The organism is Polaromonas sp. P4_F4 (assembly GCF_056401355.1).
In genome coordinates, this window is record NZ_JBFUJO010000011.1 from 1 (window position 1) to 57,358 (window position 57,358).

The following is a 57,358-nucleotide window of genomic DNA, read 5'->3' on the forward strand; positions in this document are numbered from 1 at the left end:
GGACAGGACCAGACCATCGTCTGGCGCTGGGACACGGCCGAAGCGTTTGGCGGCACGGCGCCGAACCAGAACCCCAGTGGGCTGGGCGCCTTCACCTTCAACCAGAGGTTCCCGGGGCAGGTGTTTGACGCGGAGACCGGGCTGTTCCAGAATTGGAATCGGGAGTACAACGCCCGATTGGGGCGGTATATTCAGTCTGATCCCATCGGACTCCAAGGGGGCATCAATACCTTTGCCTATGTGGGAGGAAGTCCACTCAGATACTCGGATCCAAAGGGCTTGTTGCTGGCACAAACGCTCCCAGTCGGGGCACTTGGTTTAGCCTTCTGCCAAGCTGATCCGAACTGCCGCCAGAAGTTGCAACAACTGGCTCAGCAGTGTGTGGATGCCGTTGATGCAATCAAAAATAGAATCAAAGACTGGATGCGTAATGAGGGGGCAACCACGCCAGTTCCTCCCGTTCCAAGTGATCTTGTTGGCGATCAAAGTAGTGATAACGCAGGTTTAACCAAGAATGGAAAGCGGCATACAAGTGGCCCTTTGACACCTGAGAATGGTGGGACGGGCGATGCCTCTAAGGATTTTGAGCATCTGACGGGGGGTAACAGTCAACCAGCAGGAGGCACTTACCCTCCTGGCACGTCGGTTGGTCCGAATGGAGTCGTACTGCGACCAGGTCAAAAAGGGAGTGGTCCAAGAATTGATATCCCGGGTAATGGGAATAAGCCTCCAGAGACCCTTCACTATTAAATCAGAGGTAAAAAATGGCGCTGCACCTTAAATTCGATCTCGAGGGTATTGACTCGGTTCAAAGCATGATTTTTCGAGGCATAGCTGGCTATGCCTTGGATTCACTTGTGCCGCATGGTATGTCAACTATTTGGTTGTTTCTTGGCGATGGCGCAATACTAAAAATCAACACAAGAATGACAGACACGGTCGGTTGGAATGAAGTTGGAACACTTGTCTTTCGACCTGTAGTTGAAGGCGATGATGTACCACGAATGATGCCACTGCCGCAAGGATGGCGAAATGTAGTGACAGTCGAAAAACTACTAGTTACCGATGATGATTTTTCGGCCGAAAGTGGTTTGCAGATTACCAATGATTTAGGTGAAGTACTCACCATTGTTTGTTCTGAAAATGTTTACCAAATTGAAATTGCGGCGCCTTTCTTTGTCGGTAGGTTCTTGCCTGAATATGAGTTGACTCATTACAAGCGTGTTCCGATATAAGGGTGGCAGTGGGTGCAGATTCCAATTTCGGGCGACCGGCAACGCCGCCGGCGCCTTGTGGCCAGGATCCTACGGTTAACCTTTGTTGGGTCAGTAAAAGTGTGGGCGTACCGCCGCATCTTAGGTCGCCTTTGGAAGCTGTCCACGAGTTATGAAGGCTGTGGCTGGGCGTTGAGGCGCACCCTTGCGATAAGTACCTGTTTTAGCAAGTGGAGAAATGGAGCCCGCAATGCCCGGCGCAGGGCAGGGGGCTGTTTAAGCCGCGGCGCAGGGCCTGGCGCCCGAAGGAGCTAGAGGATGGCAATGCCGTTATCTGCAGTTTTCGATTGTTGATCGGGCTAGTAGCGACACGGTCTTCGCACTGTCCCTTGGAGCACCATCTGCGGATGTCTGCTCTTAAAAGTGAGTGACCGCTACAGATCGACAAACCTCGGACGGCCAGACGCGTGGTGCTGCGTACCCGCTGAAGACTGACTGCGGCTCTTCAACTATCCAATCCGCTTGCTCAATACCGGTCACTCAGGGTTACAAGTAGACCGTCTGCAATGTTGTGATGAATTCACAATCCGCTTCACCCGCTGTCGGCCAGGAGCGGACGTCGGCAACAGGCTGCTTTCGGAAAGGCTACCTGCGTACGCGTCTCGTATGAGTCACGCGCGTCAGAAGCATCGGAGCGCCTGGTAGGTTCGTCGGATGTGTGGGTTAAGCCATGAGGGGTGCAAAGGTGCCGAGGTACGGCTTGATGGCGGCAACGACAGCGATGCGCGCATCAGTTCGCGCAAGGCGAACCACGAGTTCGACGAGCTCTCCTGCCTTCAGCCCCAATGCGTTTCCGATCTGATTCGGCAGAGACTTGCGGTTGTAGAGGCGCAGCAATCCTCGGTAGTCTGCCGCATTGATCACCGTCTGAAATTCCCCGTCGAACTGAGCGTACAGGGCGGGAATGTTGATGTCCTGGGTGAGTTGTTGCAAAGCGGTGGAGAGGGCGGGCACTCCACGGGCCGATGCATCGAAGCAATTGAGTTTGAACTTTACCTCCGCGATGACCCGCAAAGAGACCTGGGTGTCAAGTTCGGTTTTCAACTGCTTGAAGACCTGGGTGACGGCCTGATTGAAATCGGCTGCGGTGTCGCGAGCCAAGCGGGCGCTGACGAGTGCCAGAACCTCCTGTGTGCAGAAGAGGTTCTCGACCTCCGCAACGTCCAACGTGTAGATGTTGTCCGTCTGCAGCGCTGCGATTTCTGGCGCCGTGCGCCGGTCACGATCGATGAGGCCGTAGACCTGCAGGTGGTGGAGCTGAGTATTCGAACGCAAAGCTCGAACAGCTTGGATGACCTGGTCGCAGCTGCCGCGAGGGATGACCAAGAATCCTGTGAGTATCTCGCGGTAGAGCGAGACGTCGTGACTGCCGTTCGCACCCTCGACGAAGACAACAGGCTTCCGACTGCCGAGCACTTCAATCAAGAGGTCATCCGGGAGGTCGTCCTTGTCCTCGATGAGCTCCCAGTCCCAAGATGTTCCATCGAAAGACTTGAGCCAGACGCGCTGTGCGCCTTCTTGGGCCACGGCAAAGTCGACATCGTGAGTGAGGTACACGAACAGGCAATCGGGGCGAAGTCTCTCAATCTCGGCCCACAGAGGGGCTTGCACTGACTTGTGTAGGTGCAACTCGGGCTCGTCGATGACGACGATGCCGTCCTTGGGTGCGGCAAGACACTGTCCGATGAGATAGAAGATGACGCGTTCGCCATCGCTCATTTCAGACGAGTTGTAAATTTTGCTTGCGTCACCGCGAACTTGGGTCTGGATTCGTAACCCGCCGATCACGAGTTCGCGGTGAGGAAGAATCCGCTCCCATGCTTGCTTCACCTTGTCCATTCTAGTCAGTGGCGGCTCGAGCTTGCCGACTGATTGGCGCTGGGCGACTTTGAATTTGGCGTTTTCCTCCGTCTCGTCCGAGAACAGAAAAACCATCAGCTTCGCGAAGTCGTTTAGGGAAAACGTGGCAGGCTTGTTCTGCCACCGGTGGACCTTGTTGTTTCCCGCCTCTACATAGCCAAAGACCAAGTCCTGCTCCGCCAGATCGATAGACGTCGGTGTCGTTGTATCAGGCATAGACAGCGATTTCTGCGCGGAGATTCTGAACACGCGGGCTTGGTCAGGCGAGTTCATGTCTAGCCAGGTTCCAAGGCGAGTTTTGCCTGAGCCATTGGCGCCAACAAAAAGCAGATTCCGATCGGTTGTAATTTTCTGATCGGCTGCGCCGCGGCGCGGAAGCGTAATGGATCGCGTGATTGGAATGGTTGACATCGAATGTGCCGCGTTTAGGTTGATCGTCTAGAGCCGGCCAGCGCGAAGAGACCGCGGTGCGGTTCGCCGTTCGCGACACAATGCCTTCCTCGAGCGTAACCTATGCCCAGGGAGAATGGCCCCGAGCCTTCCGATGGCTAGGCCTCAACCGGCTCGGGTAGYGCAATTAGCGGCTACTTTCGAGCAGCATGTTTCCTGAGGCAAGGGACTGCAATGGGCCCTGAGCTGACATGTCGCTTTCCCGAAAGCAGTCGCTCTCAGACGTCCGGAAGCAATTGGCCAACGCACCAATTCCTCAGTGAATGGACGAATGCTGTACGTGTCACAGCAACCCTGGGGTTGACGGCGTTGCTTCAGCTCTCCGGCGATTGCAAGCTCGTGGTGATGCCATAAAGCGAAAGCAGGCCAAGCATATGCCCAATCGCAACGCCCGGCTCTCCGGACTCGATGCGGGCAATTGTCTGAACGTGAACGCCTAGGCGGGTCGCCGCAGCGGCTTGCCCATCGCCTGCAGCCATGCGGGCGCGTTTCGCCGCGGCACCCATGTCCTTGATGGCCTGCACTGCATCGCTACCAATGTCCGAAGATATTCGCTTGCCTTGAGTCATTCTTGGATTGTCTCCGCAAAGTGACTTGTGGAGCGCACACATTCGATAGCGCCGGGCTCATCGTTTCCATCGCGAATGGGTCGTGGTCGTAGGGACGAAAGACTGCTTTTGACCCGCAAACCGTCATTTGCTGATTATCGACAATGTTCGATTATCAATAGTTAGCACTATTGGCGGCAATTACTGCCGGTCGAGACAGTGACGAATAAAAAGGCTTGGCGGGACCTCCTCGTAACTCTGGAAGTGCTTCGTCAGTACCTCTAGCTACTGTCATCGGAGGCACCCTCTGCCGATCAAGGCACGTAGTAAATTTTCGAGAGCAAGTCCTGGATGACGGGTAGCTTGAGTTCGCTCTTGCGCTCCAGAAGGAACCGAAGGAATTCGTCGTCCTGCGGTTTGGGAAAATAGTACGAAGGCTGCAAGTCAAACTTCCACGCCTCGTGCCCTACCAGTTTCAACGCGACATAAATCCGTTGGGCAGCGTTGTTGGGCGCATGCCCCCAGCCCGTGGAAAAGAACATAGCTGATTGCGCGGCTGGCCGGGTGCACAAAAGGCGTTCAGGCGCCAGCTTCTCATCTTCAAAAAGATCATGGGCGGTGAAGCCACCGAGGCCATAGATGATGGGCGACGCAGCGGAAGTCGCGCGCGTGACCGTGGTGACTCCCTCGACACTCGTCTTAAAGGTGTGTAGAGCAAAAAACAAGGCTACATCGATGTCGTGCGTGACGTCCAAGCCTACGCTAGGAAGGCCGTAGTGCTGCGCGGTCGCAAAGCCCCACATCCGATAGCGATAGGAATTGACAAAGTTCAGTAGCTCCCGCTGCATCCCCCGTTCTCCCGCTCGCTCGTGAACATACAGATCCAGTAATGCGGACCATGCACCGAAGCTGGCCGGGAAGTACAAGTTACTTCGCGCCGCCGAAGGCAACAATGAGGGCTCATCGACGTCCTCTTCCGCTCCATACAGCCGGAGCAGTTCATCCTTCGTGCGCCCCGCTTTCTCTGTCGTGTAGTGGCTGGACTGCCCGCGCCATACACCACTGAAGTTTGGGTCACCTGATTTCACTCTCCCCGCGATGGTCCGAACTTCCTCAATGGAACTGACCTCAATAACAGGCACTCGGCGGAACGGTACTCGTAAGAATGCTCCATTGGCCAGCTCGTCCAGGGGGCCAACAGGCAGATCGTTCGTGCGCCCGTAGACAGCAGCGCCGTGGGCTGGAGTCCAGCTCCAACAGTTTCCGTAAAGTGGATCTACGTACCCCGGTGTTCCCGCGCTCTTGTTGACTTGTCCGATATCACAGGCAGGGGAGACTCGATCTGCAATCGGATTGACGTTATGCAAGTGGGCAAAGAGCTGACTAACGGAGCGCATCGAGCATCCTCTGGCTAGCTTGAATTGCGACTTTCACTATGGCCGGGTCTACTGGAGGGAGCGTTTGAACATTGACGGCCCGGTAAGCGTTGTCGATGTTGGCCTGGCCCGGCGATGCAAATCGTGTTCCAACCTCCAAGCCCAGTGCATAGAAACACGCTGCTTCAATAAAGCTGGGCAGGAAAGCGTCGGCATAGGGTCTATGAAAAATCGTGGGGCGTCCCCCCGTTTTCTCTTCAGCAAGGGCAACCATGTCGCGCAAAGACTTGGCGTATTCGTACTTATCCAAATAGAGACCCATGAGGCAGTTCAAGGGCGCTCGTATAAGCTCAATCGCGGCGGGCTGGTCCTGGATGATGAATGCCCGCTTGTCGTGCATTTCGGGCTTCCTGCCTACCTGAACGGTGGGCCTGAAACGCAGAGACTGCAAGGCAGTTCCAGTTGCCTCAGTGATCAGTGGATCCAGGGCGCGACAAACGGCAACCTTCTGAGAAGGCACCACGTATCCATCCATCAAGTACCCAAGCAGGATTGCGAAGATCTGCTCGAATGCAGGCTCTGCATGTTCAAGAGGCATCAGCAGCAGGCTCTCGGGTTGGTCGCCCGGAACGGTTCGCCCCTCAAGGATACGCGACGCGACCATGATGTCAGATACGGACGTCCAGGCAGAGAGCTCGCCCAATATCTCGGCGCTCCTAGCTAGTGGAAAAAGCTCCTCGCTCATAGCACTCCCTACCGCTTGTTCGCAGTCACTTGGAAAACTCTGGTTCTGTGTGCAGATTTTACTTGCAGGCCCAGCCACACAACGTCGATCAGTCTTGAGCCGACGGTCGCAACCGCAAGGCGAACGTCAGCTCATGGCCGAATCAGGCAGTTCGAGCTGGCGAACTCACCGTCCGCTGTCGCTAGCGTAGCCGCCGGCCGCTGGCCGCGTGCCGCGTGCCAGCAAGGAAGGGCGTGCGCCAGGATGGCCTGTTAGTGCCAACAACTAAAAGCGTGCAGGCAATTTGCTACATTTTTAATTGCATCTTGCGCCCGATAGATAAGGGCTAGAGCCAATTCTTGTTCTTAAACGACCCCGATAGCACAACTGTGTTGCCTAACGCGCCGCGCCAAACACCTGCACCCAGTAAATGCCCGCGCTGCTTCTGTTGTTCACCGCAAAGGCGGCACCCATTTCGGTATAAGTCGGCGACATGATGTTGGCGCAGTGGCCGGGGCTGTTGAGCCAGCCCTGCACGGCCGCGTCGGCCCGCATCTGGCCTGCGGCGATGTTCTCGCCGATGGCGCGCCATGGGTAGCCGGCGCGGCTGGCGCGGCCGTCCAAGTGGCTGCCGTCGCGGCCGGTGTGGCTGAAGTAGCTGTAGCGCGCCATGTCTGCGGCGTGGGCATCGGCCACGCCGTGCAGTGTGGTGCTGAGCCGCAGTGGGCGGGCCGACGCGAAGGAATCGTTGCCGCAGCGGCGGGGCTTGGCGCGCGCCTCGTTCACCAGGGCAAGCACCCGCGCCTGCACGCCGCCGGCCCGCGCCGTGCTGGGCGGCAAGAACGGAGCGGCCAGCACGATCCAGGTTTGCGTGCCGCGCTGGTGAAAGCCGGCCTCGGCCAGTTCGCCCTGGGTGACCGTGCTGCAGGAATGGCCCACCGCGCCCTGCGTCAGCGCGGCGGCCCCGCTATAACCCTGCAGCGTGATCTGCGCCGCCCGCACGGCGCGGTAGTCGGCTGCTTGCAGCGGGTCACCGAGCTTGCTGCCGCCCGCGATGAGCGCAGCGGCGCCCGACAGGCGGGTGTTTTCGCGCAGTGGGGCGGCTGGGCCGGGGCGCCCTTCGCAGCCTTGCTGCCGCGCCGCGTTCACTGCGCGCAGTAGTGACAGGTGTGGTGGCTGGTGGTCGGGCGCGCTCGCCTGTGCCTGTGCCGGCCCGGTGGCGGCCAGCATGGCCAACGCCAGACACCCCGCGGCGCTCCGCCACGCGCCGTGAGGTTTCATCACCGTGCCGAGAAATTTCATTGGGCCATGATAACGACGCACTGTTGCCGAACTCAGATGCTCCTGTTTTGATAGCTATCTGCGCCTATAGCTATTGGGTTAGAGGTCGCTTTTTCAAAGAAAATGACCGGATGGTTGCCCTAGGGCGGCTTGGGTCTTCTAGAATGGCGCCCCTGCCATTGCCTATCTGCTTGCCACCCCATGAACATCACGGTTAACGAAGAACTGCTTGCCTATATTGATCCGCTGACGCCCGAAGAACACGGCGCCCTGGAGCGTAGCCTCTTGACCGAGGGCTGCCGCGACGCCCTGGTGCTGTGGGGCGAGGTGCTGGTGGACGGGCATAACCGCTATGGCATTTGCAGCAAGCACGGCATCCCCTTCAATACCGTGCAAAACAGCCGGTTCAAGTCCATCGACGACGTCCACCTGTGGATGATTGACCAGCACCTGGGGCGCCGCAGCGTGTCTGATTTTCAGCGCGGCGTGCTGGCCCTGCGCAAGAAGGACATTCTGGCCTCGCGCGTGCAGCCAGCGTCTGGCGAGCCGCCAGTTTCGGGGCCCCTGACGCCCGAACCCATGATCACCCGGGACGCCATCGCCAAGGCGGCGCGCATCAGCAGCAACACCATCAGTCAGATTCAAAAGATCCAGAAGTCGGCAACGCCCGAACTGGTGGCGGCCGTGAAGTCGGGCACGATTTCCATCAACGCGGCGGCCACCGTGGCCTCGCTGCCCGTTGAAGAGCAAGTGGCCGCGGTGGCCGGTGGCAAGAAAGAGCTGCAGCAGGCCGCCCGGCAGGTGCGTGAAACCAAGGGCGTGGCGCGCGCAGAGCCCGAATCGCCTGAGGCTGTGATTGCCCGGCTCAAGCAAACCATCGCGGAGCTCAGCGCGGAGAATGCGGCGCTCAAAGCGAAGTTGGCCGAGCTGACTTCCTGATTGCGCCGGGGCTGAAATCCTGGGGGCCTGAACGCTGGTGTGGCTTCACCAGTACATTTCCAGGTTAAAAGGATGGGTGGCTGAAGGTTCAGCATGAGGCTGGCCGCAATGCCCATTAAGGTCGTCATGATCGGCCACCAACACTACGGCTATCGCCAAGGTACGGCGGCTGAATCTGAAAAACGGCAATAGCACAGGTCGTGCGAATAGGCCGTGGGCAATGTGGTTTCCCCTGTGTGTCTGCAAAGGCCGACAAAGTTGCCTGTCAATGATGGACAGTGTTAGGCAACATCCGGCCAACTCCGGTCATCCGAGCGTTTGCATCAAGGGGCAGGTCAAGAATGGAAGGAGTCATTCGATGACGGCGCCTGCTTGACGGCACACGCCCCTCAGCCGTCGGTTGTGGTCGGTGCAAGCGGTCATTCGTGAGCGTGTCAGACCGACCCGCAGCGGGCCGTCCAGGGTCATGCTTGACCGCTATGCGCGGCACTCACGTGGACTGCCGCCGCTTGGCGATTTCCTGGCCACCCTAGTTGATTCGTCAGCTCGGGCACGTGCATCAAGGGCGAATGCCCGCACTTCAACCGGGCCCGTCTCGTTGTTGATCACACCAGCGGCTGTCGCACGCACATGGTCCATCACGCGCGCGAAGGTCCACACCTCACCGTCTTTTCTCCATTTCTTTTCGGTGTGCAAGGAGACCACGAGGATGCCATGTCGTCGCTTCTTCGTGCGGAGGTAGTCTCGCGCGAGCTGCCCGCTGAGCGTTCCTTCGAGTTCGTTGATGGTCCATCCCTTGTTCCCATTCTTCACCTCAATCGCCAGCTCAACGTTCGCCGATGTTGAAGAGACAACGATGTCGGGCTCATTTTTCTTCGCAACTTTCGGTTCTCTGTGCACGTGGAAACGACCCCGTGATCGCTCGTTGAGCCGCTCAGTTAGCCAGTTTTGCACCTGGTCTTCGTCCTGTGCAAGCTCAAGCACAGATCGGCTGCTTGCATCGGCTTGGTCGAACGACCCCGCGATGTCCGAGAGTACGGCCATGACCACTCGCAGCAGGTCTGCGCCAGTTTTTACCGGGCCGGTGCCAGCCTTCTCAAACGCGACGACTTCCGACTCGGCCCACGCAACCAAGTCTCCATCTGATTCGGCCTTGGCGTGGGCGAGCTCCCGCATCCGCAGGCTGCTCCCCATAAAGGTTGGATCCGCCGCAAGCTCTTGCAGTGCGTGGAACGCATAGGCTCCCGAGCGTGAGAGTAAAGCGTTCAGAACGACGCGGCGGGCGTCTTCCGCCGTGTCGCGTGCCGTCCGCGTATCGTCGTTCTCTGGGTCTCGGTCCACTTGTGGTGGGACGCTGCTGTAGAGCAGCTTCACCAGCGCCAGAAGTGCTGGAACGGACATCTCGGTTAGCGCGGTGGAACCATCGCGATGGCCATGTCCAAAGAGATCTCCCAGCCATTCCTGTGTACGGGCATGCCACGCAGCTTCATCTTCCGTGTCCCCTCGCGTCATCAACGCAAGCAGCTGCTGTACTGCATCGTCTGGCACTAGGAGCAGGCGTAAGGCAAGGTACTTCCGCGCGCGCTTTTGTTCGGCGGCGTCTAAGTGCTCCTGCAGCCTCCGTTCGACAAGATGCTGCAAGGGTTTCGACGGCAGATCGGCGCGGCTTACCGTCAAGAGTTGCAACACTCGGTCCAAGGTGGCTTCATCGGCAGGCTCAGCCTTTCGTAGAAGCTGGAAGACGCGCGCAGCCACTACGGGTCGCGCGACAGTTTGGCCGTACGCGCTGCGGCTCAATAAGTCGGTGCGCGCGCCTTCCGAGGCGTATTCGACAGCTGCCGACCGTTGAACGACTTCGATTGCCTCAGTCGGTCGGGTTTCAACCAACTGTTGGAACCAATCGGCGCTGCTGTCGCCGACGAAGCACGCGTGCTTGGTTGCCAGCCGAACTTCATCTGCCGTGAGCATCTTCGTCCAGGTGGGGTCCTCCGCGCTTTCGATGGCAAGGCCGTGAAGTGCCAGGATGCTGATGTGTTTCGTCGTGTAGCTCCCGTTCCCGTGGTAGGCAGGCCTCTCCGCCTTGATATGCCGCCACGCCAATCGCATCCCGTTGCTGTAGCGTTCCGCCACGGCTTGACCGAAAACAGGTTTCAGCGCGCGCCAGGATCTCGCGCTCTCGGACGCCTCCTCCCTACCGACCTTCGCTTTGATCCAACTGGTCAAGTGGTGCAGACGGAAGAGGCCCGCCTTCCAGCTTATGAGGTTCGCCGGGTTGTCGAGGATTTCCGGATTTGCGCTTAGTTCATCGCGGAAGTCCTTCCAGGATTGCTTCGCAACGGTCTCCTGCTCTTTGCGCTTGCGCTTGTCCTCTTCACGCTGAGCGGCATGCGGATCCTCCGGAAGTGGCGCTTCTATCTGCTTGAGATCCTCTTGGAGGATCGGCTTGGCGGCTGCCAGAGATTCGACCCGGTGTCGCTGGTCGGTGAGCATTCCGGCGCTGGCGAGGGCGCTATAGACGCCACTGAATGCCACTCGCCGCTCGTTTTCCTCAAGGCGGCCGTTCGCATCCTCAAGAAGCCAGTCGATATCGCCCGCCCCAACGTCCCAGAGCCGCCGACCTGAAAACGGCCCGATCTGCCAAACGCGGATTGGCGGGTTCTCACGCGGCCCTCCCATCCACCCGACCTGGGCGTCCGACCACATCAGGGCTCGATTCAACTTCGGGTCGATCTGAACTCGCTTGGAGATCGATGCAAGCACCGCTTCCCCGTCGTGATCGTCGGTTGCACGCTCAACTGCCATGAGCAGACGTACCAAGCCCGGCTCAACATCGCCGAGTCTCCGCGCGTCGAGCTCCAGTTGCGCGACCGCGGCAAGGCCCTTACCGAGTTCTGCATGACGCTTCGAGATCGCCTCCAGGTTGTCATCTTGCGGCGGTCGCAGGCAAAGCTCTGCCAAACCAAAAGCAAGCTGCCGCGCGGAAGCTCGGTCCGGTGCCGCTCGGAACAACGCGGCGAGGTGTGATGCAAAACCTTCTACCTGGAAACGTTGCGCCGGGTTCGATCTGTCGATGACATCGAGAAGGTCGCCGGTGGTGAGGTAGTTCGGATACAGCACAAGAGCGAATTCGGGCGCCAACCGTGCATTCAGTTTGTCTGGCGCTGAGCGAACGTCGCGTGCAAGGCGCTCCAAGCCAATTCCGTCAGCGCAGGCTTGCAGCGCCTGCGCCGCGACCATGCGGGAGTATTGATTCTCAGCTTGGTCGAGGGCGATGCTGCGAGCCAGATCGACGCAAGCTGGTACCGGTGCCTCCCCGATAAAGCGCAGCAGCTGCAAGCGAAAGTCATGCCGGTCGTTGGCATTCCACGCCTGACGAATCGCACCAGCCAGGTCGGGATCCGAAAACAGCCAGACGGCCCGATAGTCGATCATTTCGGGGTTGAGCTCGCCCTTTGCATCCAACGCGGCATATACCTGTAGTAGCTTTTCGCGAGCAGGGATCGGAAGTGATTTCGGGTCGCCGTGAGCTATGAGCGACACCGGTTCCCTGCGAGTGATCTCGTTGAGGATTACCGGATCGCTCTGCGCGAGCCACGCTGCAACCGTCCGCAACGTGGGACGAACGGTTTCAACACCATAGAGCTCAACGAACAGCAGCCGACGCACCTCCTCAAGAGGGCAGTTCGCGCTCAGCAGTCGCTTGAGCCAGGACGCAGCAAGGAACTCTTGGCTCGAGCGCTGGTGAAAGCGCACGCGACCGTATGTGGCGGGTGCGAACAAACCTCGTCGAAGTAGCGCGCTGACCTGCGCTGGTGTGAAGTCGGGCAGGATATTCAATGGCTCAATCGCGCCTCGGGAAAGGTCGGCGTCAGGTTCTTGTCCAGGAGCGCGAAGCGTGAACGTCTTACCTAAGACAAGTGCGGCTGCCAGCCGCTCGGCACCTTCACGCGCCAGCTGCGGTGTGAGTTGACCAGCGTCCGAACGATCCGCATCCTCCTCCGTTAGCTTGCGTTGAATCCCCTCTTCGGTCATCTCTTTCAGCGAGCCAAACCGAGAGTGCTCTTTCCAATAGCCGATCAGGTCGATGAGATCCCCCGGCCGTTCGGTCATTCCCACCAGACCTGAACGATCCACTGCCCGCAGGAACTCGTCGCTGTCGGGGACATTGGCCGCTTGCGCGAGCCGCTTCTTCTGCTCGAAGGTCAGCGGCACGAGCTGCACCACCAGAAGGTCAGTCGGTTGCTCAGGCTTCGCCGATGGCTCACGGCGGGTCTTTTCCGAGGGGCTGAAGATCGGAGCAAGAAGTGCTTCATCGGGATCCAGCATTGGGGCCTGACCCAAGTAGACGACGTACGGGAGTTGTTCTCTGATGAGCTCTCGGTCACCCTTGCCATGCCAGTCGCTTGCGCGACAAGTAATGATCACGTGCGCGCGCCCCAGGTTGTCGCGTCCGAGCTCTTTCGCGAAGCGCCGCAGGGCGAATCCGAAGTTCTTCTTGTTCAACCTTGCTTCATCAACCGAATCGAGAAAGAACCATGCCGGAGCTTGCGAACTTGCTTTCCATTCTTCGAAGCCCATCGACTCCGTCTGTTCCAGGCCAGTTTGGAAGCCGCTGTCTGCAAGCTCCTCGATCCGTACAAAGTAGGCGTGCTTGCCGTGCTGCCGAAGTCGCTTGGTCTGAAACAGCAGCTCACGGGTCTTCCCACTGAGCGCCTCTGCGAGGAGGACGACTCGCTGGCGCTCGAGCAGTTCGTCCCAGTTGAGCCATCCACCGTACTTCCTGCCGGCGGCGGCGCCCCACTCGAGAGATGCCTCTTTATCCTTGGACAGCGGCGCAAACAATCGGTCGAGATCAACAAAGTCCATCGGTTCTTTGTGCGAATTGCGTTCGGGGGTCGACGACCTAGGGTCGCTGATTCGGCTTCAGCACCCATCGCTCCGCCTCGCGGCGAGTCATTGGCACCAAAGTTCATCATTCTCCACTAAACGAGCGTGCCGCGCGACCACGCGGTCCCATGGGGAACACCTGGACGGGCACTACTGCGAGAATCAAGTCTTCGATCGGCAGGCTGGTTGGTACGTGCCGCACCTATTCGAGAGGATCTGATGGCTGAGGAATCGCTGGGCAAGTCGATGCAACTTATTGAGTGGCTCGCACGCCAAGTGGGCGGCGTGCGTCTCGGCGGCGACCTACGCACCCGCGTGGCGGCCATCTGCTTCGGGGTCGCACAAGAGCACCATGCCGCGATCGTCACGCTGCTCGCGCTCGCGACGCCCCTAACCTCGAGCGCCTTCTTTCACTGGGCCGCCCGCAGTTTGAGGCCTACGTGCGCGGGATATGGCTGGCCCATTGCGGAACCAATGAGCAGGTCGAGGGCTACCTGCAGGACAAGATCCCCGATATGTCCAGCCTGATTACGGCCCTCGAGAAGCTGCAGGGCGATGGTGAGGTCAGCAGCCTCCGGACGATCTACCGGCGTAGCTGGCGCGCCATGAGCGGGATGACCCACACTGGCGCAGAACACTTCGAGCGATGGAGCGACGGTGAAGTGCTCGAGCCCGCCTTCACGTCCGACGACATCGGTCGAATTCTCGACTTCGCGGCGCGCATTGGGGTGCTCAGCACCGCAGGAATAGCCCAACTTTCCCACGACCCTGATCTTTGGCAGCGTCTGCTCGCCGAGTCTCGAGCGCTGATGCCCCCGCGCTTCGACGCGTCACCGGAGTGAACGTCTGCGACAGCATGGGCACGGCGCTGGCCTGATCGGTCGGCATGACAACTACGTCAGGGGCGGGCCACCGGCGTGACCTCAGAAACTAGTCATAGCCGAACCGGTGACCTGCGGCAGACAATCGACTCGCGCCCCCGGGTCCTTGGCTTAGCGGAGCCGCAGCCGGATCCTTTCACTATTTGTGTCAGCAGTTTTTCACTTACTTGCCACAGATTTCACTCTCTCCGTCACCCGACAGGTGCGTTCCCTGCCGGCGTCGCGCCGAAGGTGGTCGAACGACCGCCTTGGGACATCAGGGCGAATGACGACTCATGGCCCGGTCCGGCAGGTCGGGCAGCCAATGTCACCGTCTGCTTACGCTGGAGGCTGTGTGAAAACGTCCTGGAAATTGTCGATTACATACGTGTCGCAAAAGTCGACCTCGTAGAACGGCCCACAAGCGACGATCGTATGGTCGGGAATGGTTTTGGTACACCCAATTTCTTGATCCTGGCGCCTGTTTTCGAGTTTTCACACAACCTCGCTGCAGTCCCGCCGTTCGAAACCCAATTCTCAGTGACCGTAAAGGGGCGGCTGTTGATCTACAGATAATTCTCTCAAAACAGTCATCATCAGCATCGCTAGTCAGTTAGAGCCAGAATGATGGCAGGCGATTTCCAGCGTCAGCATTCTTTCTCTAGCCACGGCTTTGCTGCTCATCAATGCGGTTTACAGCCGCTCGCGTAAAAAAAGTTAACTGTATCCATCGCTGATTGCAAACTGTACGGGCATAAAGTTGCGTGCCGCTATAGGCGGCAGGGTAGAGGTCATAAACAAAAGCTGTGCATAACTTTGTTAGCAACAGGCGTTGAAGTTGGCGCAACCCGCGCCTATCTTGCTCCGTTACAGTTAGCTGAAAATATAAGCACCAGTCCCCCGTCAGCGCATCTATGCTACCTTGTTCACATCAAATTTGTGGGATACAAGGCAGCGCGCAGCGCAGTCTCTTTTCTGCCGTACCACCCAAACTGCTAACGAGGCGACCACCGCAGGCCCTGGTTGTGTACCCGCACCGCTGCGGTATGAATAATCTCCTTGCGGTGTTGAATAAGATGCATCGACACGTCCGATTGGATTTGCCGCCGCAGCGATGCTAGGTGTCTGCCGCGTGCAGTAGCACCAAACTGCTGGTTAAGCCAAGCCAGAAATTGAATAGCTTTTGCGAGGGACACATCCGATGCCCGCCGGTTGTTGATGCCACTGTGTTGAGTGATCGCAAAAGTTAGTCCGTCCGGCGCTACCGCACCGCTTAATGTGGCGTCTTGGGCGCGTTCATCAACCTCAAACTCGATGAGCGTATCTTCGCCGGTTCGAAGGCATTTCAATCGAACATAAAATGCCCGCACCACCAGCGCGTTGGTGATGAACGAAGGGTCGTCGGCACAGTTGCAAAGCTCCTCAGCCGTGAGCTCGAAGCTGGCCCGCGAAACTAACGGCGAAAATAGCCATGCGTCGTCATTCCACGCGTCGAGCTCTATGGCCGTAATGAATTCGGGTGCTTGACCAGGCGCCGCAGTAAAGCCAAAGGTCTGAGCTGTGCTGGCAACCAATGTTGGCAAAACCTTGTGTAACGCTGTATACCGCTGCAACGACACCAGCAGCGCATACCGCCAATGTTCGATATACCCGATTCTTTTGCTCACGGACAGCCGGCACAGCTTGAGGTGAGTCGCGCTCCGGACCTCATAGGGCAAACCGAGCAGCCACTCCTGAAAGAAGTCATCCGCGCTCAGCCCGGCGACCTGGAATTCAAAATCATCCTGCTCATCAAGTGCGGGCCAGCCCTGGTCGCCCTGCGCATCTTCAGCACTATCCTCCAAGTCCGGGTCTTCAGCCCATGCCCGGTCGGCTTTCGGGTCGAAAATTCCCCGGGTAGATCCGTCTACCGCAGCACGATGATGCTCAATCACGTAGCGCCGCCATGTCCGCTGCGCCGCCTGGCGGTGCTGCAGCGTAGTGACCGGCCCCAGCGCCTTGCACAAACGTTCGGGAAAAAGAAACGCAAGGCCGTCACGCATGCGCCGGTGGTGTGTCATGGCCAACGCCGTAGCGCCTCTGAAGCTGCTCGGGCGAACTTCTGGCGGCAGCGACGCGATATGTCGCGTCAAGGTTTGGAAAACCTCAACACTGACCTCCCTGGCGCCAATGACGCGGTTCAGATATCGGACTTCCGCGTGGTTCAAGCCAAACACTTGTCGAATGACAATGCGAAGTGGGGCTTGCTGATCAGCCGCCCTAAGCAATTGATCGGTGCAAGCACTGCGGTGGCTTATGGCGTGGGTCAACAGGGCGGGCTCAAGCTTCAAGGCTGCATGCCTAATCGTCCTTAAAGGCTCTGCAACACACAGCCAGTTGTATACGGCCGTTGACCGGGAACGGGCAGAGCGCATTAGGCTGACGGTGCTCATATCGGCGTGGGCGCCTAGCGCGGCAAGCAGGCACGCCCTGATGAAGTGAACCCCCTGCTCTTGCCAGCAGGTCAGTAGGGCTTTAAGGCGCCGGGCGCTGCCGGCCACCTCGATGGCACGTGCCCATTGGTGGTCTAAATGTTGACGCAGCTGTTGCAGGTCGGCGCTGCACAGCGGCTTGGCGTCCTGGGTCATTTCGTGGGTTAATCGTGCCCAGTCTGGCGCCTGGTAGGCGTCAACTGTGCCAGTGCATGTGAGGCGCAAAAACTCGCCGGTTTCCTTGAGTCCGACATGGACCTCGATAATGTCGCTCACCGGAAATGACGCAATAGTTTTGAACACTCCATGACCGACAGACGACAAATGGACCAGGGGCTGATGGATAGAGCGCCACTGCTTGGCGCCGAAGTGTTTGAGTGAGCTGGTGGGCGAGAAGTGATTAACCGCGCTGGCGATGGTGAAAACAAGCGGAGCTTGGGCCGCGCCCTCAGTCACGTTGAGACATTCAGCATTCAAAACATTCGGTGCGGATTGCATGGGTTAATCCTTTCTGGCGAATCGGCGTCGCCAAGTTCGCATTTCTCAACGGTTGGAGTCACGGGTGTGCAGACGCCCATGCCCGTGGTGTTCAGGGTGGGGCGGTAGGTGTAAGCGCTTGTGGCTTACAGAACAGACTTCAATGCGTTCTGTTCGAACGGCTGGAGGTCTCTGATGTAGCGCTGGACCATGAACTCGGATCGATGACCCGTTTGGCGCTGAATGGCCCAGTTGGGCACACCGGCTTTGGCCGCACTGGTCACCAGGCCGGCCCGTAGGCTGTGCGCCGAGAAACCCTTGGCATGGAGGCCCTTGGCTTGCATACGCTGGTTCAATATCCAGCCTATGGCTGCATCACACAGCCCTCCGCCCGCGTTGCCATAACGGTCGATCCGGCGAAACAGCGGTGGATTGCTGAGCTCCCCGCAGGCGGGCAGGCGAGCAGTCGCCTTCAGCCAGTCCTTCAGCGCGCGCACAGGGCATAGAGGCGTTTCGCCAAACGGCACGGCCACATTGCGGCCTGTGCCATTCGGATCAGTCTTGCTGGCCCCCAGCCGTATCACCGCCCCGCGCCGGGTAAAGCTGACACTGCCCACCGTCAGGCCGGCCAGCTCGGAGCGCCGAAACCCGCCAGCGAAGCCAGTCAGCAGCAAAGCGCGATCACGCAGGTTTCGCATTGCGGAGAAGGCGGCAACAGGCCTGACCAGCTTGCGCAGCATCTGCACGGTGATCGGCTTGGCCTGTTTCTGTGCCGTGCCATGGACCCGGCGAATGCCACGCAGTGTGGCCTTGACGATGGGAGAGGCGACCGGGGATTCGAATCCGGCTGTCGCATGCCCATGGGCAATCGCGGCCAGATGCCGCGTCAGCGTGCTGATCTTGAGCGTGCCGGCACAAGCGGCCAGGTAATTTGCCACCGTCTGGGACGAGCAGGGAATCTTCCCACCCCACGCTTTGAAGCGCGCAAGGTCCGATGCATAGGCTCGTTGCGTGTTGGCGGAGAGGCTGCAATCGACGTAAGCTTTGACGGCGGCCGAATGCCGGGGCAGACAGCCTCGAGGGAGTGCGCGGCGGCGCATCAGTACTCACTCGGCAACAAAAACGTTGTGCAGCTGCGGTCGGCTTCGGTGATGAGCCAAATGCGCCGGCCAACAGCATCATCATCTCTATCAGCCTCAGCAGCTGAGTTATTCGGCGTCAAGGATGCCTCGCCAGTGACGGTTTTATCCTTCAAAGGCAGCCGATACACCGACATAAGGCGAAAGCCCTGTTCGAGAGAGAGCCGATTCTCTTCGGCATCTTCGGCGCAAATCTCGCCCCAGTCGCCGGTTATATGCCGCATCAGCAACACTTCTGGACTGGTGGCGGTCTGTCGCAGTAGGTGCAGTGCACCCGGTGTCGCGACAATGCGTCCCAACAAAAATAAGGGTCGACGCGGTGTTTTTGGAGAGTTTTCAAACGGTGCAGACATGGCAAGGCCTTTCTTAAAGAACTAACAAGGGAAAAGGTGGACGTGGCTTTGCCTCAGCCTTTGTGCGGAAGAAAAGCGGTGTGAATGGAGAAGCGGAACGGCGGTGCGGCTACGTGCAAAGACGAACGCGCACGCCCACTTGGCCCAAGCAAAGCGGGTCGAATTAACGGGAAAACGAAAGCTGGGGAGGAAGGTTTGGCAGGCGCGCAGCGGGTGCGGGTTGCCGGGTGTCGCAGCGAGAAAACGTTGAAACTGAGGCTATTTTAACTCAAAAGTAGATAAAAAGTACTACTTTTTGAGTGAAAAACAGCCAAAAATGACTTTAAACGCGAGTTTTTGGCGCTTATCGGCAATTGGGGGCAGCGCCAGCTGCGCCAGGCCCTGTAATGGCTCTCAAGCGCTTCTGCCTAAGGTTGACGGTACCCGAGGCGGTCTTACACGCTTTGACGTAACTTGTCCAAATAGTCTGCCCAGCGTTGCATCATTTTGCGACGTGCTGGCAAATGAGCCGTACGGTTGTATGCGCGGCCGTTTGGATCTTTCACTGCATGGGCCAGTTGGTGTTCGATGAAATCAACTCGCTCGCCCAATACTTCATCCAAGATGGTTCGCGCGGTGGCTCGAAACCCGTGTCCGGTTTGTAGGTCCCCGCTATAGCCGATGCTTCGTAAGGCGGCATTGATCGTGTTGTCGCTCATTGGCCGTTCACCGGTGCGGATGCTGGGAAGAGCATAGCGGCCATGACCAGTTATTAGCGCTAGTTCACGCAAAATTGCTACGGCTTGGCGAGGCAGCGGAACGATGTGGTCAGCATTCATCTTCATTTTTTCGCCTGGGATACGCCATTCCGCATCGTCAAGACGAAGTTCCGCCCATTCCATCGTACGCAGTTCAACAGGACGAACAAGGCACATAGGCGAAAGCTTGAGGGCGGCCACGGTGGTGAAGTGGCCGGTATAGGCGTGCATTGCACGCAATAAGGCGCCTAATGCTTCGGGCTCGGTTATCGCGGCGTTGTGCTTCACGTCCGGCTTGCTGGCTAACGCTTCGCGCAGGTCCGATGTAACGTCACGCTCGGCTAGTTCTGTGACAACGGCATAGCGAAATATTTGGCCAATATTCTGCTTTACGCGGTGGGCGGTTTCGATAGCTCCTCGCGCCTCGATCTTTCGTAAAACCTTCTCTAGAACGTCCCTAGGGCCAATTGCGGACATGGCCATATTTCCGATGAAGGGGAATACGTCCTTTTCAAGCGACCGCGAAATCTTGACTTGGGTGTTGGCAGCGCGCTTCGCCGTTGTTTTGATCAGCCAGTCGCGCGCTACGATTTCAAATGTGTTCGAGGCGGCCACAGCTTTGGCGCGCCGATCTTCCTGTTTGGCGGTATTAGGGTCAATGCCATCGGCTAGTTGTTCCTTGGCCTTTTCGCGGCGCTGCCTGGCTTTGGCCAGCGAAACGTCGGGGTAAACGCCCAGTGCGAGTGTTTTTTGCTTATCGACAAAGCGGTAGTTGAACCGCCAGTACTTGCCGCTCGGCTTAACTAGCAGATACAGCCCATGGCCGTCGCTGTGTTTTTCGCCAGCAGCCTTGCTACTGGGTTTGAGGTTTTTTACATAGGTATCGGTTAGTGCCATGGCAGTGTTTGATGGTACTTTTTTTAGGGCGTTTTCTAGGTACCATCAAAAGTACCATCAAAACGGCTGCATACCAGTGTATTCCACTGCACGATCTTGGACAAAGAAAAACCCGCAATGCCAATAGGCATGCGGGTTTCTTGGTCTTTTTTGGATTTGTTTGGATGTTGGGGTGGTACCACCAACAGGAATCGAACCTGTATCTAGCGCTTAGGAGGCACTCGTTCTATCCATTGAACTATGGCGGCACTTTTTCTGCTTTTGTACTTCTTTCGAAGAACTGGAATTGTATGCGCTGGCTCCGGGGAACCGGGATGGGTGCTTGCTTCGATGCGGCTCGGCTGCCAGGGTTCAATCGTAAGGCACGGTGAAGATCAGGTCCACGGCGCTTTGCTGGCCTGTTTGCGCGCGTACCGTGAAGCGCTGCGACAGGTCGTAAAAAATATACAGCGTGCCCAGCGCACCGGAAATGCTGCGCTCGTAGGCGGCATAAAAATTACGCGAAAAGCGCTTGCCCAGCGTGACGGCGCCCTGCGTGGTCGTGCCGTCCGCATTGCTGGAGGCGCCGCGAAACGACAGCTCGTCCAGCCCCAGCGACGAGGCCAACCCGCCCGACATGCCGCCGCTTTTGCTGCCCAGCAGGGCCAGCGCCGCCTGCTGCAGCAGCGCGGCTTCCGCGCCCCCGGATGCCGATGCCCGGCCCACCACCAGCCAGGACAGTTTTTCGGCATCGGGCAGCTCGGGCTGGGCATAGAGGCGCACGCGGGGCAGCAGGGCGGTACCGGTGATTTGCACGCCCACACGCTGCGTCAGGTTGGGGCGGATGGCCAGAATGTCCAGGGCCGGGTTGTCGAGGGGGCCGGTGAAGCGCAGCACGCCCTGTTCGACGTCCAGGCGCTGGCCATAGGCGCGGTATTGTCCGCCCGCGGTGTTGACGGTGCCGGTCAGGCGCGGTTCGCGCAGCGACTCGCCGTACAGGCTGAGGGTGCCGCGTATCCGCGTGTCGATGCCTTTGCCTTGAACGCGAAAGTCATTGCCCAGGCCCAGTTGCAGCGCCAGCTTGACGGGCCGGGCATCCCTGTCGGCGGTGGCGCCGCTGGTTTGCGCCGGCGCTTTCTGGCCGGTCGCGCTGCCGCGGGTGGTGCGGACCACGACGTCATCGCCCAGCTGTGGCGTGCCTTCGTCGGGCAGGATGATGCGGGCCTGGTCCACCACCAGTTTGCCGGTGAGCTCTGTCTGCACGCCCTTGAGGCTGGCCTGCACGTCGCCGGAGACGGTCAGCTGCCGGTCGGTTCGTATGCTGGCGCGCAGCCGCTCCAGCCGGGCCTCCAGCTGCACCTGCGGCTGGCCGTCGATCCAGCCGGCTTCGCCCCGGGCCATCAGGCTGCCGCCCGTCCCCTTGTCGCCGGCGCCCTGCAGGGTGAATTCGTTGATGCGCATGCGCGTGCCGTCGAGCCGCGCGCGCAGGCGGCCGTTGCCAAACTCGATGCCGTCCACGACGGAGCGCAAGGCCAGGTCGTTGGCCTGCAACTCGCCTGCCAGCTGGGGGGCGGCCCGCGTGCCGCTGATCCTCACATCGGTGCCCAGTGAACCGCGAAGCCGCCAGCCGGGCGGCGCCAGCACCGACCAGACACCAATGCGCGGCAGCTGCGCACGCAACTGGCCGCTCAAGGGCGCGTCTGCGGGCCACAGCCAGCCGCCGCCCGCATCGGCCGGAGCGCGTGCCAGGCGGGTCCGGAGCTGGCCGTCGGCTGTGCCCGCGCGCTCGCTGTCCCAGCGCGCAGCCAGGGTCAGCGCCTCTCCGTCATTGACCAGCGACAGACGCGCTTCTTTCACGCCTGCCGCCACCCGTGTGGGCACGCCCTGCACGGTTTCTGCCTGCACGCTGATGTCGCCACTGCTGCGGGTCAGCGTGGCTTTGAGGCGCAGCGTGTCGCTGAGCGTGGCCTCCAACTGGCCGTCGAGCAGCAGGTTGCCGCCCAGGCCGGCGCCGGCCATCTGCGGGCCTGCCAGCAATTCAATCCAGGCCAGCGGTAAGCCGGTGAGCTTGCCGGACGTGATGAGTTCACCGGGGCGCCAGCGCACCGGCTGCCAGGCCAGGACGGCCGACGTGGAGGCGCTGCTGGGTCCCCCTGCGGCGGTCTGCGCCGGCGCGCTCAGCAGGGCTTCTCCCGCACCGCTTTCGAAGGCGCCGCCCCGCGCTGGTGTCCATGCGAGCGGCACCGTGCCACGGGTGGCGAGCCGCCACGCACCGCTGCCACTGCCATTGCCGAGGGAAGGGTCTTCCACGCTGAGGCTGAGCTGGTTGAGCAGGCCTTGCCATGCGGATTCACCCAGCGGCAGCTTGCGCGTGGCAGGGGTGCGCCCGCCTTCAGCGGCCAGTTGCAGCGCATAACGCCGTTGCCCGGCCTCGAGGCGGCCCTGGGTGCTCAGTTGCATCTGGTTTAGCCGGCCCGACAAGCTGGTTTGCAGGGCGCGGATTTTGAGCGTGTCGGCTGTCTCTGCCGTGCCCGCAGCTGCGGGTGCGCGTGGGGCAGAGCCGGCAGCTGTCTTGGTGGGCGCGTACCAGTCGAGTGAAGGCACCTCCAGCCGCGCCTGCACGCTGGGGTCTTGCCAGCCGCCGTCCCAGCTGGCCTGCAGTTCCGCGCTGCCGCGGGCAGAGGCTGTCTGCAGCGCGGCGGGCAGGCCCGGCAGTTCTTGCAGCCAGCGCAAGGCCAGCGCTGCATCCCGGCCGCGCAGGCTGAGGTTTCCCTTGCCGCTGGCCTGCCGCAGCTCGCCCTGCAGTGCCGCGTCCAGTCCGGGCGCCGTCAGGGTCAGGCTGCCCTTGCCACCCCAGGCCTTGGGCTGGGCTTCCAGTTGGCCCGCCAGTTCCGCGTCATCGGTGCGAAAGCGCAGCGCCGACAGCGCCAGGGTGCCGCCGGCCTGGGCCGGGTTCCAGGTGCCCGTGGCGCTCGCATCGCGCAGGCGCAGCACGCCAGGGGAACGTTGGCCTGCCGCCTTGGCCTTGGCCCTGGCCCTGGCGCTGGCGCTGGCGCTGGCGGGCGGCTTGATGCCATTGCCTGCGGCCTGCAGGCTGGCGTCGAAGCGGGTGCTTGTTCCTTCGCTGGCCACGGTAGCCCGGCCGTCAACAGGCTGCGGCGCAAGCTGGGAGTACAGCAGCGCCGGGTTGATCTGCTGCAGGGTGGCCTGCAGCTTCCAGGCCGGGGCGACCGTAACGGGTGGAGTGGGTGGCGTGGACAGAGCGGAGTCTGGGGCGGGGGCACGCGTTGACGGCGGTTTGGGTGGAGACGCAGTGCCTGCGGCCGGCGCCCATTCGCCCGTGGCCAGCAGCTCGCCGCCGCCCAGCCGCGCCTTGAGCGAGCGAACCAGCGCCGCGCCGTCGCGCCATTCGCCCTGGCTTTCCAGTCGTTCAATGGGCAGCCGCTTCTGATCCCAAGGGCCGGGCAAGCCGTTGGCCATCTGTAGTTGAATCAGCCACGCCGCGCTGGCTGTTGCGGCCGTGTCAGCGGGTCGTACGCTGGCGTTACCGGTCAGCAGGGTTTGCGGCATGTCGGGCCACAAGCCCGCAATGTCCAGGTCGCGAAAGGTCGCATCCGCCTGCGGCAGGGGTTGTGCCGCCCAGGGCATGACACGCGCCGTCGCCGTCGCGTGGGGCTGCGCGCGGCCGGCAGGCGCGCTGCCTGTCATTTGAAGCTGGCCCTTGACCTGCATGTCGGTGATCGGTCCGCTGGCCGTGGCGGTGAATGCCAGCGGCAAAGGTTTTTGGCTGTTCGGAAGTTCGGCGGACAGCGCACCCGACAGGCTGGCTTCGAGCGCAACCGGGCTGCGCGCAGACAGACTGGCGCGGCCCTGGTAACGGCCTTGGGCCACCTCGGCATCCAGCAACTGCAGCTGATGCGCCAGCCCGTCAAATTCATAGCGCCCTGAAATGCTGGAGGCCGTGACGGCTGTCTTGCCCTGCAGGGCGAACCGGCCCACCGAGAAGTGGGCCAGTACCACCCGCAGCGGCAATCCGAGCGCGGTGGGCGGTGGCGACGGGGCTGAAGGCGGGCGCTGGTCGTGCAGCTGCACACTGCCCACCGCCAGCCGGTCCAGCCGGAGCGTGCCATGCAGCAGCGACCAGGGTTGCCAGGCCAGGCTCACATCGCGCACCTCGACGCTGAGCCCCTCCTGCTGCCAGGCCAGCCGGTCGACGTGCCCGCCTTCGCGCAGCGAACCTGTGGCTCGCCCGGCCGTCAGCGGCTGTGACTGCGCCAGCCAGCGAAGCGCGGTGGCCAGCGAGCCTTCCGTGCCCGCCCACCACCAGGCCAGCCCAACGGCCAGAACAGCCAGCAGCAACAGGCTGCCCGCTGCGACTGCCATCGCTGTCAGCCATCGCCGCGTGGACTGTGCCCGATCCGCCCCCGCTTTCGGCGGGGCTGCTTCGGCACCGGTTTGCTTCGGCGTGCTCATCAGAAGATAAACCCCACACTGACATGCAGGCGCACATGCTTGACCTTGACGCCGTAGGCCAGGTCCATTTGCAGGGGGCCAATCGGGCTGCGCCAGCGCACGCCGGTGCCCACGCCGACCGAGGGGCGCAGGTCCTGGGGCTTGTCGGCCACGGCGCCGGCATCGATGAACAGCGTGTTTTCCCACTCGGTGGTGACGCCGCTGCGAACAATGGGGCGTTGCCATTCCACGCTCCCCACGGCGAGGTAGCGGCCGGGGCCGATGGTGCCGTTGTCGAGCCTGATGCCGATGTCGCGGTAGCCGTAGCCGCGCACGGTGGCGTCGCCGCCGGTGCGAAACAGCTGCGTGCCCGGGATGCGTGCTGCGTCCTTGGCCAGCACGGCGCCGGCCTCCGCGCGCATGGCGATGCGTCCGCGCTCCAGTGACTTGATGCCCAGCCAGCGGCCCACGGCGCGGGTGAAGGGCTGGCGGTCCTGGCCCAGCGTGGTGCCTCCGCCCAGTTCAAACCCCAGGCCGTAACCCCGGCTGGGGAAGGGCACGCTGTCAAAGTAGCGGCCGGTCCAGACGTAGTTGGCGGTGAGCGCCGAGCCATCGCCCGTGTCTGCGGCGGTATTGCCGAGCTGGCCAGCACCATGCACGCGGGCCCGGTCATATTGCAGGTACATGTTGCGGTCTATGTGGTCGCCGGCCTGCGTCCGGCCAAAACGCAGCCGCTGGGCCTGCGTGATCAGTTCGTCGTCATCGAGGCGTTCCACGCGTCCCAGCGCGACCCAGCGCCAGTTGTCCTCGTTGGGTATGGCTGTCCACTCGGTTTGCGCAAAGGGGTTTTTCTTTTCGGCCTGCAGCTTGGTCACGGCACGCCAGCCAATGCCGGGAACGCGGTGATGGGTGTGCTCAACGGAAGCGCGCGGTCCGCTGTCTGTCGTGATGCCGACGCCGAGCGTGACCTTTTGCAGTTTGGCCTCGCGCACCTGCACCTGTACCGGCGCTGCGAGCGGGTCGCTCTCGGGGTCGACAAAGATATAGGCCGAATCAAAATAGCCGCTGGAGGCCAGCCGCTGCTGGGCCTCCACCAACTGGCTCTGGTTATAGATGGCCCCGGCGTTCAGGCGGGCCAGTCGCGGCACCAGTACGGGGTCATAGCGTTCCACGCCGCTGATCTGCATGGGACCCAGGCGGTACAGCGGGCCGGAATCGAGCTTGACCGACAGGCCGGCGGTTCGGGCTGGCGCATCCACATCGGCCAGGCTGTAGTCCAGTTTGCCGGCGGGGTAGCGGCGCGCGACCAGCTGCCGCAGTGCCTGTGTCTTGGCGCCGTCCCAGGCGTCCTGCGTGAAGCGCTGGCCGGTGGGCAGCCGCCAGTCGCGCTTGATTTCCGAGCGCTGGGCGATCGCGTCGGGATCGGGCGAGTCGGCAATGTCTCCCGCGAAGTCGATCGCCACCGCACCTGTGAGGGTGGCTTCGCCAGGATCGACCGCAACCACGATGGTGGGGTGCTGGTTCACGCCGCCCTCACGCGTGATGCGGATTTCCGGGCTGAAGTAGCCCAGCGTTCCCACCAGGTTGCGCACATTGCGTTCGGCGAGCACGACCAGGCGGTTCAGTTCGGCCTCGTCGAGGTCCGTCACCGCGCGGTAGCGCTGCAGCTCGATGTGCTTTTCGAGCAGTTCACGCACGGCAGGCGGAGCCCGCACTGCAATGTCAAAGGCCGTCACCTCCTGCGGTGCGCTGGTTGGTCCTACCGCGCCCTGGGGTGTGGGGCCCGGTGTTACCTTTTCGGGGGGTGGGGGGGGTGGCGGTGCGGTCTGTGCCGTCCCGGACGGTGGCGTTGTCACGGCCGTGGCGGCCGGGTCGGCAGCGGGCGCACCCGATTGCGCCCTGGCTGCGGGCGGGGAAAAAATCGCGAGGAAGGCGATGACAAGGGCGAGGCTCGCAGTGGTCAGTCCTGCCGGTGTGGCCGTCCGCGCGCAGCGGGTACTGGGGTGGGTCACACACCCAGTTTACTTGAGCCCTACTTGGAAAGCAGGCGCATCGCCTCTTCAAGTCCCTTGATGGTCAGGGGGTACATGCGCTGATTGACCAGCTGCTGGATCACGCTGATGCTCTGGCGGTATTGCCAGACGCCCTGCGGCTCGGGGTTGATCCAGGCGAACTTCGGGAAGGCATTGGTCAGCCGCTGCATCCATTCGGCGCCGGCCTCTTCGTTGTTGTATTCGACGCTGCCGCCCGGTTGCAATATTTCGTAAGGGCTCATGGTGGCATCGCCGACAAAGATGAGCTTGTAGTCCTTGTTGTACTTGCGGATGATGTCCCACGTCGGGAACTTTTCACTGAAGCGGCGGCGGTTGTTCTTCCACATGAAGTCGTAGACGCAGTTGTGAAAGTAATAAAACTCGAGGTGCTTGAACTCTGCCTTGACCGCCGAGAACATTTCCTCGACACGGTGGATGTGTTCGTCCATGGTGCCGCCGACGTCCATCAGCAGCAGCACCTTCACATTGTTGTGGCGCTCGGGCACCATCTTGATGTCCAGCCAGCCGGCGTTGGCCGCCGTGGAGCGGATGGTGTCGTCGAGGTCCAGCTCTTCCGCATTGCCCTGGCGCGCAAACTTGCGCAGGCGGCGCAGCGCCACCTTGATGTTGCGCGTGCCCAGCTCCTGGGTGTCGTCGTAGTCCTTGTAGGCGCGCTGGTCCCAGACTTTTACCGCGCTTTTATTGCGGCTTTTTTCCTGGCCGATGCGTATGCCCTGCGGGTTGTAGCCGTTCGCGCCAAAGGGCGAGGTGCCGCCCGTGCCAATCCACTTGCTGCCGCCTTCGTGGCGCTCTTTCTGTTCTTCAAAACGCTTTTTCAGCGTTTCCATGAGCTCGTCCCAGCCCATCTTTTCGATCTTTGCCTTGTCCTCGGCACTCAGTTCCAGCTCCAGGTTTTTCCGCAGCCATTCCAGCGGGATGTCCTTGGTGAAATCGGCAATCATCTCCACGCCCTTGAAGTAGGCGGCGAAGGCACGGTCGAATTTGTCGTAGTGCTTTTCGTCTTTCACCAGCACCGTGCGGCTGAGGTAGTAGAAGTCGTCGATCTTCCAGGCGCCTTCACCGCCTTCGCCTCCTTCATCGTCGCTGGTGCCGCTCTTTTCACTGTTCGGGCCCACAACACCCGCCTCCAGTGCTTCAAGCAGCATCAGGTATTCCTTGACGGAGACCGGCAATTTGGCTGAACGCAGGGTGTAGAAGAAGTCAATCAGCATGGGGAACCCTCTTGCAGAATTTTCCCGTCGGGCCGCCCCAAGGGAAAAACGGCCCCTCGGGGGCAGCGCATTACACGAAGTGAAAAGCGTGGGGGCTCTTCATCCCAGCAGGGGCCGCGGGACTGGCTTTGCCAGACCGCAGGCGCAGCGGCCCCCTCGGGGGGCAGCGCATTACACGAAGTGAAAAGCGTGGGGGCCATATCAAGAGCGAGGTTTGTCAAGCAGGTACAGCAGCTGCGCCTTGACCTCGGGCCATTCACCGGAGCGCAGGCTGTACATCACGGTGTCGCGAATGGTGCCGTCGCGCCGCAGCGCGTGACCGCGAATCACGCCGTCTTTCCGGGCTCCCAGGCGTTCAATGGCCTGCTGGCTGGCGAAGTTGAAATTGTCGGTACGCCAGCCCACCACATGGCAGCCCAGGGTTTCAAACGCATGGGTGAGCATGAGCAGCTTGCAGGTGGTGTTGACGTGGGTACGCTGGCTGCTGGCGGCATACCAGGTGTAGCCAATCTCGACGCGTTTGATGGCCGGCACGATGTCATGAAAGCTGGAAGTGCCCAGCACCTTGCTCGTGCCGGCGTCGGTGACCGCAAACGCCAGGCGGTTGCCGGTTTGCAGCGCGGTTTCAATGTAGGCCCGTGTTTCATGCGGTTCAGGTACCGACGTGATGCGCAGCTTCCAAAGTTCGCCATCGCTGGCGGCGGCCCGCAGCCCCGCTTCGTGGTCCAGACCCAGCGGCACCAGCCGCACGCCGCGCGCTTCCAGGCTCACGGGTTCAACAAAAGCCATGCTCAGCTCTCCCCATTGGCCTTCTGGCGTTTTCTCCAGCGGCGGGCCAGTTGAAGGCCCAGGCCACCGCCCAGGCCGACCAGCACAATGCCGCCGATGGCGCTGTTGTCATAGCCTTCGGCAAAAATGTCCAGCCCCAGCAGGCGCCCGATCCAGTAGCCCAGGAGCGCGCCACCGACGAAGCCGATGGCATCCGACAGGCCTTCCACCAACAATGATTTCTGGTTCATGAATGTGAACTCCGGGTTCAGCGGTTGTTGCGCTGCATGAACACCAGTTTTTCAAACAGCGTCACATCCTGCTCGTTCTTGAGCAGCGCGCCAACCAGCGGCGGCACCGCCACCTTGTCGTCCTTGCTGTGCAGCGCTTCCAGCGGAATGTCCTCGGCCACCAGCAGCTTGAGCCAGTCGAGCAGCTCGCTGGTGGATGGCTTCTTTTTGAGGCCGGGCAGGTTGCGCACGTCATAAAACGTTTTCATGGCGGCGGCCAGCAGTTCCCTCTTGAGATCGGGGAAATGCACATCGACGATCTGCTTCATCGTGTCGGCATCGGGGAACTTGATGTAGTGAAAGAAGCAGCGGCGCAGGAAGGCGTCGGGCAGTTCCTTCTCGTTGTTGGAGGTGATGAACACCAGCGGGCGGTGCTTGGCCCGGATGAGCTCGCGTGTTTCGTACACATAGAACTCCATGCGGTCGATCTCGCGCAGCAGGTCGTTGGGAAACTCGATGTCGGCCTTGTCGATCTCGTCGATCAACAGCGCGACGGGCTGGTCGGCCGTGAAGGCCTGCCAGAGCACACCCTTGACGATGTAGTTGTGGATGTCCTTGACCTTTTCGCCACCCTCGACGGTGCTCAGCTGGGAGTCGCGCAGGCGGGACACGGCATCATATTCATAGAGACCCTGCTGCGCCTTGGTGGTCGACTTGATATGCCATTGCAGCAGGGGCAGGCCCAATGCCTGGGCCACTTCCTCGGCCAGCATGGTCTTGCCCGTGCCGGGCTCGCCTTTGACCAGCAAGGGCTTTTTCAGGGCGGCGGAGGCATTGACGGCCAGCATCAGGTCTTGGGTGGCGACGTAGTTTTGTGAACCTTGGAATTTCATGTTCATGGGTCGAATGGATGGGGTGATGTGGACGGGGATGTAGACGCGAATGGAGTGTTCTTGCGCGGGCCGCCAGCGTGCAGTCACCGGCCCTGGCAGGCCCAGATATAATCCAAAGTTGTTTTATACGATGAATTCTCACCTGATTGTGCGCGCAAAATGAATAAGCTGTTGACCACGATATTCGCTGTAGCTGTCTCCTGTGTGACGGTCTCAAGCCTGGCCCAGGAAGTCAAGGGCGATGCCAAAGCCGGCGAAACCAAGAACGCCATGTGCATTGGCTGTCACGGCATCAAGGGCTACCAGGCGTCTTTTCCCGAGATTTACAAGGTTCCGATGATTTCCGGCCAAGGGGGCAAATACATCGTGGCGGCGCTTAACGGCTACAAAAAAGGTGAACGCAAGCATCCCACCATGCGCGGCATTGCCGAGTCGCTGACCGACCAGGACATCGCTGACCTGGCGGCCTTTTACAGTACCCACGGCGTGGTGCAAGGTGCCGAGCTGCCTGCCAAGCCGGCCAAAGAACCCAGCGCTGATGTGCAGGCCCTGCTGAACAAGGCCAACTGCGCTTCATGCCACGGCGCCAATTTCAGCAAGCCGATTGATCCGGCCTATCCCAAGATTGCCGGCCAGCACAGTGATTACCTGTTCGTGGCGCTCAAGGCCTACAAGACCGACAACAACCCCAAGGTGGGTCGCGGCAACGCCATCATGGCGGGTATGGCCAAGCAGTACACCAATGCCGAGCTGAAGCTGCTGGCCAACTACCTGGCTTCGGTGGACGGTGAACTCAAGGTGATTCCTCAGAGCAAGTTCCGCTGAACGCAGAACAAGTACAAAAAAGCCGCTGTCTCAGCGGCTTTTTTTTATGGCTCAGTGTTCCGCCGGGCCGCCCAAGGAAAGCGGGGAGGCTCTGCTCCAGCAGGGGCCGCGGAACCGGCTTAGCCGGGCCGCAGGCGCAGCGCTCGCTCGGGGGGGGGCAGCGCAGCACACGCAGTGACAAGCGTGGGAGCCCTAGTAGCCAGAAGTGGTAGCTCTCTAGCCCAGCAGGGGCCGCGGAACCGGCTTAGCCGGGCCGCAGGCGCAGCGGCCCCCTCGGGGGGCAGAGAGCTACACGCAGTGAGCGAACGTGGGGGCTAATCCCTCGTAGCGCGGCGCTGAACGCATGCGATGTAGGCATCGCCATCCGGCGGCCGGCCTGCGCGCTGGCTTTCCCACACCATCTGTCCCAGGCAGTCCATGGCCTCGTGATGCGCGTCATGCAGTGAGTTGCGCCGCGCGGTCAACAGCTCCACCGCCTGGCGGATACCGCGCGGCTGGTCAATCGAGCATTGTTCGCTGATCGACAGGTGCATCGAGAGGTGCAGGAAGGGATTGGTGTTGCCGGCCTCGACGTCATACATTTTTTCAAGCGCCGCATCGGCATCCGCAAAATCCGCATGGTATTCGGGGTGTTCCTCCATCCATTGGCTTGCTATGATTTCTATAGCCTCAAGCGCCTGTCCCGTGCGGGCTTTGGCATAAACTGAACAGAAGAATCGCCGGACGTCGGCTTGCGAAGGCGTGAACATGGCTAAAGCGTATCACGCAGCCTGCTTCCGGGGCCTTTGAGGTGTTTTCCGCCCTGGCGCTTTCATCGGGCTTGTGCTTGACAGGCACCCCATGTCCCCACGTCCTACAGACAGGGGGGGTGTGCAACGGTATATTCATGATTCACGGTGGCGCAGTTGCGGCGCACAGCCACCCTGCAATGAGTAAGCCCGGTAGCCCGGTGAGGAGATTCTATGAATGCAGCAAAAATGGCGGGAATTATCCTGATCGTTGCCGGACTGGCCGGACTTTTCACCGGAGGTTTCAGCTTCACCAAGGACAGGTCGACCGCGAAAATCGGCCCCATCGAGTTGACGGTCACGGAAAAGGAGTCGGTCAATATTCCCCAATGGCTGAGCATCGGTGCCGTGGCCTTGGGTGCGGTTTTGCTGGTGGTGGGTTTCCGCAAGCCCTGAAAGCCCGCGCCTCCTTCGTTCGGCGCAGGTAACTTCCTGCCTGATGGGGCCACTTTCCACTTTCCACTTTCCCCGGGGCAACCCCCTTCGGGATATTGCCGATCTCAGGCGCGCTGAACACTCAGCATGCGCGATATGGCCTGTGCCGCCGCAAGCAGTTGCGGCAGCATGGTTTCCTGCATCACCTTGGCACTGGTCCGGTTGGCCTGGCCGCTGATGTTCAGCGCCGCCACCATCTGGCCGGCCCGGTTGGTGATGGGCGCTGCCAGCGACACCAGTCCTTCCTCGAGCTCCTGATTCACCAGCGACCAACCCTGTTTGCGAACCTGCGCAATCCGGGCCGCGATCTCCTTCACATCGATCGCGGTGTACTTGGTTCGGGCCGTCCGGTCCGAGCGTTCCAGGCACTCCATCAACTCGGCTTCCGGCAATGCGGACAGCAGCATGCGACCCATCGAGGTGCAGTAGGCGGGCAGCCGGGAGCCGATGCCCAGGCTGATGCTCATGATCTTGTGTGTGGGCACGCGCAGCACGTAGACGATGTCGGTGTCGTCGAGCACCGCTGCCGAGCACGATTCCTTGACCTGCGCAACCAGCGCTTCCATCACGGGCTCGGCGAGGTCCCAGATCGGCATGGACGAGAGATAGGCGAATCCCAAATCGAGAATGCGCGGGGTCAGGCTGAACAGCTTGCCTTCGCTGCGCACATAACCGAGCGACTCCAGGGTCAGCAGGATGCGGCGGGCGCCGGCGCGGCTCAGCTCGCTGCGCTGCGCCACTTCGGTCAGTGTCTGGCGCGGGGCGCTGGCACTGAAGGAGCGGATGACCTGCAATCCGCGCGCAAAGGATTGCACATAGCCGTCGCCGGGTTTAAGGTCTGCGATGCGTGTGGAGGCGGGATTTGCCATGGTTGAAAAAATCTCCTAGAATTCATTATACGAACTCTTGTTCTAATGTCGAACAAAATCTGGTGGATCGGAAACTCTGCCTGAATTCGCGGCTTTGCGCGCCCGGTCACCCGGGCGCTACTCTGGCGTGTTGCCTGTTTCTGCCCTGTTGCCCTGTTGGAGACAATTGAATGATCAACAAGATTGCCCGCTCCATCGCCGATGCGTTGGCGGATGTGAAAGACGGATCAACCATCCTGATCGGAGGTTTTGGCACCGCCGGTATTCCCAATGAACTCATCGATGGCCTGATTGCGCAGGGCGCCAAAGACCTGACCGTGGTCAACAACAACGCGGGCAATGGCGAGACCGGGCTGGCGGCGCTGCTGAAGGCCGGGCGGGTGCGCAAAATCATTTGCAGCTTTCCACGCCAGGCCGACAGTCACGTGTTCGACGGGCTTTACCGCGGCGGCAAGCTGGAGCTGGAACTGGTACCGCAGGGCAATCTGGCCGAGCGCATTCGCGCAGCCGGTGCGGGCATAGGCGCATTTTTCTCGCCCACGGGTTACGGCACGGAGCTGGCCAAAAATCCGGATGGCTCGGCCAAAGAAACCCGCGAGATCAACGGCAAGCAGTACGTCCTGGAGATGTCGATTTACGGCGACGTGGCGTTGATCAAGGCGGAGCAGGGCGATCGTTGGGGCAACCTGACGTACCGCATGGCGGCGCGCAATTTTGGCCCGGTGATGGCCACGGCTGCGGCAAAAACCGTGGCCACGGTGCACGAGATTGTCGAGCTTGGAGCGCTCAACCCCGAGCACATCGTGACGCCCGGCATCTTCGTGCACCAGATTGTGAAGATAGACCGCGTGGCAACCCGGGCAGGCGGCTTCAAAAACGTAGCCTGAATCTGTTGCGATCATTTGCCATCATTGACCAGCCATCCGGACGGAGCAACCCATGACCTACCAGAAACGCACCAAAGACCAGCTTGCCGCCCGTGTGGCGCAAGACATTTACGAAGGCGCCACCGTCAACCTCGGCATCGGCATGCCGACGCTGGTGGCCAACCATATCCCGGCCAGCCGCGAGGTGCTGTTGCACAGCGAAAACGGCATTCTCGGCATGGGCCCTGCGCCTGCCGAGGGCGCGGAAGACTATGACCTCATCAACGCCGGGAAACAGCCGGTGACGCTGCTCAAGGGCGGCTCGTTTTTTCACCATGCCGACAGCTTTGCCATGATGCGCGGCGGCCACCTTGATATTTGCGTGCTCGGTGCGTTCCAGGTGTCGGCCACAGGCGACCTGGCCAACTGGCACACCGGGGAAAAGGAGGCGATCCCCGCCGTGGGCGGCGCGATGGACCTGGCCCTGGGCGCCAAGCAGACCTGGGTGATGATGGACCTGCTCACCAAAAAGGGCGAGAGCAAGGTGGTGGCGCAATGCAGTTATCCGCTCACCGCCATTGCCTGCGTCAAGCGCATTTATTCGGAACTCGCCACGCTGGCGTGTACGCCGCAGGGTCTCAAGCTCATCGACAAGGTCGAGGGCCTGACGCATGGCGAACTGGAAAAACTCGTCGGCTTGCCGATAGCCGTTTGATTTTTGTTTGATTTTTTAATTAACCAATCCGTTCGGGCTTGAAGGGCCCAGGTCCTGCTCAGGTCCTGTATTGAACGGAGATTCAGGAGACATTGCATGAACCAGGCTTTTATCTGCGATGCCATTCGCACCCCCTTCGGCCGCTACGGCGGCGCCTTGAGCAGCGTGCGCACCGACGACTTGGGCGCGATCCCGCTCAAGGCCCTGATGGCGCGCAACCCCAACGTCGACTGGCAACTGGTGAGCGACGTGATCTTCGGCTGCGCCAACCAGGCCGGCGAAGACAACCGCAACGTCGCACGCATGTCCAGCCTGCTGGCCGGCTTGCCGCTGGAGCTGCCCGGCGCCACCATCAACCGCCTGTGCGGATCCGGCCTGGACGCCCTGGGCACGGCCGCCCGCGCCATCAAGTCGGGCGAGGCCCACTTGATGATCGCCGGTGGCGTCGAAAGCATGAGCCGCGCGCCGTTCGTCATGCCCAAGGCCGAGAGCGCCTTCGGCCGTGCCAATGCGGTGTATGACACCACCATCGGCTGGCGCTTCGTCAACAAGCTGATGAAGGAAAAGTACGGCGTCGACGCCATGCCAGAAACCGCCGAAAACGTTGCCGTCGACTACAAGATCAGCCGCGAAGACCAGGACAAGATGGCCCTGGCGAGCCAGCTCAAGGCCGTGGCGGCGCAAAAGGCCGGCTACTTCGATGCCGAAATCACGCCCGTGACCATCGCGCAGAAAAAGGGCGATCCCATCGTGGTGGCCAAGGACGAGCATCCGCGCGAGACCTCGATGGAAACGCTGGCCAAGCTCAAGGGCGTGGTGCGCCCCGACGGCTCCGTCACCGCCGGCAATGCCAGCGGCGTCAACGACGGCGCCTGCGCACTGCTGCTCGCCGACGAGGCCAGCGCGGCCAAAAACGGCCTCACACCCAGGGCCCGCATCGTCGGCATGGCCACGGCCGGCGTGGCGCCGCGCATCATGGGCATAGGCCCGGCGCCGGCCACGCAAAAAGCGCTGGCACTCACCGGCCTGACGCTGGCGCAGATGGACGTGATCGAGCTCAACGAAGCCTTTGCCGCACAGGGCCTGGCCGTGCTGCGCCTGCTCGGTTTGCAGGATGACGACTCGCGCGTCAACCCCAATGGCGGCGCCATTGCGCTGGGCCACCCGCTCGGCGCCAGCGGTGCCCGCCTGGCCACCACGGCCGTCAACCAGCTGCACAGGGGCGGCGGGCGCTATGCGCTGTGCACCATGTGCATTGGCGTGGGGCAGGGCATTGCGGTGATCCTTGAGCGGGTCTGATCGACTTGCCCTTGGGCCGTCATTGAACGGCCAATGAGCTGCCATGTCACGGTTTGATTTGCTATTTATTTAATAGCAATCTGCGCATTTCTCTTTCTATTGGACGTCAGGCGTCCGAACCCTGTTTTATTTCCGGAATTCAGAGCTAATTCATAGTTACAAGGAGACAGTCATGCCTTTCAAATTCTCTGTAGCACGTCGCACCCTGGGCCTCGCCGCACTCGCGCTGGCTGCTGCCGGCTTGCTGCCGGCCACGGCCGGCGCCCAGCAGTTTCCGACCAAGCCGGTGCGCATCATCACGCCGTTTCCGGTGGGCGGTGGTCCCGACGGCGTGGCGCGCCTGGTGGCCGACAAGCTGTCACGCGCCTGGGGCCAGCCGGTGGTGGTCGAGAACCGGCCCGGCGGCAACGGCTTCATCGCGATCGACGCCTTCAAGCGCGGCAGCAAGGATGGGCACGACCTGATCGTGCTCGACAACGTGCACCTTGCAGCGTATCCGTCGTTGTTCAAAAAGCTGCCGTACGACGCAAGCAAGGACTTTGATGCGCTGCTGCCGCTGTTCAAGACCTATTTCTTCTTCACCGTGCCGACCACCAGCAAATACAAGTCAATCGCTGACCTGGTTGCCGATGCCAAGGCCCACCCCGGCAAGCTGGACTACGGCTCCTGGTCGGTCGGCAATCCGGTGCACCTGGGATCGGAGCTGTTTGAGTCCGCAACCGGCACGCAGATGGAGCATGTGATTTACAAGGAAACCACCCAGCTCTACACCTCGGTCTCCACCGGCGAACTCGCCTTCGCGCTGGGCAGCAGCGCCACTGCGGGGCCGCTGCAGCGCGCGGGCAAGCTGCGCTTCCTGGCGGTGGCGGCACCGAAGCGTGTGGCGGCCTTCCCGGATGTGCCTACGGTCGGTGAATCCGGTGGTCCGCAGGGCTTCGAGGTCACCGGCTGGAATGCGATGGCGGTGCCCAAGGGCCTTCCTGACGCCGTGAGCGACAAGATCAAGCGCGACATCGAGAAGGCGCTGGCCGAGCCCGACGTGCTTGAGAAATTCAAGAGCTTTGGTTATGAGCCCTTCCCGCAGACGCGCGAGCAGTTCAACCAGTTCGTGCAGAGCGAAACCCGGCGTTTCGGCGACGTGATCCGCAAGGCGAACGTCTCGCTGGACTGACAGGCCCTGCCCGGCGTCTGCTGCTTGTGTCTTCCACCGGACCTTCGGGTCGTTGATTGGGAAAGTGCCAGCATGAACCACCTTCGTACAGGACGCCGTAGCCTGCTGCTGGGCGCGCTCGCAGCGCTGGGCGCTCCAGCGTGGGCCCAAAACGCCAAAGCGATCAAAATCGTCGTGCCTTTCGCACCCGGTGGGGGCAACGACGTGTTCGCCCGCCAGATGGCAAAAAGCCTGGGCGAGTTGCGCAATCAGAGCGTGATGGTGGAAAACAAGCCCGGCGCCGGCGGCAACCTCGGCACGGAGCAGGTCGTGCGCAGTCCGGGCGATGGGACCACGCTATTGCTGGGGCACTCGGGCACGGTGTCGATCAACCCGGCGCTGTACAAGCAGCTGAAATACGACCCGCAGAAAGACCTGGCGCCGGTCGCCATGTTTGCCTCGTCGGCCCTGGTGCTGGTGGTGCCAGCCTCGTCATCGGTGAAGACGGTGGCCGACCTGCTGGCGCTGGCCAAATCACAGCCCGGCATTCTCAACTACGCGTCCAGCGGCAGCGGCACGGGCGGCCACCTGACGGGCGAGATGTTCGAGCAGAAGAGCGGGGTCAAGATCGGCCACATTCCGTACAAGGGCACCGTCCCCGGCCTGACGGACCTGATCGGCGGCCAGGTGCAGATGATGTTCAGCGTCATCCCGCCGGCGCTGGCGCTGGTCAAAAGTGGCCGCCTGCGGGCCGTGGCGGTCACCGGCAGCCAGCGGCTTCCCTCGCTGCCCGAGGTGCCCACCATCGCCGAGTCCGGTGTGCCGGGCCTGGCCGGATTCGAAAGCACCCTGACCTACGGCATCCTTGCGCCCCGCGGCACGCCGGAGGCCACCATCAGGGAGCTGTCAGGGCAGATGCTCAAGATCGCCGCCTCGGCCGATTTCCAGTCCCGGCTGGAGGTGGAGGGCGCGGTACCCCTGCTGGGCGGTCCCGCCGACTATGCCGCCCTGATCAGGAAAGAAAGCGCCAAGTGGGCCGAGATCGTGAAAGTCTCCGGCGCGACGGTCGAATGAATCGCCGTCCAGGATGAGGCGCTTGATGGTTGCCGGCCCTGTAACATCGGGCCCCATGGCGCCGCCTTCCCACAACACTGCATTAGTCTCACCGCTCTCCTCAGGGCCCCGCGCGCCATCGTGTTCGTGCGGCCGGGCCTGAAAGCCATGCCGCCGTGAGTTTCCCGCTGATCACCGATCCGTTTTTCTATGCGGTGGCCGTCCCTGCGGTGCTGATGCTGGGCATCAGCAAAAGCGGGTTTGGCGCGGGCTTTGGCTCACTGGCGGTGCCGGTGATGGCGCTGGCCGTGACGGTGCCGCAAGCTGCCGCGATCCTGATGCCGGTGCTGTTGCTGATGGACCTGCTGGGCCTGGCCGCCTTCCGCAAGGATTTCGACCTCAGGTTCCTGCGCTTCCTGATTTCCTGCGGATTGGTGGGCACGGTGGTGGGGGCGCTGCTCTTCAAGGCGCTGGATGCCAGGATGGTGGCCGGCATAGTGGGTGTGTTCACGCTGCTGTTTTTGGCGCAGCGCCTGCTGTTTCCGCCCCGACCCGACAGCGCGCCGCCACCCCAATGGCTGGGGGCCCTGTTGACGGTGACCTCGGGCTTCACGAGTTTTGTGGCGCATGCCGGCGGGCCGCCGTTGAGCGCCTATGTGATTCCGATGCGCCTGAGCCCCCTCAAGTTCACCGCCACCATGGCGGCCTTCTTTTTTGTGATCAACCTCTCCAAGTGGATTCCCTACGGGCTGCTGGGTCTGCTCGACCTGCGCAACATGGCGACCTCGCTGGTGCTGCTGCCGCTCGCTCCGGTCGGCGTGTGGATGGGCGTGCGTCTGGCCAGACGCATCAGCCCGGTGCTTTTTTACCGGCTGCTGTATGTCGGCATGCTGCTCACCGGCTGCAAGCTGGTCTGGGACGGACTGCACTAGGTGTAGTTGAGCCCGAGGTTGTTCCAGGAGGCAGCATGACCCGGCTGGATGCGTAGCGGCGCGACCGAAGCGGCTCCGACCCGCACCTGAAGCGCGTCGGCGCGAGGCGAAAATTTGGGCGGCCCCACGTCACGAGCACGCCCGACCGTGCACGTTTCGCCGATGGCACCGCACCAGGCCGTCAGCAATCAGGGAGGGATCCCTCGAAGTGCCGGTCTGCACGGAACATGGCGCTGCCATGACGCACACTTCACTGGAGCTCGGCGAGCAGCGCCTTGGCCTCCTGCAGGTCCGCGGTGTCGAAGCCTTCGGTGAACCCGCCGTAGCTCTCGCCCAACATCTGGCGGGCCTCCGCCGGCTTGCCCTGCTGCCGCCACAGCCGGCTTAAGGCCATCGCCGCGCGCAGCTCCAGCGATCGGGCGCCCTGCCGGCGAGCAATCGCGATCGCCTTCAGGAAGCAGGCTTCGGCTTCGTCCCGGCCGCCGGCGCCCGCCCCCTCGCGGCTCGGCTGCAGCAGCGTCAGCTCCCCCTTGAGCCGATACAGCTCCGCCTCGTACACGCGCTCTTGCGTTCGGTCCACCATGGCCAGCGCCTCGGCCAGCGTCTTCAGCCCTGCCTCGGCTTGCCCCGCTTTTCCGTAGGCTTCGGCCAGCAGCGCCAGGAAATGCGGCCTCCAAAGTTCCGCCCCGGTGGCCCGATAGGCGCTCAAACCCTCTTGCATCCTTTCGATGCCTTCTGCTGTGCGTCCCTGCTCGGCCAGCGCCCAGCCCGAGAGGATGATTCCGTAAGCCAACCAGAACGGGAAGCCGTGCTCGGTCGCGAGGGCGAGGATGGCCTGCGCCAACTCGCGCGTCGGCTGCGCCTCGCGGCGGTGCAGATGAAGCTCGGCGGCAAAGATCAAGGCAGTGGCCGAGACAGGAGGGTGGGACAGGGTCTGAGCCAGAGCGAGCGCCGCCTGGCTGCGCGCCAGGGCTTGGTCCGGATAGCCGAGCAGCCACAGGTCCAAGGCTGCGAAGGCCAGCCCCGCCACGCCGGGCTCCGACCCATAAAAGACGGCAGGCGAGTAGTGCTGCCCAGGGTCATAAAGGGCTAAGACCTGCTCCAGTTGCGCTTGGGCGGGGACCAGCTCGCCGAGACTGAGCAAGCTGGTGCCCAACGCCCGATGGGCTTGTACGAGCAAGGCAGGGTCTTGCGCCTTTTGGGCCATCGTAAGGAGTTGCTCCCCCAACTCGCGTGCGGTCGGCAGTTCCCCACGGACTTGATAAAACGTGCGCAGCCCCACCAGGGCAGGGAAGAGCTGGATCGTTTCCCCGAGCTGTCGACACAGCATCAACGCCCGGGTATAAGTTGCCTCCACTTCCGGGGCAGCGTGCCCCTTGGTGGCCATCCAGGCCGGACCGAGGGTGATCAGGAGTGCGAGTTCCTGCCTGGCGCGCTCCGGCGCATCGGGCAGGGTCTCAAGCAGGGCCAGGGCCGTGGTGAGGTGGGTGACCGCTTCGGCATCGGCGGAGCGCTGCACCGCCTGGCGCCCGGCGCAGTGGAGGTATTGCACCGCCTTCGGCGCGTTGCCGCTGCGGCTGAAATGATGCGCCAGCTCGCTGCAGTGCTCCTCGAGCTGGGCGCTGAACAGGGCCTCAATCGCCTGGGCCGTGCGCTCATGCAGCGCACAGCGCCGCTCGCTCAGCAGCGAGCCGTAGCTCACCTCCTGGGTCAGCCCATGCTTGAAGCTGTACTCCACCTCCGGAAACGCCGGCTGCTCGTAGATGAATTCCCCGGCCTGCAGCTGCGCCAGCAGGCTTTTCAGCGCGTCTTCGGGCTGCTGGGCGACGCGCGCGAGCAGGCTCCAGGGAAATGCTTTGCCGATCACCGCCAGGGTCTGCAGCAGCGCTTTCTCGGCCGTCCCCAGCCGATCGATGCGGGCGGCCAGCACCCCCTGCACAGTGGTCGGGATGTGCAGGGCGGTCGGGATCCGCTCGATACGGTAATGCCCGTGCTCGCCGCGCAGCACCTGCTCCTCGATCAGCGTCTGCACCACTTCCTCGATGAAGAAGGGGTTGCCTTCGGTCTGTTCCAGGATCAGGTGCTCGAGCGGGGCGAGCCCGGCGGCGTCGCCCAGCAGGGCTCGCAGCAGTTCCTGGGCCTCGTCTTTTCCCAGGGGATCCAGCCGCAGCTGGGTGTAGTAGCTCCTGTGGCCCCAGTCGTGCCGGTACTCGGGCCGGTAATTGACCAGCAGCAGGATGCGGGCGTTGGCCACGCTCTCGCCGAGAAAGCCGAGGAAAGCCTCGGTCTCGCTGTCGAGCCACTGCAGATCCTCGACGATCAGCTCGAGCGGCTGGGCCATGCTCTCGCGCACCAGGAGCCGCTTGATCGCCTCGAAGGTGCGCTGCCGGCGGATCTGGGGGCTCATCTGCGCCAGCGTCGAGCCCGGCTCGGCGAGCCCCAGCAGCTGGAACAGATAGGGCAGGCTGCCCTCCAGCGCGCGGTCCAGGGTCAGCACCTTGCCGGTGAGCTTCTCCCGCCGCCGGCGCTCGTCGTCCTGCGCGGTGATCTGGCAGTAGTTCTTCAGCAGCTCGATCAGCGGCAGATACGGATAGGCCTTGCCGTGCGAGACCGAGAAGGTTTCCAGCACCAGGCAATCGGGCGGCGCGCGCAGCTTGAACTCGTGGCACAGCCGCGACTTGCCGACCCCCGGCTCGCCGACCACGCCGACGATCTGGCCGTGCCCGGCCTGCGCCAGCGCCCGTGCTTCGCGCAGTTCCTCGAGCTCGCGGGCACGGCCGACGAAGCGCGCCAGCCCGCGGCTGGCCGCCACCTGCAAGCGGGTGCGCAGCGGGCCAAGACCGAGCACTTCGAAGACGGCGAGCGGCTCGGGCAGCCCCTTGATCGGCGTCGCGCCGAGCGCCTTGACCGCGAAATAGCCCTCGGTCAGCTTGTGGGTATGTTCGCTCGCGACGATCGAGCCGGGCACCGCGATGCTCTCCATGCGCGAAGCGATGTGGATCGTGTGTCCCACCGGGTCGTAGTCGGTGTGCAAGTCGTCGGTGCGGATTGCGCGCACTACCACTTCGCCGGAGTTGACGCCGACGCGGATCTGCAGCGCTATCCCCTGGGCCAGGCGCACGCGGTCGGCGTAGCGGCGCATGTCCTCTTGCATGCGCAGCGCCGCATAGAGGGCCCGCTGCGCATGGTCTTCGTGCGCAATCGGCGCGCCGAACAGCGCCAGGATGCCATCGCCCATCGACTTGGCCACATAGCCTGCGTAGTGATGGACGGCGTCCATCATCAGCGCCAGCACCGGGTCGATCAGGCGGCGGGCGTCTTCGGGATCGAGGTCGTGGATCAGCGCGGTCGAGCCGGCCATGTCGGCGAACAGCGCGGTGACGGTTTTGCGTTCACCGTCCGGTGCGCCGCGGGCCTCCATGGCCGCCTGTGCCGCCAGGATGCGCTCGGCCAGGTAGGGGGGCGTGTAGTCGATGGGGGCGCTGGCCGCAAGCGCCGAGCCCAGCGCCGCGTTCGGGGCCGGTCCGCCGAGCGGCGCGCCGCATTCGCTGCAGAACTTGGCGCTCGCGCTCGCCTCGTGTCCGCAGGCCGGACAGGCACGCGGCAGCCCGGCGCCGCATTCCTCGCAGAACTTGGCGCCTGTCGGATTCTCGAACCCGCAGCTTGCGCAGCGCATAAGGCTTACCCCGCCTTCGGGGTTTCAAGGTGCAACAGTTCCTGAATTTTATCAGGGCAGGCAGCTCGCCGGGCTTGTCGCCCAGGGACTGCAGGCCGTCACCAGAATTATTTCTTTCTTGCCATCAATGTGGTCAAAATTCAACCAACGCCAATACCTTTCCTGTTCGAGGAGCGCGGCATCATCGATGGGAAGGGCATGGGCGCGCTGTATAGCCGGTTCCTGGCCGGCAGGCGCAGTGCGTTGCCCGAACGATGGCCGGGCGCTGCAGCGTGATCGGACAATGTCATCGGGGACGTGGCTGGACTCAACACCGAGGAGGTTTACGATGGCTACGAAGAACACAAAACGGCCGAGCGTGCGCAAGCCTATCGCGCTCGCCCTGCAAGGCGGCGGAATGCACGGAGCGTTCGCCTGGGGCGTGCTCGACCGATTGCTGGAGGACGGCCGGCTTGAAATTGAAGGCGTCAGCGCGACCAGCGCGGGTGCGATGAACGCCGCAGTGCTGGCCTACGGGCTGCTAAAGGGTGATTCCGAAAGCGCGCGCCAGGCGCTGCACGATTTCTGGCGCGCTATTTCACAATCGGCAGAGCGCTACAGCCCCTTCCGCCAGCTGCCATGGTTAAAAGGAGGCCACAGCTTCGGGTTGGACCACTCGCCCTTGTACCTGATGGCGGACGTGATCCTTCGCATCCTGTCGCCGTACCAATTCAATCCCCACAACATGAATCCGCTGCGCGAGATACTGCAGCAACAGGTCGATTTCGACGCGTTGCGCCAACATTGCCCGATCCAACTATATCTCTGTGCCACCAATGTCGAGACCAGCAAAATACGCATCTTTTCGGGCCAGGACATGTGTATCGATGCGGTACTTGCTTCGGCCTGCCTGCCAACCCTGTTCCAGGCGGTAGAGATCAACGGCGAACATTACTGGGACGGTGGCTATGTCGGCAACCCGGCCATTTTCCCGCTGATCTACCACTGCAGCACACACGATGTGGTGGTGGTCCATATCAACCCGATTGTGCGCCCCGGCGTACCGACCAGTCCGGCCGACATTCTCAACCGCGTCAACGAAGTGAGCTTCAATTCGTCACTCATGCGTGAGATGCGTGCGATCGCCTTCGTCACCGAACTGATCCAGAAAGGCAAGCTCGATCGTGGCGAGATGAAGGAGGTGTTGATCCACTCGATCCGGTCCGACCAGACCATGGCCGCGCTCGGTGTATCGAGCAAGTACAACGCCGACTGGGACTTCCTCTGCTCCTTGCGTGACAAGGGACGGATTGAGGCCGAGGCGTGGCTCGAGGAAAACTACCACCACATCGGCCAGCGCTCAAGCATCGACATCGGTAGGGAATTTCTTTAACTAGAAAACGGTGATTGGATGGGTCCGAATGTGCCGTTTGCCGGTCGTGCAGTCGGATGCAGCGCTTTTTTAAAATTCAAATACCTGGCCATGTTCAAGCATTCCTGGCTGATAGGCCTTCAAGGCTGCGGCGACTTCCAATGCGGTTAGCGCCCTATCGCCTGGCTTCATATGGGTGATGAAGATTTCCACAGGAACGCGCAGCTTGCTGATCTCCTCGGCCAGCAAGGCGGGGCACAGGTGCTTGGAGGCCATGGCGATCGCGTAGTCGCGGTTGCAAAATGCGGTCTCGATGATCAGATAACGCAGGTTGCTGATGCCGTTGACAGTTTTCCACAGGGCATCGTTGGGACCGGTATCACCGGTAAACACCAGGCTCGCGGCACCACTGTCCAGACAGTAGCCGACGGCCGGCACCAGGTGATTGGCGGAGAGTGCGGTGATTTTGCGTCCGGCCAGCGACACGGTCTCGCCTCGGCTGATCTCGCGATACTGCAGATAGGGCGCCTCAGGCCGCGGCAGCATGGTGAAGTCAGGCCAGATGCAATTGTTGAAAACGTGGACACGCAAGGCATCGAGCGTCTCCCTGGTGGCGTACACCGTCAATGGTGTGTTACGCCTATAGCCGACCGTATCGACCAGAAAAGGAATGCTGCAAATATGGTCCAGGTGCGAGTGGGTGACGAAGACGTGGTCAATGCGCACCATTTCGTCCAAGGCAAGATCACCGACGCCAGTACCGGCATCGATCAGCACGTCGTCGTCGAGCAGCATGGCGGTTGTGCGCAGGTTCGCGCCGATTCCGCCGCTACACCCCAGAATTCTCAGCTTCATACGGATAAACAGATAAACGTATACGCCCGGATAGGAAATCCAGCTGCCTGAGTGCAAGTATCGTAGCCGTTGGCCCAGCCGGCAAGCGCCGATTCCCGTTTGCGAAACCTGGTTTGTGCGAGAGACAGTGGCCTGAATAGGGTGTCTCAGGCTCCAGGTGTTGAGTTGCAATAGATTGTTCCGATTGAGTCGGGAGGCTGGGAGGTCCGCATGATCAGGCCAACCTCGCCACGCCCAACGGGTGCGAGCGGCAACAGCAGGGCGCCCCAACTCCGGGCCGGCTCTGCGTTGCAGGCTAGAATCGTTTTCGTTTCCAGACGTATCCCTGCGGCACGTTTGCTCCCTCCTCACTGCGGCCCTTTTTAATTCCCTCATGAGTCTCAAGAAGCTAGGTCGATACGATCTCATCCGCGTGCTCGGCAAGGGTGCCATGGGGCTGGTATACGAGGGGCGTGATCCCAATCTGGACCGCCGGGTGGCGATCAAGACCATCAAGGTTGAAGACCTGTCGGAAGAGGAAGCCGCTGAATATGAGGTGCGCTTTCGCACGGAAGCGCGCTCGGCCGCGCGCCTGCAGCACCCCAACATTGTCAGCGTGTACGACTCCGATCGCGATGGCGACATGGCCTATCTGGTCATGGAATTCATCCACGGCGATGACCTCAAGCACCACCTGGACAAAGGCAAGCTCTATACGCTGGCGCAGACCCTGGGCATCATGGGCGACCTGCTGTCGGCGCTCGACTATGCGCACCGGCAGGGCGTCGTTCACCGCGACATCAAGCCCGCCAACCTGCTGATCCAGGGCAATGGGCGCGTCAAGCTCACCGATTTTGGTGTGGCCCGCATCCAGGATTCGAGCGAAGCCACGCGCACGCAGGGCACCATGGTGGGCACGCTCAAGTACATGTCGCCAGAGCAGGTCCAGGGCCGGCCGGTTGACGCCCGGGCTGACCTGTTCGCCGCCGGCATCGTGCTGTACCAGCTGCTCACGGGCAAGCGGCCATTTGACGCCGATACCGACTTCGCCATCATTCAGCAGATCGTGGGTCACACCGCTGCGGCGCCGACCTCCTTCAACCCGAGATTGCCCGCCGCCATCGACGCGGTGGTGGCCCGGGCTTTGGCCAAATTACCGAGCCAGCGTTTTGCGACGGCGCGGGAATTCAATGCCGCCCTGCAGGCGGCCACCCGCGAAGCGGCTGACCCGGCGGTGGTTCCGCCTGCCAGCCCGGCCAGCTCCGCAAGCAGTTCCACCTGGACGGGCACCCTGCATCCGGGTGAAGCCCTGGTCGGCCTGCAGTCGGGCACCAGTACCGATATCCCCATCGTGACGCAGGAGCTGGAGTTGATCTACTGGAAAGAGATCAAGGACTCCACCGATGCCGAAGATATCCGGGGCTTTCTCGCCAAGTTTCCCGAAGGCATCTACGCCAGCCTGGCACGTCGCCGCCTGAGAAAACTCGGCGAGCTGGCCGGTGAGGATTCGGATATCGGTTTGGATGCCGGTCTGCGGTCGGATGTGGGCACGCCGGTCATGCCGCTTTCTCCTTCTGCCACCCAGATGGACAAGACCGTGCCCGAGTTCAGAGACCGGTCTTCTGGCACGGCTGATACCGCCCCGAGCCCTGCCGACATGCACGCCAGGGAGCCTGGACAGGCTGCCGTGCAAACTGCGCGGCCGCCACCCGTGCAAGGTGACGACACGGTGCCTGCACGGGCCGCAAAAGTTGCGCCCGCCGCGCCGGCATCCCGGCGCCTGACCTGGGCCATTGTTGGCATGACGGGCATCGTGGTGCTTGCGGCCGGCATCGGCTTCAAATTGGCGTCGGGCCCGGCTGCGCGGCCTGCAGTGCAGTCTGCCGCACCGGCCAATACCGGTGTTCCGGTTGCGGCAACGCCGGCAGCACCAGCACCCATGGTGCAAGCCGTAGCCGCCCAGCCCGATGCGCCCGCTGCGGTAGAAGCAGCCCCGGCGGTGGTTAAAACACGGTCGAATGACAAAGGCAGGCCGGCCCAACAGGCTCAGGCCAAAACCGAAGGGGCGGCGACCGCCCCCCCGCTGACGCGCGATGCAGCCACCGCTCCCGACCCGGCGGCACCTGCCCACCCACGGCAATTCTGTGAAGGCCGCAACCTGGTGACTTTTGAGATCTGCATCGCGGTGCAGTGCGCCAGGCCGCTATTTGCCAGCCATCCGGTCTGTGTGGAGCGGCGGGCCCTCGAGCAGCGAAAGCGGGAGTCCGAGCAATCGCTCCGGTAGTCCGTCCCCAGCTCCCGCATGCTACAAAAACAGTAGCTGCATGTGTTCATTGATAAAGTTGGGTTGAAGCGATTTTTCCTTCAAAGTCAGCCGTGCCAGTCCTGAGGCCGGGGCTGCGCCGCTTGCGCGCGCTCCTGCGCCATCTGTTCTTCCAGCTGCAGCCGCCCCTGCGTGGCCACGGCGATGAGCTTGGTGCGGTCCTTGCGGTGCGGGTACATCTGCTCAAACAATTCGAGGTTGTGCTGGCGAAAGCGCATGGCGGTTTGGCGGGCTTCGTGCGGCGGCTGGCCCAGCAGCTCGAGTACGGTGCGGGCGCTGCGCAGGCTGGACTCAAACACCTCGCGCTCGATGCGCATCACGCCGCGGTCGCGCAGGGCATTCCAGTGCGTCACGTCGCGCGCGCGGGCCACGATCTCCAGATGCGGAAAGTGCTCTTTCACCAGGTCCACGATCTTCAGCGACTGCTCCATGCTGTCCACCGATAGCACCAGGATTTTGGCGCTGGCGGCACCGGCCGTGCGCAGCAGGTCCAGCCGTGTGGCATCGCCGTAAAACACCCGGAGGCCGAAGGCGCGCACGGTTTCCACCATGTCGGCGTCGTGCTCCAGCACCGTGGCTGGAATGCCTTGCGCCAGCAGCATGCGGCCGACGATCTGACCGTAGCGGCCAAAACCGGCAATGATGATGGGCGCGGCCTGCTGCTCGGAGATTTCTTCGAGCTGGGGCGTGTTGCAATTGGCATAACGCGGCAGCAGCAGCTTGTCGATGGCCACCAGCAGGAGCGGGCTGACCAGCATCGACAGCGCCACCGCACCGATCAGCAGCGAAGCGGTTTCGGGTGCAAACACCCGCGCACCGGCAGCGGCCTGAAACACCACAAAGGCAAATTCGCCGCCTTGCGCCAGCAGCAGGGCAAACACCGGGCGCTCCTGGTAGGGCAGCTTCATAAGGGTGGCCAGGCCGTAGATCAGCATCAGCTTCAGGCCCAGGAAACCCAGCAAGATGACGGCCATCAGGCCCGGCGACTTCATCAGCACGCCAAAGTCAATGCTCATGCCCACGGCGATGAAAAACAGGCCCAGCAGCAGGCCCTTAAAGGGCTGAATATCGGTTTCCAGCTCGCGCCGGTACTCGCTTTCGGCCAGCAGCACGCCCGCCAAAAAAGCGCCCAGCGCCATCGACAGGCCCACCAGCTGCATCAACGCGGCAATGCCGACGACCAGCAGCAGCGATGCGGCGGTGAAGATTTCTGGCGTGCCGCTGTTGGCAATCCAGCGCAGCAGCGGGCGCAGCAGCAAGCGGCCGCCGAGAATGATGCCGCCGATGACTGCTATGATTTTAAGAGCTTCAATCGCTTTGTGGGATTGGGCTACGGCTTCGTTTTCGCCGGCCACCGCACCCAGCAACGGCAGCAGCGCCAGAATCGGAATGGCCGCCACGTCCTGAAACAGCAGAATAGAAAACCCGGCCTGTCCGCTGGACGTGGGCATCAGGTTGCGCTCGCCCATGGTTTGCAAGGCGATGGCGGTGGACGACAGCGCCAGGCCCAGGCCGGCCACCAGCGCGATCTGCCAGCTCACGCCAAACGCCATGGCCGCGCCGGTCAGCAGGGCGGCGCAGCCCAGCACCTGGGCGCTGCCCCAGCCAAAGATGGGCCGGCGCAAATTCCACAGCCGCTTGGGCTCCAGCTCCAGGCCGACGAGGAACAGCATCAACACCACGCCGAATTCGGCAAAGTGAAGAATGTCCTGCACATTGGTGACCAGGCCCATGCCCCAAGGGCCGATGGCAATGCCCGCGGCCAGGTAGCCAATGATGGAGCCCAGGCCGAATTTCTTGGCGAGCGGTACGGCGACAACGGCAGCTGCCAGGTAGATGAAGCTGTTGGTGAGCCAGGCGGGGGCGTGTTCCATTAGCGGGTGATTCCTGCGTTTGTCGTTGTACCTGCGTCCTTGCTTTCCGGGTCCGCTTCGATGCTGGCCTCGTCCCTGGGCAAGCGGTCTTTCGTGGGCACTGCGCAGGCGGGGTATTGTTCGAGGTCCTCGAGCTCGGGCCAGTCGGGGTAGCTTTGCAAACGCTGGCTGAAGATGGCCAGGTGCTGGTCGACGGCCTCCGCGCTGACCCGGTGCGCACCGTGCAGCACCATGGGCGGCAAAAACCGCATGCCGCACAAAATGGCGCTTTGCTCATAGGGCGGCAGGAAAGCATCGAAAAAATAGCGGTTGTAGCCTTGGGGATGGTAGGAAGTCTCAGGCCCGCCGGTGGTCGCCACCAGCCATAAATCCTTGCCTTCAAGGGCGTGTCCGCCTTGGCCATAGGCCCAGCCATACGTCAATACGTCGTCCAGCCAGAGCTTTTGCAGGGCGGGCATCGAGTACCACTGGATGGGGTGCAGCAGCACCACCAGCCGGGCCTGCGCCAGCGCGGCCTGCTCCCTGGCGACGTCAATGGCGTAGTCGGGGTAACTTGAATACAGGTCTTGCACCTGCACGCGCGGCAGCGCCTTGGCGGCCTCCATCAGGGGGCGATTCACCCGGGATTCACGCCACGCCGGATGAGCCGCGATGACGTAGATGTCGGTATTCGCAGCCTGATGGCCGGCGCTGTCCGCCATGTGAGGGTTTGTGAGAACGGTGTCCATGCCGTTACCATAGCGGAAAAGCAAGCATGGAACTTGCACCCGTATAAGTTCTTCAGCACCAGAGGAGAGTTGTATGCCCGTGGTCGTGATTGCCAATCCAAAGGGGGGCGTCGGCAAGTCGACGTTGGCCACCAACATTGCCGGCTACCATGCGTCGCAGGGCCATGCGGTGATGCTCGGGGACGCCGACCGGCAACAGTCCTCGCGGCTGTGGCTGGGTTTGCGCCCGCCCGCTGCGCGCCCCGTCGCGACCTGGGACCTGAATGCAGACCTGATCGCCAGACCGCCGCGGGGAACCACCCATGTGGTGCTGGACACACCGGCCGGCCTTAACGGCTGGCGTTTCAACGACATCGTCAAGCTGGCCGACAAGGTCATCGTGCCGCTGCAGCCCAGCGTGTTTGATATTTTCGCCACGCGCGCCTTTCTGGACGAGCTGGCCGAGCACCGCCATGCCGGCAAGATGCAGGTGGGCGTCATCGGCATGCGGGTGGACGCCCGCACGATTGCCGCCGACAAGCTGCGCGACTTTGTGGAAGGCCTGGGGCTGCCGGTGCTGGGTTATCTGCGGGACACGCAAAACTACATCCATCTGGCCGCCCGGGGGCTGAGCCTGTTTGACGTGGCGCCCAGCCGCGTCGACAAGGACCTGGAGCAGTGGCAGGGCGTCTGCCGCTGGCTGGACGAGTAGGCGGGCAGGCGGGGAGGGGGCTTGTCGCTGATCCGACAAGCACGGTCCCCTGCAGCCGCTAAAGTCGGGCCATGAAGACCTTTCAAACCCTGTCCGAACTGGCGGCCTGTACCGGCCAGGAAGTCGCTGTCAGCGAGTGGCTCACCATCACGCAGCAGCAGGTCAACCTGTTTGCCGAGGCCACGGGCGACCACCAGTGGATCCACGTTGACCCCGAAAAGGCTGCGGCCGGCCCCTTCGGCGGACCCATCGCGCATGGGTTCCTGACGCTATCGCTGCTGCCGCGGTTTTTTGAGTCATCGTTCGAGGTCATTGGCTCGCGCATGGGCGTGAATTACGGCCTGAACAAGGTTCGTTTCACGGCTCCGGTGCCCGTGGGCAGCCGCCTGCGTGCCCGCATGAAGCTGCTGGCGGCCGAGCCGATCGACAACGCCGGCATGCAGATGACCTGGGAGGTGACGGTGGAACGGGAAGGCTCGGACAAGCCGGTGTGCGTGGCCGAATCGCTGGTGCGGCGCTACCCCTGAAGGGTGGCGGCTGGGGGTGCGCCTCAAAAGCGTCTCAATTCACAAGCAAAAGCCGCTCAATTCAAAGCCGGTCAGTTGCGGGCCAACTCGCCTTGTCCGCCGGAAGCAGGACTCTGTGCCCCGGCAAACCCGTTTTGCCGCCACGCCTCAAACACCGTGACCGCCACGGTGTTGGACAGGTTGAGGCTGCGCTGGCCGGGCCGCATGGGAACCTTCAGGCGCTGTGCCAGCGGAAAGGATTCCCGTACTTCGGGCGCCAGGCCCCGGGTTTCAGCGCCAAACACCAGCCAGTCGCCCGGCAGGAAACGCATGTCGTACACGCTGCCGGCGCCTTGCGTCGTCAGGGCGAAGAGCCGTGAGGCGGGTGGTTGCTCGCTATCCAGCAGCGCCTGCCAGCTCGCATGGCGCAGCACCTGGGCGTACTCGTGGTAGTCCAGCCCGGCGCGCCGCATGTGCTTGTCGTCCATCGAAAAGCCGAGCGGCTCCACCAGGTGAAGACGGCAGCCGGTATTGGCCACCAGGCGAATCACATTGCCGGTATTGGGCGGGATTTCGGGCTCGACGAGAACAATATTGAACATGGCTCGATTGTCGTTGCTAGCCGGGTACGACATGCAGTGAGCCAACGTGGGGGCCGAGGTTTTTCCGCAGGGCCGCCCCCAGGAAAAATGCGCCCCTCGGGGGCAGAGAGCTACACGCAGCGAGTGAACGTGGGGGCTCTTAATCCCAGCAGGGGCCGCGGGACTGGCTTTGCCAGACCGCAGGCGCAGCGGCCCCCTCGGGGGGCAGAGAGCTACACGCAGTGAGCGAACGTGGGGGCCATTACTCCGTGCGTGCCAACACCACCGCGGTGATGTGGGCGGCGCCAGCTTTGCGCAAGGCGCGGGCCGCGGTGAAGAGCGAGGCGCCGCTGGTCATCACGTCATCCACCAGCACCACGCGCCGGCCTTCCAGCTCGCCCACGCGCAGCGGATCGACCAGAAAGGCGCCCTCGACATTCGCCAGCCGCGCCTCGCGCTTCAATTCGCTTTGCGGACGCGTGTGTTTGACGCGCAGCAGCAAGCGCGCGTCGGCCCGGCCGATGGTCCGCGATTGCCGGGCCAGAGCGCTGGCCAGCTCCCAGGCCTGGTTGAACCCGCGCGTCTGCAGCCGCGTTGTCGACAGCGGAACCGGAACAATCCAGTCGCTGGCCTGCAGGTCGCCCAATGCCTGCAGCACGCCGGGCGTCTGGAGCAGCATGTGCGCAAAGAAGGCAGCCCAGCCGGGCTGCTCGCCAAATTTGTAGCCGGCAATCAGTGTCGACCAGGGGTAGGCGTAAGGCACCGCGGCCAGCGCCCGATCGAGCGGGGGGCGCTGGCGCACGCAGCTGCCACACAGGCCGGGACCACTTCTCAGGCCCATGGACAGGTCGGCTGGCAGTGCCAGCGCGCAACTGGCACAGCGATGCTGCAACGGCGCAAAACGCGCCAGGCAGGGCTGGCACACCTGGCGTGCCGGCCAGCTGCGGCAGACCGCGCACCGGCTGACCAGGCCGGGCAACGGTGGCAGCGATAAACGGGGAAATAAACGGGAGGCAGGCGGGCGTGTGTACACCGTGTCAATATACTCGCGTACCTTTCTGCGCACTGCATCATCTCACCAATGACCACCACCCAGCGACCGCCCACACTCGATCCGCTTGCCGTCAGCCGCTGGCAGCGCACGGCGCCGCTGGCCTCGCCGTGGCTGCATGAGGAGGTGGCCCGCCGCATGCAGGACAGGCTGCAGTGGATCAAGCTGCAGCCCGAGGCCTGGGCGCATTGGGGCGCTTTGCGCGGCGGCCTGCAGGCCCACGCCCAGCTGGCAAAAACCTATCCGGGTTCAATCTGTTATGTGGCGGAAGCCAGCATGGATCGGTCGCAAGTAGCTATGAAAAAGATAGCGTCACCATGGTGGAACCCGAAGCAATGGGGCGCCGCCCGCCCGCGCTTTGAAACGCCACCACCGGCCAGCGTGGATATGTTGTGGGCCAATATGGCGCTGCATGAGGCGGCCGACCCGCAAGCCCTGTTGGCCCAGTGGCACCAGGCTTTGAAAGTCAGCGGTTTTTTGATGTTTTCCTGCCTCGGGCCCGACACCGCACGGGAGTTGCGCGAGGTCTACACACAGCTGGGCTGGCCGCCCGCAGGACATGACTTGACCGACATGCACGATTGGGGCGACATGCTGGTGCAAACCGGTTTTGCCGAACCGGTGATGGATATGGAGCGCATTACCCTGACCTATGAGACCCCGGCGCGTCTCTTGCAGGAGTTGGCCGAACTGGGTCGCAACTTCCATCCTGCCCGCTTTCCGGCCTTGCGCGGGCGGGCCTGGAAAGCGCGCCTGGAGCAGGCGCTGGCGCGGCACCTGGTCCGCAGCGAAGATGGCCGGCTGTCGCTCACGTTCGAAGTCATTTATGGTCACGCGCTGAAGGCGCCACCCAAAATCAAGGTCAGCGCGCTCAGTGCGGTGTCGGTGGAAGACATGCGCAACATCCTGCACGGGCAGCGGCTGCATTCCTGAGCTGCGGCGTGACGCCTTGCGGTCGGCGGTAGTCCGGCGGCGGGATTTTTCATTGATTTCCATGGAAGTTGGCGGTGACGCCCGATACCGTTCAGCCCTTGTCAGACGCCGTTCCGGCCGGGCCCGTCAAAGTCCCGTCTTCCCCGTGGGCCGGCCCTTCAACAAGCGTGGGGCGAGCGGTTTTGCCGGAGTAACAGGGGGTTAAACCCGGCTACAATCCAAACTGAATTTTGGGTATGTTCCCGAGCCTCATGCGGCCAATGCGGCGTATTGGTTGCAGTTTTTTGGGGGTTGCCACGTGCTGCAGCCAACACCAGCGTTTCGTTTCGCCACCTTGCCCGCGCAGGGCAGTCACGGCCAGGAGGCCGTGCAGTGGCTTCTCAAGCGTCACTGTTCCGTCACGCCGGCTCAACTCGGATGGCTTTATGTGTCGCTGTGCGTGGTATCGCTGGGTATCGCAGCATTTTTCTGGGCACAGGGCGCCACGCTGGTCATGCCCTTCGCGTGGCTGGAGTTGTTGGCGGTGGGGGCGGCCTTTCTGGCGTATGCGCGCCATGCGACCGACGGTGAAAAAATCGTCCTGCAGGGTGAGCGCTTGGTGGTTGAACTGGAAACGGCAGGGCGTACGCAACGGGCCGAGTTCAATCGTGAGTGGGTTCGGGTCGAGCCCAAGGATGGAGATGGTTCGCTGATCGAGGTATCCGGGCAGGGGCGGTCGGTGCGGGTGGGGCGGCATGTGCGGCCTGAGTTGCGCCCAGCGCTGGCTCGCGAGATACGCTGCGCGCTGCGAACCTGTTGAGCATGTGCATGTGCATGTGCATGTGTGTGTGCTGAAAGTCTGGGTCAGTTCAGTTGCGGCAGGGTGACCTGCCGCTAACTTTATAATCAGCCGGTTAATTTGGTCGGATAGTTCGGTGAGTAATGGAAGCAATAAAAGTGATCACGATGAACGTAAGCAACACCATGAGCAAAATGACACGGCTTGGCATGCAGCATGCGGGCGCAATTCTGGCCTCTGCGGCTGCATGGGTCGGCACCGCCGCCCACGCCGTCAATGACCTGCCCGGTGGTCCGGCTGTCAACCAGCTCAACTTGCATCCTGCAGTCACCAAAATCGCCGAAGAGCAGAACTGGCTGCACTGGTTCATGATGATCATCTGTCTCGTGATTTTTGTCGCGGTGTTCGGTGTGATGTTCTATTCCATCTGGAAGCACCGCAAATCGGTGGGCCACAAGGCGTCCAATTTCCATGAGTCCACCGCGGTTGAAATCGCCTGGACCATCGTGCCTTTCGTCATCGTGATCGCCATGGCCTTGCCAGCCACCAAAGTGCTGGTCGCCCAGAAAGACACGACCAGCGCCGACGTCACCATCAAGGCCACGGGCATCCAGTGGAAGTGGGGTTACGACTACATCAAGGGCGAGGGCGAGGGCATCGGTTTTGTTTCCACGCTCGACAACACGCACCGCGAAATGTCGGACCGGGGTGGCCCGAAAGCCGGTGAAGCGCCCGACAACTACCTGCTCAAGGTGGACAACCCGCTGGTCGTGCCGGTCAACAAGAAAATCCGCATCATCACCACGGCCAGTGACGTGATTCATGCCTTCATGGTGCCCGCATTCGGCATCAAGCAGGATGCGATTCCCGGCTTTGTGCGCGACACCTGGTTTCGTGCCGAAAAAATCGGTGACTACTATGGTCAGTGCGCCGAGTTGTGCGGCAAAGAGCACGCCTACATGCCCATCCACGTGAAAGTGGTGTCCGCCCAGGACTACACCGCCTGGGTGGCGGTCAAGGCAAAGGAAGCGGCAGCCAAGGCGGATGATCCGACCAAGGTCTGGACGCTGGTGGACCTCAAGGCCCGCGGCGAAAAGGTGTATGCGGCCAACTGCGCAGCCTGCCACCAGGCCAACGGCAAGGGCGCAGGCCCGATCAAGCCGCTGGACGGCTCTGCCATTGTGCTGGATGCGGACCACAACAAGCAGATCCAGGTAGTGCTGAACGGCGCCGCCAGCGGTGCGATGCCGTCGTGGAAGGCGCTCAGCGATACCGACCTGGCTGCGGTGATCACTTACACCAAGAACAACTGGTCCAACCAGACCGGCCGTTTGGTACAGCCTGCGCAGCTTCAAGCCGCACGCAAGTAAGGCGGGCAATTCGCCCCGCCCGATATCCCGATACCGCAAGACCATTTCGTCAGCCGTAAAGACAAAAGCTACAGGCACAAGCCACCAAAGGAAGCCAAGATGAGTGCAGTTCTAGACCATCACGACCACGCGCATGATGACCACGACCACCATGCCCCGACGGGCTGGCGTCGCTGGGTATTCGCGACCAACCACAAGGACATTGGCACGCTGTACCTGCTGTTCAGCTTTTTCATGCTGATGTTCGGTGGCGTGCTGGCCCTGTTGATTCGCGCTGAACTGTTCCAGCCCGGCCTGCAGCTGGTGAACCCTGAGCTGTTCAACCAGCTCACCACCATGCACGGCCTGATCATGGTGTTCGGCGCCATCATGCCGGCCTTCGTGGGCTTCGCGAACTGGATGATTCCGCTGCAAATCGGTGCGGCCGACATGGCATTTGCCCGCATGAACAATTTCAGCTTCTGGCTGATGATTCCTGCCGGCCTGATGCTGGCCACCTCGTTCTTCATGCCGGGCGGTGCTCCCGCTGCTGGCTGGACGCTCTACGCGCCGCTGACGCTGCAGATGGGCCCGTCCATGGACGCCGGTATTTTTGCGATGCACATTCTGGGCGCTTCGTCCATCATGGGCTCGATCAACATCATCGTGACCATTTTGAACATGCGCGCACCCGGCATGACCTTGATGAAGATGCCGATGTTCTGCTGGACCTGGCTGATCACCGCCTACCTGCTGATCGCCGTGATGCCTGTGCTGGCCGGCGCCATCACCATGACGCTGACGGATCGCCACTTTGGCACCAGCTTCTTCAACCCCGCCGGCGGCGGTGACCCGGTGATGTACCAGCATATCTTCTGGTTCTTCGGCCACCCCGAGGTCTACATCATGATCTTGCCGGCTTTCGGCATCATCAGCCAGATCATTCCCGCGTTCTCGCGCAAGCGCCTGTTCGGCTACGCGTCGATGGTGTATGCCACCGGCTCCATCGCGATCCTGAGTTTTGTCGTGTGGGCGCACCACATGTTCACCACCGGCATGCCTGTGACCGGCCAGCTGTTCTTCATGTACTCGACCATGCTGATCGCGGTGCCCACCGGCGTGAAGGTGTTCAACTGGATCGCCACCATGTGGAAGGGCTCGATGACGTTCGAGACGCCCATGCTGTTTGCCGTGGGTTTCATCTTCGTGTTCACCATCGGTGGCCTGACAGGTGTGATTTTGTCGGTCGCACCGATTGACACCCAGTTGCAGGACACGTATTACGTGGTGGCCCACTTCCACTACGTGCTGGTGGCAGGCTCGCTGTATGCCCTGTTTGCCGGTTACTACTACTGGTCACCCAAGTGGACTGGTGTGATGTACAACGAAACCCGTGGCAAGATTCACTTCTGGTGGTCGCTGATTTCCTTCAACGTGACGTTCTTCCCGATGCACTTCCTGGGTCTGGCTGGCATGCCGCGCCGCTATGCCGACTACCCGATGCAGTTTGCCGACTTCAACGCGATTGCCTCTGTCGGTGCCTTCTTCTTCGGTGTGGCACAGGTGTACTTCTTCCTGTTCATTGTGGTGCCCACGATGCGCGGCCAGGGTGCCCCCGCCAGGCAGAACCCCTGGGTTGACGAAGGTGGCAAGGGCGCTGAAGGTCTGGAGTGGGAAGTCCCGTCGCCAGCACCTTTTCACACCTTTGAAACCCCTCCCAAGCTGGATGCCACGGCAACCCGCGTGATTGGTTGAACCACCCGATAACCCGATAGCGCACGATGACACCTGACCAAAAGAAAAGCAATTTGCGGCTGGCACTGATCCTGGCTTCGGTTGCGCTCGTCTTTTTTGCGGGTTTCATGGCCAAAATGATTTTTCTCGGCCACTG

The 57,358-nt window shown here is 62.0% G+C and carries 45 protein-coding genes and 1 tRNA gene (1 of these 46 cut by a window edge); 21 read left to right on the forward strand and 25 right to left on the reverse strand.

Features of this window, described 5'->3' with window-relative positions; all coding sequences use genetic code 11:
- A partial coding sequence (locus AC1DUR_RS13135) for an RHS repeat-associated core domain-containing protein (protein WP_477721659.1) occupies positions 1–750 on the forward strand: 750 nt, incomplete at its 5' end.
- 14 nt (positions 751–764) lie between these two features.
- Positions 765–1,235, forward strand: a complete 471-nt coding sequence (locus tag AC1DUR_RS13140; RefSeq protein ID WP_477719417.1) for a hypothetical protein — start codon at positions 765–767, stop codon at positions 1,233–1,235.
- Between the two features lie 702 nt (positions 1,236–1,937).
- Here AC1DUR_RS13140 and AC1DUR_RS13145 read toward each other — a convergent pair.
- The 5 genes from AC1DUR_RS13145 to AC1DUR_RS13165 form a co-directional block, all read right to left on the reverse strand.
- Complete coding sequence (locus AC1DUR_RS13145; protein WP_477719418.1) at positions 1,938–3,545, reverse strand: DUF4435 domain-containing protein; 1,608 nt, start codon at positions 3,543–3,545, stop codon at positions 1,938–1,940.
- Positions 3,546–3,898: 353 nt separating this feature from the next.
- Positions 3,899–4,153, reverse strand: coding sequence for a helix-turn-helix domain-containing protein (locus tag AC1DUR_RS13150; protein WP_477719419.1), 255 nt, complete (start codon positions 4,151–4,153; stop codon positions 3,899–3,901).
- Positions 4,154–4,446: 293 nt separating this feature from the next.
- The gene (locus AC1DUR_RS13155) at positions 4,447–5,529 is read right to left on the reverse strand and encodes an FRG domain-containing protein (RefSeq protein ID WP_477721660.1); all 1,083 of its coding nucleotides are present in this window, start codon (positions 5,527–5,529) and stop codon (positions 4,447–4,449) included.
- Positions 5,516–6,253, reverse strand: coding sequence for a hypothetical protein (locus tag AC1DUR_RS13160; RefSeq protein WP_477719421.1), 738 nt, complete (start codon positions 6,251–6,253; stop codon positions 5,516–5,518). Before AC1DUR_RS13160 ends, AC1DUR_RS13155 begins: the two co-directional genes overlap by 14 nt.
- Positions 6,254–6,628: 375 nt before the next feature.
- Positions 6,629–7,534, reverse strand: coding sequence for a CAP domain-containing protein (locus AC1DUR_RS13165; protein ID WP_477719422.1), 906 nt, complete (start codon positions 7,532–7,534; stop codon positions 6,629–6,631).
- Between the two features lie 180 nt (positions 7,535–7,714).
- Here AC1DUR_RS13165 and AC1DUR_RS13170 point away from each other — a divergent pair, with 180 nt between their 5' ends.
- Positions 7,715–8,452 (forward strand): ParB N-terminal domain-containing protein, encoded by a 738-nt coding sequence (locus AC1DUR_RS13170; RefSeq protein ID WP_477719423.1) that lies wholly within the window; start codon positions 7,715–7,717, stop codon positions 8,450–8,452.
- A 477-nt stretch (positions 8,453–8,929) separates the two neighbouring features.
- Here AC1DUR_RS13170 and AC1DUR_RS13175 read toward each other — a convergent pair whose 3' ends face one another.
- Complete coding sequence (locus AC1DUR_RS13175; RefSeq protein ID WP_477719424.1) at positions 8,930–13,318, reverse strand: hypothetical protein; 4,389 nt, start codon at positions 13,316–13,318, stop codon at positions 8,930–8,932.
- A 281-nt stretch (positions 13,319–13,599) separates the two neighbouring features.
- On the opposite strand from AC1DUR_RS13175, the gene AC1DUR_RS13180 reads away from it, so the two are divergent.
- Positions 13,600–14,181, forward strand: coding sequence for a DUF6988 family protein (locus AC1DUR_RS13180; RefSeq protein WP_477719425.1), 582 nt, complete (start codon positions 13,600–13,602; stop codon positions 14,179–14,181).
- 1,013 nt (positions 14,182–15,194) lie between these two features.
- On the opposite strand, the gene AC1DUR_RS13185 is transcribed toward AC1DUR_RS13180, so the two are convergent.
- The 11 genes from AC1DUR_RS13185 to AC1DUR_RS13235 all read right to left on the reverse strand — a co-directional run bounded on the left by AC1DUR_RS13185 (position 15,195) and on the right by AC1DUR_RS13235 (position 29,860).
- On the reverse strand, positions 15,195–17,168 hold the full coding sequence (locus AC1DUR_RS13185; RefSeq protein WP_477719426.1) for a hypothetical protein: 1,974 nt from the start codon (positions 17,166–17,168) through the stop codon (positions 15,195–15,197).
- Between the two features lie 125 nt (positions 17,169–17,293).
- Positions 17,294–18,085 (reverse strand): site-specific integrase, encoded by a 792-nt coding sequence (locus AC1DUR_RS13190; protein ID WP_477719427.1) that lies wholly within the window; start codon positions 18,083–18,085, stop codon positions 17,294–17,296.
- A gap of 161 nt (positions 18,086–18,246) precedes the next feature.
- Complete coding sequence (locus tag AC1DUR_RS13195) at positions 18,247–18,639, reverse strand: type I restriction endonuclease subunit M (protein WP_477719428.1); 393 nt, start codon at positions 18,637–18,639, stop codon at positions 18,247–18,249.
- Between the two features lie 434 nt (positions 18,640–19,073).
- Positions 19,074–20,273: a tyrosine-type recombinase/integrase gene (locus tag AC1DUR_RS13200; protein WP_477719429.1), complete on the reverse strand. Its 1,200-nt coding sequence runs from the start codon at positions 20,271–20,273 to the stop codon at positions 19,074–19,076.
- Between the two features lie 173 nt (positions 20,274–20,446).
- A tRNA-Arg gene (locus AC1DUR_RS13205) sits at positions 20,447–20,521 on the reverse strand.
- A 103-nt stretch (positions 20,522–20,624) separates the two neighbouring features.
- Complete coding sequence (locus AC1DUR_RS13210; RefSeq protein ID WP_477721661.1) at positions 20,625–24,635, reverse strand: translocation/assembly module TamB domain-containing protein; 4,011 nt, start codon at positions 24,633–24,635, stop codon at positions 20,625–20,627.
- Between the two features lie 89 nt (positions 24,636–24,724).
- On the reverse strand, positions 24,725–26,716 hold the full coding sequence (locus AC1DUR_RS13215; RefSeq protein ID WP_477719431.1) for an autotransporter assembly complex protein TamA: 1,992 nt from the start codon (positions 26,714–26,716) through the stop codon (positions 24,725–24,727).
- Between the two features lie 20 nt (positions 26,717–26,736).
- Positions 26,737–27,969, reverse strand: a complete 1,233-nt coding sequence (locus AC1DUR_RS13220) for a vWA domain-containing protein (RefSeq protein WP_477719432.1) — start codon at positions 27,967–27,969, stop codon at positions 26,737–26,739.
- Between the two features lie 201 nt (positions 27,970–28,170).
- On the reverse strand, positions 28,171–28,758 hold the full coding sequence (locus AC1DUR_RS13225) for a GNAT family N-acetyltransferase (RefSeq protein ID WP_477719433.1): 588 nt from the start codon (positions 28,756–28,758) through the stop codon (positions 28,171–28,173).
- A gap of 2 nt (positions 28,759–28,760) precedes the next feature.
- The gene (locus AC1DUR_RS13230) at positions 28,761–28,988 is read right to left on the reverse strand and encodes a hypothetical protein (protein WP_477719434.1); all 228 of its coding nucleotides are present in this window, start codon (positions 28,986–28,988) and stop codon (positions 28,761–28,763) included.
- A gap of 17 nt (positions 28,989–29,005) precedes the next feature.
- Positions 29,006–29,860: an AAA family ATPase gene (locus AC1DUR_RS13235; RefSeq protein WP_477719543.1), complete on the reverse strand. Its 855-nt coding sequence runs from the start codon at positions 29,858–29,860 to the stop codon at positions 29,006–29,008.
- A 159-nt stretch (positions 29,861–30,019) separates the two neighbouring features.
- On the opposite strand from AC1DUR_RS13235, the gene AC1DUR_RS13240 reads away from it, so the two are divergent.
- Entirely contained in the window at positions 30,020–30,685 is a 666-nt protein-coding gene (locus AC1DUR_RS13240; protein ID WP_477719435.1) for a c-type cytochrome, read from the forward strand.
- A 314-nt stretch (positions 30,686–30,999) separates the two neighbouring features.
- Here AC1DUR_RS13240 and AC1DUR_RS13245 read toward each other — a convergent pair whose 3' ends face one another.
- Positions 31,000–31,434 (reverse strand): DUF1841 family protein, encoded by a 435-nt coding sequence (locus AC1DUR_RS13245; RefSeq protein WP_477719436.1) that lies wholly within the window; start codon positions 31,432–31,434, stop codon positions 31,000–31,002.
- 213 nt (positions 31,435–31,647) lie between these two features.
- Between AC1DUR_RS13245 and AC1DUR_RS13250 the strand changes: the two genes are divergently transcribed.
- Positions 31,648–31,869 carry a hypothetical protein gene (locus AC1DUR_RS13250; protein WP_477719437.1) on the forward strand — a complete coding sequence of 74 codons (222 nt, stop codon included), beginning with the start codon at positions 31,648–31,650 and terminating at the stop codon, positions 31,867–31,869.
- 104 nt (positions 31,870–31,973) lie between these two features.
- On the opposite strand, the gene AC1DUR_RS13255 is transcribed toward AC1DUR_RS13250, so the two are convergent.
- On the reverse strand, positions 31,974–32,777 hold the full coding sequence (locus AC1DUR_RS13255) for an IclR family transcriptional regulator domain-containing protein (protein WP_477719438.1): 804 nt from the start codon (positions 32,775–32,777) through the stop codon (positions 31,974–31,976).
- A gap of 170 nt (positions 32,778–32,947) precedes the next feature.
- Between AC1DUR_RS13255 and AC1DUR_RS13260 the strand changes: the two genes are divergently transcribed.
- The 6 genes from AC1DUR_RS13260 to AC1DUR_RS13285 all read left to right on the forward strand — a co-directional run bounded on the left by AC1DUR_RS13260 (position 32,948) and on the right by AC1DUR_RS13285 (position 38,792).
- The gene (locus AC1DUR_RS13260) at positions 32,948–33,664 is read left to right on the forward strand and encodes a 3-oxoacid CoA-transferase subunit A (RefSeq protein ID WP_477719439.1); all 717 of its coding nucleotides are present in this window, start codon (positions 32,948–32,950) and stop codon (positions 33,662–33,664) included.
- Positions 33,665–33,716: 52 nt separating this feature from the next.
- Positions 33,717–34,358, forward strand: coding sequence for a 3-oxoacid CoA-transferase subunit B (locus AC1DUR_RS13265; RefSeq protein ID WP_477721662.1), 642 nt, complete (start codon positions 33,717–33,719; stop codon positions 34,356–34,358).
- Positions 34,359–34,454: 96 nt separating this feature from the next.
- Positions 34,455–35,657 carry a 3-oxoadipyl-CoA thiolase gene (gene pcaF, locus AC1DUR_RS13270; RefSeq protein ID WP_477719441.1) on the forward strand — a complete coding sequence of 401 codons (1,203 nt, stop codon included), beginning with the start codon at positions 34,455–34,457 and terminating at the stop codon, positions 35,655–35,657.
- A 172-nt stretch (positions 35,658–35,829) separates the two neighbouring features.
- Positions 35,830–36,828 carry a Bug family tripartite tricarboxylate transporter substrate binding protein gene (locus AC1DUR_RS13275; protein WP_477719442.1) on the forward strand — a complete coding sequence of 333 codons (999 nt, stop codon included), beginning with the start codon at positions 35,830–35,832 and terminating at the stop codon, positions 36,826–36,828.
- A gap of 72 nt (positions 36,829–36,900) precedes the next feature.
- Positions 36,901–37,881: a Bug family tripartite tricarboxylate transporter substrate binding protein gene (locus tag AC1DUR_RS13280; RefSeq protein ID WP_477719443.1), complete on the forward strand. Its 981-nt coding sequence runs from the start codon at positions 36,901–36,903 to the stop codon at positions 37,879–37,881.
- Between the two features lie 155 nt (positions 37,882–38,036).
- Positions 38,037–38,792: a sulfite exporter TauE/SafE family protein gene (locus tag AC1DUR_RS13285; RefSeq protein ID WP_477719444.1), complete on the forward strand. Its 756-nt coding sequence runs from the start codon at positions 38,037–38,039 to the stop codon at positions 38,790–38,792.
- A 250-nt stretch (positions 38,793–39,042) separates the two neighbouring features.
- Here the strand turns inward: AC1DUR_RS13285 and AC1DUR_RS13290 are convergent, their stop codons facing one another.
- Positions 39,043–42,468 carry an adenylate/guanylate cyclase domain-containing protein gene (locus tag AC1DUR_RS13290; RefSeq protein WP_477719445.1) on the reverse strand — a complete coding sequence of 1,142 codons (3,426 nt, stop codon included), beginning with the start codon at positions 42,466–42,468 and terminating at the stop codon, positions 39,043–39,045.
- A 328-nt stretch (positions 42,469–42,796) separates the two neighbouring features.
- On the opposite strand from AC1DUR_RS13290, the gene AC1DUR_RS13295 reads away from it, so the two are divergent.
- Positions 42,797–43,840 (forward strand): patatin-like phospholipase family protein, encoded by a 1,044-nt coding sequence (locus AC1DUR_RS13295; RefSeq protein ID WP_477719446.1) that lies wholly within the window; start codon positions 42,797–42,799, stop codon positions 43,838–43,840.
- A gap of 69 nt (positions 43,841–43,909) precedes the next feature.
- On the opposite strand, the gene AC1DUR_RS13300 is transcribed toward AC1DUR_RS13295, so the two are convergent.
- Positions 43,910–44,674, reverse strand: a complete 765-nt coding sequence (locus AC1DUR_RS13300) for a 3',5'-cyclic-nucleotide phosphodiesterase (protein ID WP_477719447.1) — start codon at positions 44,672–44,674, stop codon at positions 43,910–43,912.
- A 373-nt stretch (positions 44,675–45,047) separates the two neighbouring features.
- Between AC1DUR_RS13300 and AC1DUR_RS13305 the strand changes: the two genes are divergently transcribed.
- Entirely contained in the window at positions 45,048–46,937 is a 1,890-nt protein-coding gene (locus tag AC1DUR_RS13305) for a serine/threonine-protein kinase (protein ID WP_477719448.1), read from the forward strand.
- 86 nt (positions 46,938–47,023) lie between these two features.
- On the opposite strand, the gene kefC is transcribed toward AC1DUR_RS13305, so the two are convergent.
- Positions 47,024–48,850: a glutathione-regulated potassium-efflux system protein KefC gene (gene kefC, locus AC1DUR_RS13310; RefSeq protein WP_477719449.1), complete on the reverse strand. Its 1,827-nt coding sequence runs from the start codon at positions 48,848–48,850 to the stop codon at positions 47,024–47,026.
- Positions 48,850–49,578 carry a glutathione-regulated potassium-efflux system oxidoreductase KefF gene (gene kefF, locus AC1DUR_RS13315; protein WP_477719450.1) on the reverse strand — a complete coding sequence of 243 codons (729 nt, stop codon included), beginning with the start codon at positions 49,576–49,578 and terminating at the stop codon, positions 48,850–48,852. Before kefF ends, kefC begins: the two co-directional genes overlap by 1 nt.
- Positions 49,579–49,651: 73 nt before the next feature.
- Here kefF and AC1DUR_RS13320 point away from each other — a divergent pair, with 73 nt between their 5' ends.
- Entirely contained in the window at positions 49,652–50,269 is a 618-nt protein-coding gene (locus AC1DUR_RS13320; protein WP_477719451.1) for a nucleotide-binding protein, read from the forward strand.
- A 71-nt stretch (positions 50,270–50,340) separates the two neighbouring features.
- Positions 50,341–50,796: a MaoC family dehydratase gene (locus tag AC1DUR_RS13325; protein WP_477719452.1), complete on the forward strand. Its 456-nt coding sequence runs from the start codon at positions 50,341–50,343 to the stop codon at positions 50,794–50,796.
- Between the two features lie 71 nt (positions 50,797–50,867).
- Here AC1DUR_RS13325 and trmL read toward each other — a convergent pair whose 3' ends face one another.
- Together trmL and AC1DUR_RS13335 are read right to left on the reverse strand one after the other, a co-directional pair.
- Positions 50,868–51,377 carry a tRNA (uridine(34)/cytosine(34)/5-carboxymethylaminomethyluridine(34)-2'-O)-methyltransferase TrmL gene (trmL, locus tag AC1DUR_RS13330; RefSeq protein ID WP_477719453.1) on the reverse strand — a complete coding sequence of 170 codons (510 nt, stop codon included), beginning with the start codon at positions 51,375–51,377 and terminating at the stop codon, positions 50,868–50,870.
- 241 nt (positions 51,378–51,618) lie between these two features.
- Complete coding sequence (locus tag AC1DUR_RS13335) at positions 51,619–52,197, reverse strand: ComF family protein (protein WP_477721663.1); 579 nt, start codon at positions 52,195–52,197, stop codon at positions 51,619–51,621.
- A 240-nt stretch (positions 52,198–52,437) separates the two neighbouring features.
- Here AC1DUR_RS13335 and AC1DUR_RS13340 point away from each other — a divergent pair, with 240 nt between their 5' ends.
- From AC1DUR_RS13340 to AC1DUR_RS13360, 5 genes are all read left to right on the forward strand, one after another.
- Positions 52,438–53,340 carry a methyltransferase domain-containing protein gene (locus AC1DUR_RS13340; RefSeq protein WP_477719455.1) on the forward strand — a complete coding sequence of 301 codons (903 nt, stop codon included), beginning with the start codon at positions 52,438–52,440 and terminating at the stop codon, positions 53,338–53,340.
- 298 nt (positions 53,341–53,638) lie between these two features.
- Positions 53,639–54,139, forward strand: a complete 501-nt coding sequence (locus AC1DUR_RS13345; protein WP_477719456.1) for a DUF2244 domain-containing protein — start codon at positions 53,639–53,641, stop codon at positions 54,137–54,139.
- A 164-nt stretch (positions 54,140–54,303) separates the two neighbouring features.
- Positions 54,304–55,488 carry a cytochrome c oxidase subunit II gene (gene coxB, locus AC1DUR_RS13350; protein WP_477721664.1) on the forward strand — a complete coding sequence of 395 codons (1,185 nt, stop codon included), beginning with the start codon at positions 54,304–54,306 and terminating at the stop codon, positions 55,486–55,488.
- 99 nt (positions 55,489–55,587) lie between these two features.
- The gene (gene ctaD / locus AC1DUR_RS13355; protein WP_477719458.1) at positions 55,588–57,222 is read left to right on the forward strand and encodes a cytochrome c oxidase subunit I; all 1,635 of its coding nucleotides are present in this window, start codon (positions 55,588–55,590) and stop codon (positions 57,220–57,222) included.
- Between the two features lie 26 nt (positions 57,223–57,248).
- Positions 57,249–57,358: the 5' portion of a cytochrome oxidase small assembly protein gene (locus tag AC1DUR_RS13360; protein WP_232291500.1), read on the forward strand. 1 nt of this gene lie beyond the right edge of the window; the window shows 110 of its 111 coding nt (coding positions 1–110); it begins with the start codon at positions 57,249–57,251; its stop codon straddles the right edge of the window (only 2 of its three bases are visible, at positions 57,357–57,358).

What these genes read in the sequence shown, in the direction of transcription:
- AC1DUR_RS13175 (WP_477719424.1), bottom strand. Translation starts at nt 13,318, where the DNA reads ATGGACTTTGTTGATCTCGACCGATTGTTTGCGCCGCTGTCCAAGGAT.
- AC1DUR_RS13230 (WP_477719434.1), bottom strand. Translation starts at nt 28,988, where the DNA reads ATGAACCAGAAATCATTGTTGGTGGAAGGCCTGTCGGATGCCATCGGC.
- AC1DUR_RS13170 (WP_477719423.1), top strand. Translation starts at nt 7,715, where the DNA reads ATGAACATCACGGTTAACGAAGAACTGCTTGCCTATATTGATCCGCTG.
- AC1DUR_RS13300 (WP_477719447.1), bottom strand. Translation starts at nt 44,674, where the DNA reads ATGAAGCTGAGAATTCTGGGGTGTAGCGGCGGAATCGGCGCGAACCTG.
- AC1DUR_RS13290 (WP_477719445.1), bottom strand. Translation starts at nt 42,468, where the DNA reads ATGCGCTGCGCAAGCTGCGGGTTCGAGAATCCGACAGGCGCCAAGTTC.
- AC1DUR_RS13140 (WP_477719417.1), top strand. Translation starts at nt 765, where the DNA reads ATGGCGCTGCACCTTAAATTCGATCTCGAGGGTATTGACTCGGTTCAA.
- AC1DUR_RS13235 (WP_477719543.1), bottom strand. Translation starts at nt 29,860, where the DNA reads ATGAAATTCCAAGGTTCACAAAACTACGTCGCCACCCAAGACCTGATG.
- AC1DUR_RS13320 (WP_477719451.1), top strand. Translation starts at nt 49,652, where the DNA reads ATGCCCGTGGTCGTGATTGCCAATCCAAAGGGGGGCGTCGGCAAGTCG.
- AC1DUR_RS13275 (WP_477719442.1), top strand. Translation starts at nt 35,830, where the DNA reads ATGCCTTTCAAATTCTCTGTAGCACGTCGCACCCTGGGCCTCGCCGCA.
- ctaD (WP_477719458.1), top strand. Translation starts at nt 55,588, where the DNA reads ATGAGTGCAGTTCTAGACCATCACGACCACGCGCATGATGACCACGAC.
- kefC (WP_477719449.1), bottom strand. Translation starts at nt 48,850, where the DNA reads ATGGAACACGCCCCCGCCTGGCTCACCAACAGCTTCATCTACCTGGCA.
- AC1DUR_RS13255 (WP_477719438.1), bottom strand. Translation starts at nt 32,777, where the DNA reads ATGGCAAATCCCGCCTCCACACGCATCGCAGACCTTAAACCCGGCGAC.
- AC1DUR_RS13240 (WP_477719435.1), top strand. Translation starts at nt 30,020, where the DNA reads ATGAATAAGCTGTTGACCACGATATTCGCTGTAGCTGTCTCCTGTGTG.
- AC1DUR_RS13145 (WP_477719418.1), bottom strand. Translation starts at nt 3,545, where the DNA reads ATGTCAACCATTCCAATCACGCGATCCATTACGCTTCCGCGCCGCGGC.
- AC1DUR_RS13195 (WP_477719428.1), bottom strand. Translation starts at nt 18,639, where the DNA reads ATGTCTGCACCGTTTGAAAACTCTCCAAAAACACCGCGTCGACCCTTA.
- AC1DUR_RS13280 (WP_477719443.1), top strand. Translation starts at nt 36,901, where the DNA reads ATGAACCACCTTCGTACAGGACGCCGTAGCCTGCTGCTGGGCGCGCTC.
- AC1DUR_RS13210 (WP_477721661.1), bottom strand. Translation starts at nt 24,635, where the DNA reads ATGGCAGTCGCAGCGGGCAGCCTGTTGCTGCTGGCTGTTCTGGCCGTT.
- AC1DUR_RS13160 (WP_477719421.1), bottom strand. Translation starts at nt 6,253, where the DNA reads ATGAGCGAGGAGCTTTTTCCACTAGCTAGGAGCGCCGAGATATTGGGC.
- coxB (WP_477721664.1), top strand. Translation starts at nt 54,304, where the DNA reads ATGAGCAAAATGACACGGCTTGGCATGCAGCATGCGGGCGCAATTCTG.
- AC1DUR_RS13260 (WP_477719439.1), top strand. Translation starts at nt 32,948, where the DNA reads ATGATCAACAAGATTGCCCGCTCCATCGCCGATGCGTTGGCGGATGTG.
- AC1DUR_RS13295 (WP_477719446.1), top strand. Translation starts at nt 42,797, where the DNA reads ATGGCTACGAAGAACACAAAACGGCCGAGCGTGCGCAAGCCTATCGCG.
- AC1DUR_RS13250 (WP_477719437.1), top strand. Translation starts at nt 31,648, where the DNA reads ATGAATGCAGCAAAAATGGCGGGAATTATCCTGATCGTTGCCGGACTG.
- trmL (WP_477719453.1), bottom strand. Translation starts at nt 51,377, where the DNA reads ATGTTCAATATTGTTCTCGTCGAGCCCGAAATCCCGCCCAATACCGGC.
- AC1DUR_RS13340 (WP_477719455.1), top strand. Translation starts at nt 52,438, where the DNA reads ATGACCACCACCCAGCGACCGCCCACACTCGATCCGCTTGCCGTCAGC.
- AC1DUR_RS13220 (WP_477719432.1), bottom strand. Translation starts at nt 27,969, where the DNA reads ATGCTGATTGACTTCTTCTACACCCTGCGTTCAGCCAAATTGCCGGTC.
- AC1DUR_RS13150 (WP_477719419.1), bottom strand. Translation starts at nt 4,153, where the DNA reads ATGACTCAAGGCAAGCGAATATCTTCGGACATTGGTAGCGATGCAGTG.
- AC1DUR_RS13245 (WP_477719436.1), bottom strand. Translation starts at nt 31,434, where the DNA reads ATGTTCACGCCTTCGCAAGCCGACGTCCGGCGATTCTTCTGTTCAGTT.
- AC1DUR_RS13305 (WP_477719448.1), top strand. Translation starts at nt 45,048, where the DNA reads ATGAGTCTCAAGAAGCTAGGTCGATACGATCTCATCCGCGTGCTCGGC.
- AC1DUR_RS13200 (WP_477719429.1), bottom strand. Translation starts at nt 20,273, where the DNA reads ATGGCACTAACCGATACCTATGTAAAAAACCTCAAACCCAGTAGCAAG.
- AC1DUR_RS13335 (WP_477721663.1), bottom strand. Translation starts at nt 52,197, where the DNA reads ATGGGCCTGAGAAGTGGTCCCGGCCTGTGTGGCAGCTGCGTGCGCCAG.
- pcaF (WP_477719441.1), top strand. Translation starts at nt 34,455, where the DNA reads ATGAACCAGGCTTTTATCTGCGATGCCATTCGCACCCCCTTCGGCCGC.
- AC1DUR_RS13265 (WP_477721662.1), top strand. Translation starts at nt 33,717, where the DNA reads ATGACCTACCAGAAACGCACCAAAGACCAGCTTGCCGCCCGTGTGGCG.
- AC1DUR_RS13325 (WP_477719452.1), top strand. Translation starts at nt 50,341, where the DNA reads ATGAAGACCTTTCAAACCCTGTCCGAACTGGCGGCCTGTACCGGCCAG.
- AC1DUR_RS13185 (WP_477719426.1), bottom strand. Translation starts at nt 17,168, where the DNA reads ATGCAATCCGCACCGAATGTTTTGAATGCTGAATGTCTCAACGTGACT.
- AC1DUR_RS13155 (WP_477721660.1), bottom strand. Translation starts at nt 5,529, where the DNA reads ATGCGCTCCGTTAGTCAGCTCTTTGCCCACTTGCATAACGTCAATCCG.
- AC1DUR_RS13165 (WP_477719422.1), bottom strand. Translation starts at nt 7,534, where the DNA reads ATGAAATTTCTCGGCACGGTGATGAAACCTCACGGCGCGTGGCGGAGC.
- AC1DUR_RS13225 (WP_477719433.1), bottom strand. Translation starts at nt 28,758, where the DNA reads ATGGCTTTTGTTGAACCCGTGAGCCTGGAAGCGCGCGGCGTGCGGCTG.
- kefF (WP_477719450.1), bottom strand. Translation starts at nt 49,578, where the DNA reads ATGGACACCGTTCTCACAAACCCTCACATGGCGGACAGCGCCGGCCAT.